A 57,671-nucleotide genomic window follows, 5' to 3' on the forward strand; every position below is an offset into this window, starting at 1 on the left:
TGTACTCGTTGCTTACTTTGTTAATTTAATTAACCCATCCAAGCACTTATTGAATAATTTCATAAGATATAGTAATTCCAATCAGCCAATACATTCATTCATCTCTAGAAGAGCCTCCGAATAGGCTCTTTTTTTGTTATTTGTCCAAGCACTTATGAATATATTTCATAATATATATAGACTTCTAAATAAAAATTTCCTCCCATAGGTTGAGCCCCTCGATGGGCTCTTTTGTTTATAAACAGATCAACTGCAACTGGCCGTTTTCATCCATGACTAACTCCGTTGCATAATCCTCATTTAAAACGACTTCAAAAATGGATTCGAGAATTTGGAAGACTATTCTATTTCCTGCCTGGTGATACAACGTACCATTTAAGCATCCTTTTTTGATGGATGGGCTTTTATAGCTGCATCAAAATCCGAATCATCAAAACCCATTAACCTCCAGCACTAACGCTCTGTGAGGTATCTCCACCGCTGATTATCAACTTTAATCACTCCACTATTCGGGCAACGCATTTGCTTTGTAGTGATCGTATTGACGTATTCCCTTACTTCTTCTAACATTCGACCGCCAAAAGTACCTTCCAGCGTTGGTTGATCTGGTAGCCTTCGAATCATACTTGGCTGTTTAATTATGTATTTTTCATCTACTTCTAGCTCTAAAAAATCAGATATTTGACGCATAGGGCTTTTTCGTAACCTATTAAAATCGAAAATCTTGTCACCTAACAATGAAACTGTGAAAATCCCTTCTCTTGCTTGCGGTATTCCAAAATCACAAGCGTCCAACACTTGATATGAGTTTGTATATCCCAACGCTTCCATATCTGATAAGTAGTGATTAAAAGCTGATACCATTTTCTTTGATAAAGCGTTCTTGACGTTTTCCCAAATCACAACTTTCGGCTTCAACACACCAAGACTTTCAATAATCTTTATAGTTTCAAAAAGGAGCGAGCTTCGAGTTCCATCTTCCATGTTTCCACCATATTGCTTGCCAGCAATCGAAAAGTCTTGGCAAGGTGAACCGTGTACAAGAATATCTGGTTGTAAATTATAGCAAACAACACTTTCTGGCTTATAGCGATTATCAAACATAGCGTTATATGTTCTTACTGCCTTTGCATTCCACTCAACATAATCGATTGATTTATGATCTACACCAAGGTTGATTAGTGCTTTTCGGGGGGCTCCAATGCCACCGAACAATTCGAGTATCTTTATCACTGGGCTGACCCCTTTCTAGTAAATTTAATATTCTTTCAAAACCAATTCCTAGATCAAAAATTATGGTATAATTTTCTAAGACTACATAGAAATGAGGTTTTGTATATGCCAGAAATTAAATGGGGATCCCCATTGAGTTTAGCTTGTTTAGGTGTATTCTTAGGTGGACTAGGAATCTTTTTTTACGCAATATGGAGTACTTTTTTGTAAACAGACTATTTTAGTCTGTTTTTTCATTAAATAAATTGGAAACATAATAAAAATCCAGTTAAGTAAGCCTCTTCCTACCATCCTTAAGCCTCCTATTCAAATCATGTGTTTGCAAAGGCTCATATAAGTAAACGGGTTGCCCCTCTTCCTTTCGAAAGAGAAGCATTCATATATTTAGAAGAGAAATGGTACCCGGCATTTTCAATAATTCATCCGCATGCGGCAACTCATCGCTCAATACATGAAACATAAGGACCTCTTCCTTATCATCCTTTTGCATTTTCTTGAATAGAACGTTTAGTTTAATGTTTGTCATTTTATTAGCTCCTTTAAAATAGATTAGTAGGTTTTAAGGAAAATACAGCCTAATACAAGCGTTATGCATTCAATTTAGACTTGAATGTATTGGTTGATGCTTTCTATGTCTCTTACAAGCTCTATTAACGTGAGAGCATTAGATTGTTTTATTTTCATCTGAACAAGCTTTTTCATTGCCTGTTCGACTGTTGGGAAATATCCTAATGTTTTTAAACAGAGCTTTTCCTTTATTGTCTTCTTTGCCTGTGTATTCCTTGATTACAAAGCACTTATCATCTAATTCAAGGTAAAGGTTATCTTCAATTTGCACTTTCATTAGTAAGCCTTGCCCCCGTGTTTGTAAGAACGTTTTTTTATTAATTTCCATCTTTTCAGTGATAGCTTTTTCAAGGTCAATATTTCTGGAGCCGCATAGATCACCAACTCGTATAACGATATCTGCAAGTTCTTCAATGAAATTTTCATTGTCACCTTTACTATCTGCTTCAAGTGCCTCACTAACTTCACTATGGATGAGAGCTAACAATGTACCTGTTTCCCTTGGCTCACCATGCCATCCATTTGATTTTGCTATTTGATATGCTTCCGTACACATTTGATTGATTTTTCATTTTCTTATCTCCTGGAGTTTCTTTAATTTATCTAATAAGTAATCATGCTACCGTTCTAAATTCTTATGATGTAATTTAAAATCCTCAAATTGCTGAACCATAGCTTTCCTACGTTTAGCCTTTTCTTTCTCACGCTGATATTGTGTATTTACAATAGAAAGCTGATTCTTTTGAGAGTTAATCTTTTTACCTTGTGCAAGGTACATTTTTTCGATTTTCTCAACAACAATTTCTAATTTCTTGGTAGACACCGACTTTTGATTTTGGATAATGTTTTTCAGCTCATCAATGCCGTTCATATTCTTGTCCCCTTTTTAGAACCAACCATTTTCACTTTTTTCTACATCAATTTTGCTAAACAATGCGAGTACTAATTCATATTCCAATTCAGAGTAAGGTAAGTTATCTAAGGGAACACCTAGCTCCGACTCTCTGACTCCAAGCTTCCTCAAATTCTCTAATACAAATCTGAACACATTCCAACTTTTCAAAAAGCTTCATATGAATATGGATATATATATTGGATATTTTTCAGAGTACTAATTGAAACAGGAATGAGAAAAGGTGAGGCAGCTGCTCTTCAGTGGACTGATGTAGACATAAGGGAAAAAAATTGATATAAATAGATCCTTAGAATTTAAAGAGGCTTCAATTAATAAAGATCAAATATTCAGTAATGTTAAACCCACCATTTCAAGAGAAGAATTTCTATTAGTCAATCACTTGCAAACGATTTAGCATTTCACAAGAAGTATCAAAATCAAAATAAAACTGCTCTTAACGAAGACTATCAGTTCGATCTTAAATTAGTTATATGTCGTCATGATGGTAACTACATGCCTAAATCTAGTTTGTTTATTTCTTTTTCTCGTATTTTAAGAAAAGCAAACCTGCCTTCTCTTCCAATCCATTCATTACGTCATACACATGCTGTGTTGCTTTTGGAAGCAGGTGCAGATATGAAATATGTACAAGAACGCTTAGGACATGGAAGTTGCAAATCACTGCAGACGTATATTCTCATATTAGTAAAAAAATTGATCTAGTTAGAATAAGCAAATTCGAGGAGCATATGAACAATATCCTCGTATAATTTTTGTGAAATTTTTCAGGGCGATTTCGGGGCAAACCGATTCAACCCTTATTCCCACTGTTAATGCCCACAATAAAAAAAACCTCAACACCAATGGTGTCAAGGGTATAATCATTAATACATTTGCAAGTATTGCTCGCGCTCCCAAGGATGAACTTGCGTGCGGAACATATCCCACTCAATTTCTTTTGCTTCGATGAAGTGTTCGATAATGTGCTCTCCTAGAGCAGATACCATTACTTCATCGGCTTTTAGTAACTCTAGTGCAGAGTATAATGTTGCTGGAAGATCTTTAATGCCTTCAGCTTCGCGCTCTTCTTTGCTCATTACATAGATGTTGCGGTCAACTGGTGCTGGTGGAGTCAGGTTGTTCTTGATGCCATTTAAACCAGCTTTTAGTAATACAGCCATTGCAAGATAAGGGTTTGCAGCTGGGTCTACGCTACGCACTTCTACACGTGTGCTTACTCCGCGGGAAGCAGGAATACGAATAAGTGGCGAGCGGTTTCTAGCAGACCATGCTACATAGCAAGGCGCCTCATAGCCAGGTACTAAACGCTTAAATGAGTTTACAGTCGGGTTTGTGACCGCTGTGAAGCTTGGCGCGTGCTTAATGATTCCTGCAATGAAATTGCGGGCAACATCGCTTAGCTCAAGGTCAGCTTTTTGATCGTAGAATGCATTAACGCCATCTTTAAATAGTGATACGTTACAGTGCATTCCTGATCCGTTCACACCGAATAATGGCTTTGGCATGAATGTTGCGTGTAAACCATGCTTGCGTGCAATTGTTTTTACTACTAGCTTAAATGTTTGGATTTGGTCACATGCAGTCAATGCATCTGCATATTTAAAGTCGATTTCATGTTGTCCTGGAGCTACCTCATGGTGAGATGCTTCGATTTCAAAGCCCATTTCTTCAAGCTCAAGAACGATGTCACGACGGCAGTTTTCACCTAAGTCAGTAGGCGCTAAATCGAAATATCCGCCATTATCATTTAATTCAAGTGTAGGATCACCTTGTTGATCAAGTTTGAATAAGAAGAATTCTGGCTCAGGTCCTAAATTGAAGTTAGTGAAGCCTAAGTCTTCCATCTCTTTCAAGATTCTTCTTAAGTTATTGCGAGGGTCGCCATCGAATGGTGTTCCATCTGGAGAATAGATGTCACAAATTAAACGTGCAACCTTACCTTTTTCAGCAGTCCACGGGAATACTACCCATGTATCTAAATCAGGGTATAGGTACATATCAGACTCTTCAATACGAACAAATCCTTCGATAGAAGATCCGTCAAACATCATTTTATTATCCAAAGCTTTTTCGAGCTGGCTAATTGGAATTTCAACGTTTTTGATCGTTCCTAAAATGTCAGTAAACTGTAATCTAATAAATTTTACGTTTTCTTCTTCGGCAATGCGTCTAATATCATCTTTTGTAAATTTCGCCACCTGGTTTTCCTCCTTTAAAGTCACTACAAATATATAATTTTTTAATGGAAAAAGCGGGACATGTCTCCTTGTCTGAGTGATGAACGTGTAAATCTGCCAGCTTGCATAAATTCTTTGCGCAGCAGCTTTCTCAATTCTTCATCAGACAAATCTCGCCTCACCTTTTCTTCTTGCTTCTTCAAATCATCGTCAAACACTTGCTTTTCCTTCACAGTGAATAGTTGTTTAATCCCCGCCATATTGACACCTTGATCAATTAAATCTTTAATTTCTAATAGTTTATCAATATCATTTAGGGAATAGAGTCTTCTATTCGTGTCTGTTCTTGCCGGAGTAATCAATTGGTGTTCTTCATAATAGCGTATTTGACGAGCGGTAAGCTCTGTAAGCTGCATGACTATTCCAATTGGAAAGAGCGGCATGGAGCGTCGTATCTCACTTCCAGTCAACCATCTCTCCTCCTTCACAATGTTTATCTTATATTTTTTATTATATGCAATGTTAGATTATCTGTCAATACAATGTTATATTTTATCACATGAAAATTTATCGAATTTTTCAATCTTTTGTCCTATTTATCAAAAAAGACAGCTAGAGTCATAGCTGCCTTATTTTAAATCATTTAAACGCAATTAATTGTTTTTCCAGCATGCGGTTTAATGCGGTGCAAATTGCGATTTTCACATGCGAATAGGTGAGCCCTCCTTGAACATAGGCAACATAAGGTGGTCTGATTGGTCCGTCTGCGGTAAGTTCAATGCTTGCCCCTTGGATAAATGTTCCCGCTGCCATAATCACATCGTTTTCATAACCAGGCATATAGCTTGCATACGGAGTGACATGAGAATTGATTGGTGAAGCATATTGGATCGCTTGGCAAAAAGCAATCATTTTCTCGGCATCATTAAATTGTACTGCTTGGATTAAATCTGTTCTCGTATCATTCCATTTCGGATTAGAATTCATGCCGAAGTATTCAAGCATAGCTGCCGTAAAGACTGCTCCCTTTAACGCTTGTCCAACTACATGCGGAGCAAGGAAGAAGCCTTGGTACATTTCCTGAAGGCTATAGAGTGAAGCACCTGCTTCTGCGCCAATCCCAGGTGAAGTCATTCTATATGAACATGACTCCACATATGGTTTTTTTCCAACAATATAGCCTCCCGTTTTGGCAATACCGCCTCCAGGGTTCTTAATTAACGATCCTGCCATTAAATCCGCACCAACATGGCACGGTTCAAGGTCTTCAACAAATTCTCCGTAGCAATTGTCCACAAAAACAACAATCTCTGGATTGATTGCTTTTACGAATTGGATCATTTCTTTAATCTGGGCAATAGTAAATGAAGGCCTTGTGGCATACCCTTTCGACCGTTGAATGCCAATCATTTTCGTTTGCTGCCCAATCATATTTTTAACAGCGTTATAATCAATTGAGCCATCGCTCAACAAATCGACGTTATTATAGGAAATGCCGAAATCCTTCAGTGAACCTGTACCTTCTCCCCTTATACCGACGATTTCCTCAAGCGTATCATAAGGTTTGCCTGTCATATACAATAACTCATCTCCTGGACGAAGGATTCCAAATAAGGCGATGGATATGGCATGCGTACCAGAGATAATTTGCGGGCGAACGAGCCCTGCCTCGCCGCCAAAAACTTCTGCATAAACACTTTCAAGCGTATCTCGCCCAATATCATCGTAGCCATAACCAGTAGAAGGAATGAAATGCGAGTCGCTCACTTTATGATTTTGAAAGCTCGTGAGCACTCTAAATTGATTATGGTCCATCTGTTTTTCTATTTTATGCAACACATTTGCTATTTTATTTTCGACTTCTTCTATTATAGGAATTAACTTTTCCCCATTTGATAATTGTTGAAACATAGATGTGACACCTTTTCTTTCTAAATAGTATATTTTTGCAGTCTACCTGCCAATTGATGATCAAGGAAAGCATAGCCGCGGCATGTATACTTTTCCGATTCTTCATTAAAATGAAGTTCATGGAGAATGGTTTCATTTTTAAGCAAGGACAAGAGTTTTCCTTCTGAAGCCGGAATTTCCACATGATAGGCATCCATTAATCGGATAATTACTTGCTCAAGCTCCAGTTTTAAATTCATGCGATCATCAGAATTCAGCGCACTTATTTGCACTGTTTCTTTTCCGCTCGTAGGCACAAAATCTTGATGCATAATTTCCTTCTTATTATAAACGATGATTTGTGGAATGTGTTCGTTTTCCAACTCTTCTATTAATTGCTGTACTGTTTGTTCATGCTGATAATAATCAGGATTGGACATATCCACCATATGTAAAATAAGATCCGCCTCTTTCACCTCTTCAAGAGTTGACCGGAATGCAGCAATTAACGTTGTGGGCAGGTCCTGGATAAATCCGACGGTATCTGTTAACAATGCCGTATACCCGCTCGGTAAAATACATTTTCTTGTCATTGGATCCAGTGTGGCAAAGAGCTGATTTTCTTCATATGAATCCGCTTCTGTTAGTCTGTTAAACAAGGTCGATTTTCCCGCATTTGTATATCCTACGAGTGCAATTTGGAATGCCTTGTTTTTCTTTCTTCTTTCCCGGTACCTATCGCGATGCTGCACAATCGCGGAAAGCTGCTTTTTAATATCATCGATTCTGCGTCGAATATGACGACGATCTGATTCAAGTTTTGTTTCTCCTGGTCCACGTGTTCCAATTCCACCACCTAAGCGGGATAATTGTGTTCCCTGTCCTAAAAGGCGCGGAAGAAGATATTGAAGCTGCGCAAGTTCAACTTGCAGCTTTCCTTCTTTAGAGCGGGCTCTTTGCGCAAAAATATCTAATATCAGCTGTGTACGGTCAATGATTCTTGCATCAATTTGGCTAGATAAATTTCTAACCTGGCTAGGTGAAAGTTCATCATTGAATACGACAAGATCCGCTTCCGTCTCTTCCTGCAGCAGAATGATTTCTTCAACCTTTCCTTTTCCTATATATGTAGATGGATGAATTCTTTCTCTTTTCTGAGTAACTGTCGCCACTACCGCACCATTTGCTGTGCTCGTAAGTGACGCGAGTTCCTCCATTGAATATGTATAAGCTAAATCCTCTTCAGTTGTTTGGCAGCCTATAAGGATTGCCTTTTCGATTTCTTGTTTTTGCTCCATGAATGCCCTTCTTTCAATTCATTTCTGTCTTCATTCTATCAAAAATAGATTAGCAACTCTAATTATTATACCCATCATGAATAGAAAAACTTGGCAGCCAGTCTTTTTTGATAGACCCTTAGTATTATTGCTTACTCTACATTTGGTTAATAGCAAAAAAATAATATATTTTATTCTAACGATTGATATTGCGGATTTTCATGTTAAAATCATATTTGTTTGTGCCGATAAATTTAGATCATTTTATACAGAAGTGGAGAATTACATTGGTAACTTGGGATTTTTTAAGCATGATTGGCACAATTGCCTTTGCAATCAGCGGCGCAATTGTAGCCATGGAAGAAGAATACGATATTTTAGGCATATATATTTTAGGAATCGTCACTGCGTTTGGAGGCGGAGCGATTAGAAACTTGCTGATTGGCGTCCCCGTTTCAACTTTATGGGAGCAAGGGTTCTTTTTTCAAATCGCCCTCCTATCTATTACGGCAGTGATGATCTTTCCAAATAGATTATTAAGGCATTGGCATCGCTGGGGGAACTTTACTGATGCGATCGGATTATCCGCATTTGCTATCCAAGGAGCCCTTTATGCAACAGGTATGAATCACCCCTTAAGTGCTGTCATTGTTGCTGCGGTTCTAACTGGAAGCGGCGGAGGAATTGTCAGGGATTTGCTTGCACAGCGGAAGCCTTTAGTTTTGAGATCAGAAATTTATGCTGTTTGGGCCATTTTTTGTGGTCTCGCTATTGGTCTAAACATATTAAGCACACCTGTGGAACTGATTCTGCTGTTTGTTATTATTACTGCTTTGCGCGTGCTCTCCTACACATTTAAATGGAGATTGCCGACGAAGCGTATTAAAGCGAATGAAAAGATGTAAAAGCACCTAAGCATTTAAGCTTAAGGTGCTTTTTCTATGCCTCGTCGAAATAGGAATAAGAGCCCCTTATTTATTCATCTTCCTCAAAAACAAGGTCATTGCTGCGAATGGTCATTAACTCATGGCGGTCATAGTGATTTTGCATAAGCAGCCTCATTGCCTGTGAACGGATCGATTTTTCAATAACATTTCTAATATAACGTCCGTTTGAAAAGCTGATTGGATTTAGCACTGTTTTCACCCATAATAAATGATCGCGCAGTTTTTTCTCTGACTCCCTGCTTAATGTATATTCCTTTTCTTTTAGCATAAGCTGGCCAATATCCATCAATTGTTCAATTGAATAGTCAGGAAAATCTATGACAAGCGGAAACCTTGAGTGCAGACCTGGATTCAATGAAAGAAAATTTTCCATTTCCTTAGAATAGCCCGCTAATATGAGAATAAAATCATGCTGTTTATCCTCCATATGCTTCACAAGAGTATCGATTGCTTCCTTTCCGAAATCCTTTTCCCCGCCTCTTCCTAGTGAGTATGCTTCATCAATAAACAATATTCCGCCCAATGCCTTTTTCACTAAATCTCTCGTTTTTTGGGCCGTATGTCCAATATATTCACCCACTAAGTCAGCGCGCTCTGCCTCTATTAGATGCCCCTTTGATAGTACATTCATCTTTTGAAAAAGCTTGCCAATTAGTCTCGCTACGGTCGTTTTGCCTGTTCCGGGATTGCCTTTAAACATCATATGAAGGGCTTGTTTGCCAACTTTCAGTCCTGCTTCTTCTCGCTTCTTATTAATGTATATCCATGCATAAATCTCTTTAATCATTTTCTTCATTTCTTCCATACCTATCAATGCAGCAAGTTCATCTTCAATTTCTCTTAGAGCAAGATGCTCTGATTGTAAGGTTTTTTGAGCGATTTGTGCTTCAGGTAATTCTCTAGGTAAGTTTTTTCGTTTCTGCGAATTGAGGACGATGCTAATCTGTCCGTTATTTTTTAAGCGAATCGGCTGGTCCAAAAGCTTTCACCTCACATTCTCAACAACAGTATACGCCTAGAAGTCTTTTATTGTGACAAAAGCCTAAATGGTTGCTGCAATTATTATTTGTCCGCCAACTCTTTATTTGAAAACATTGAACAATAGCTTCTCTAATAATATGTATTCACATAAAAAGCAATTCATTAAAGAAAATTTATAAAAAATAGGAAAAGCCCGCAACAATTTGCGGGGCTCGAGGCTGTAGAGAAGCTCATCGGCTAAAGACGTTGCTACATAGACAAACAATTGGTGAAGAAGACGGGTACGAATATATGAATAGAACATCTTTACTTGACTATGTCCAATTTCGGTTCTAGGTATGTTCCTGCATAGAGCAATCCGCCACTTTAACTGAGGTTTATTGTGACGAACAACCCCCAAGTAGAGCGATTCTTCACTTTAATTAAGGTTTATTGTGACAAATTAAGTCAAAATAGAGTGATCCGCACACAAACTAAGACCATTTTCTGTTTGACTACGTTCAATTTTTGTTCCAGTTACACAAATAAGGAAATATACTCATTACTATAACAACAAACGAATTAAGCAAAAATTAAAAGGACTGAGTTCAGTACAATGCCGAACTCTGTCTACGGTAGCATAAATAGTAGGTCTAACTTTATGGGCTCATTTCACGCCATGCGCCATTAGTGTCTCGACTGTCTTGCTACTCTCCCGCAAGAGTCGAGCGGTCGCCTCTGCAAATCTAAATTTTTTTACCTTTATCTTCACTAAAAAACCCGCAACAAGTTGCGGGCTTTCATCATCTTATTTATTTTTGATCCATGTCAAGCTGAACATTTCGCTGAGGAGCGAAGGTTGAAATTGCATGTTTGTATACTAACTGCTGCTTACCTTCTGATTCAAATAGGACCGTAAAATTATCAAATCCTTTTACCTGCCCTCTAATTTGAAATCCATTTAATAAAAAAACCGTAACATTAGCATTGTCTTTACGAAGTTGATTTAGAAATTGGTCTTGGATATTGATTGATGTTTTCATTTTAAATCCTCCTCTTTTATCTCTATTAATATGTATTCGATTAAATTTTCAGCTTTCCTTCAATCTCTCTGGAAATTTCATTGATTTTTTTTCTTAATACTGCTTCATCACTTGCATCTGTCATATCAAACCAGGAGACATCCATTTTATTTCTAAACCATGTAAGTTGACGTTTTGCGTATCTGCGGGAATTTTGCTTCAAATTTACGATAGCCTCTTCAAGAGAAACATAGCCGTTGAAAAATTCATAAAGCTCCTTGTATCCGATTGCTTGTATCGATTGGCAATCTTTCATTCCCATTTTGTACAAATTCTGAACTTCGTTAAGAAGTCCGTTTTCCATCATAACATCTACTCTATGATTAATACGCTCATATAACTTATCTCTTTCCATTGTGAGACCAATTATTGCGGCATCATATAATTTCTCAGGTGTTTGTGTTTCCTGATAATCAGTCATTGTTTTACCAGTACAATGAAAAATTTCCATCGCACGAATCACCCGTCTAACATTATTAGGATGAATGTTCTCTCCACTTTTTGGATCTAATTTCATTAGCTCTTTGTGAAGCCACGCATTTCCATTCTGAATTGCCTTTTTCTCAAGCTCCTGTCTATATCTCTCATCCGATGGCGCTTCTGAAAATTGGTAATCATACAAAACGGACTGAATATAAAGACCTGTCCCACCTACAATCATTGGGAGCTTGCCTCTTGATGAAATTTCGATAATTTTCTCCCTAACAATTTGCTGGAACTCAGCAGCGGAAAACGATTCATTTGGCGCTTTTATATCAATCAAATGGTGCTGGATTCCATCCATTTCATCCTTTGTAATTTTTGCAGTACCGATATCCATTCCTTTATAAATTTGCATTGAATCCCCGCTAATGATTTCTCCATTAAAGTGTTTCGCTAGCTCAATGCTTGTTTTTGTCTTTCCAACAGCCGTCGGTCCAATTAAAACGACGAGCTTCTTTTTATTCCCCATAAATTGTTCACACTGCCTTTATTATTTCAATCATTTTTTACTATCGTACCATAAGCTTAATAATAATACATTTTTCACAATGGAACATCCAATCATTATTGACAATATTCTCACAAAATAAACGCATATTATTTCCAATTATGATCAATTTTTCTTATTAGATTACAATTCAATAACGATTCATTTACATCGTGCTTGTACCGACAGATTCATGTTAACTTATATGAAGATTATAGTGTTAATGACATATAGAAATAGGTGAATAGATATGATAGGAAATGCTGAAATTGGAATTGACTTAGGAACAGCTAATATATTGGTTTATAGCAAGTCGAAAGGAATTGCTTTAAATGAACCTTCAGTTGTTGCGATAGATACTGAATCGAAGAAGGTATTAGCTGTTGGTAAAGAAGCAAAGGAAATGATTGGTAAAACCCCAGGCAGAATTGTTGCCATCCGACCTTTAAAAGACGGAGTCATTGCCGATTTTGATATGACAACAGAAATGCTGCGTCATATTATGAGAAAAGCGTCAAAATCAGTCGGTTTTTCGATTAGAAAGCCAAGTGTTGTTGTCTGTACACCATCCGGTTCAACAAGTGTAGAAAGACGGGCCATTCAAGATGCTGTTCGGAATGCAGGTGCAAAAAAGGTTCATTTAATTGAAGAGCCTGTTGCAGCGGCGATTGGAGCTGGCATGCCTGTCGATGAACCGGTTGCCAATGTTGTCGTCGATATCGGTGGAGGCTCTACAGAGGTAGCCATTATTTCCTTTGGCGGTGTAGTAGCCTGCCATTCTGTCAGAGTTGGTGGAGATCGTTTGGACGATGACATTATTCAATACGTACGTAAAGAGTACAATGTTTTAGTCGGAGAAAGAACCGCAGAAAATATTAAAATGGAAATCGGTCATGCACTTATTGAACATGAGATGCTTTCCATGGAAATACGCGGAAGAGATTTGGTAACTGGACTGCCAAAAACAATCACCCTTACTTCATTTGAGATAAGGGATGCTATGAAAGAGGCATTGCTTCATATTTTGGAAGCTTTGAGAGCTACGCTAGAAGATAGCCCTGCTGAATTAAGCGGTGATATTGTGGATCGCGGAGTTATCCTTACCGGAGGGGGCTCTCTATTAAACGGAATGCAAGAGTGGATTAGTCAGGAAATTGACGTACCTGTGCATTTAGCTCCTAGTCCGTTGGAATCTGTCGCAATCGGTACTGGCAAGGCGCTGCAATACATGGATAAGCTGCAAACAGTCTAAATGTAAAATGAAGAAGGAACACTCGGCGGCGGCTGGTGTTCCTTTTTTCACTTTTAGTTGATATCCATACGCTAGATTTCTTCTTAAGAATAAAGTAAAATATAAAAGTAATACAACGTATTTTAGAAAGGTTATTACCTGTTATATTGGGTAATCGCGTCATAACAGGAGGCGGCTGACATACTTAATTCATTTGAAGATCATTTAAAATCCATCCGCCATACTTTACTATTTGGATTCATTCTATCTAGTCTTTTTGATTTGGATTATCAAACAATACACGATGTGTCTCTGGCAGGTTTTCTGTTATCATTGCTGCTACCTGCTGTTACCGTTTATCTTCTTCAAAAAAACTTAGGAACGATACACTATAAATATCATCAGGCTGAAACTGAATTATTAATCGAGTATGCGCAAATGTCTGCTTCTTTTCAAAACCGGAGATGTTTTCAACATTTTTTAGTTAAAATAAAAAGAAAAGAAGCACCAGACGACAGTGATGAACCGTTCTATGCCCTCAATATTTAATCTACAGCAAATATTGAGGAGGAACAATTTTGAAAAAAATGTGGTTTTTGTTGCTTAGTTTGATTTTTGTATTGTCTGGCTGTCAATCAGCTGGAGGTTCACAAGACGGTTTATTTAATACGTATTTTGTACAACCATTAATATCGGTTATGGACTATTTTGCTGAACTGTTTCATGGAAATTACGGTTTGAGCATTATACTAGTCACAATCCTAATCCGTTTTGCTGTCCTTCCGTTAACAGTGAAGCAAACGAAAAGTTCACAAGCAATGAAAGGGAAAATGGAACAACTGAAGCCTGAAATGGAAGCCATTCAAGCAAAATTAAATAAAACCTCTGATCCTATTAAGAAACAAGAAATTCAACAACAATTGCTTGGGCTTTATCAAAAGCATGGAGTAAACCCGTTAAATATCGGCTGCTTGCCTATGCTTATTCAAATGCCTATTCTGATGGCTATCTATTACGCGATTAAAAATTCACCTGAAATTGCCACTCATGGATTTCTATGGTTTAATTTAGGACAATCGAATATCATCATGGCACTTATTGCAGGAGCAATTTATTATTTGCAATTTAAAGTATCCATGACGCAGTTACCAAAAGAACAACAAGCTGCGATGAAGTTCATGGGGCTGCTATCACCTGTAATGATTCTGGCAGTTTCCGTTACGGCACCTGCAGCACTGCCGCTTTATTGGTCAGTCAGCGGTTTATTTTTAATCATTCAGACGGTTATTTTACAAAAAAAGTTTAAGCCTGTTTCAGCAGTTACTAATAAACCTGGTTTAAACAAATAAAAGAAAGGGGCTGTTCCATTATGTGCAATGGAACAGCCCCTTTTACATTAAGAAATTTTAAACTTATATTTCTGTGAACCCTTCCTTTTTCTAGATTTTCACGGAGATAAAACGCATATCTCTCTGTGGACCCACCGTTCTTCAGTGCCTTCTCGAAGATAAATGCATTCACATAACTCGTTTGAACATTTTTTCCATTTCATAAATGGAGTAATGGATAATGATTGGACGGCCATGTGGACATGTAAACGGATCATTCGTTTGCCTTAATTCATCAAGCAATGCCTGTATTTCATCATTTCTTAAATGACGATTTGCTTTGATTGACCCTTTGCAGCTCATCATTATTGCCGCTTCTTCTCTTAGCAGTTTAACATCGACTCTTTTCATTGATAGCAGCTGCTCGATCATTTCTTCGATTGTCTCCTGTTCGTCTCCTTTAGGGAACCACTGAGGATGGGCGCGGGCAATGAAACTGTTATGACCGAATTCCTCCAAAAACACACCTACTTTTTCTAATTCATGCTTGTATTCATTGATTTTTATCGCTTCATCACTTGAATATTCAAAGGTTAACGGCAGCAGCATTTCTTGTAGCTCACTTTCCACTTTTCCGACCTTTTCTTTAAAATATTCGTATTTAATGCGCTCCTGGGCTGCATGTTGATCAATGATATAGAGTCCCCTGTCATTTTGGGCAAAAATATATGTGCCATGCATCTGACCTATCGGGTACATCGGAGGTACTCTTGATGGTGCAACTGTTTCGGCTAGACTCGGTGCAGATTCCTCTTGGACTATGCCTTCAGCCCTAGGTTCATCGAGATCAAATAGATGAACATCATCAATTGAATCAACATGCTCAGAAAGGTTTTCTGCTTCCGTTTCTTGAATAATCTCAGGAGGTTCAGGCTGGTAATCATTATCAAGAATTTTTGTTTGTTCGATCCGAAAGTCATACGTTTTTGCTTCAACTGCTGGGATATGATCTAAATCTAAGATTGTTTGCTCTTCTCTTGGCTTCGTTTTCCTCGGCGGAATATAGCCTGAAGGAATAAGTTCTTCTTTCTTAAAGGCCGCCTTTATAGTAGCAGAAACAAGCTCATTCAGTTCATTTTCCTTACTTAGCCTTACTTCAAGCTTGGAAGGATGAACATTGACATCAACTAATAATGGGTCCATTTCAATATTAAGAAGAACAATTGGGTATCTGCCAATCGGCAATAATGTATGGTATCCTTCCTGAATGGCTTTTACTAATGGATAGTTTTTTATAAATCGTCCGTTAATCATCGTCGAAATATAATTTCTTGATGCACGCGTCACCTCAGGTAAAGCAGCATACCCGCTTATTTTAAAATCTAGAGATTCAGCTTTTATTGGCACCATTTTTTTTAACAATATTGATTCCATAAATGGCAGCTAATACTTGGCGCACATCCCCATTTCCTGTCGTTTTTAACAGCTGCCTTTCATTATGAACCAAACGGAATGATACTTCAGGGTGTGCAAGGGCTAGCCTGTTCACTACATCTGTAATATTGCCTAATTCTGTATGAATGGTTTTCATATATTTTAATCGAGCTGGTGTATTAAAAAACAAATCGGATACGGTAATATCTGTTCCTTTCCGACTTGATGACTTTTCCATCACTTCCACTTTGCCGCCCTCAAGAATGACGCGAGTGCCTTCATCTTGATGACATGTTTTCATTTCCAGTCTGGAAACGGAGGCAATACTTGGGAGAGCTTCGCCGCGGAAGCCAAGCGTACGGATGCGGAAAAGGTCACTCTCATTCTTTATTTTACTCGTTGCATGACGGTGAAAAGCATTTAAGACGTCATCCTCACTGATTCCCTCACCGTTATCTATAATGCGAATACTAGCCAGTCCAGCCTCTTCCAGTTCAATTTCTACAACCGAACTTCCGGCGTCGATTGCATTTTCAAGCAATTCTTTTACGACAGAAGCAGGCCTCTCAACTACTTCACCTGCTGCAATTTTATTTGATAACGCATCATCCAATTGAATAATTTTCCCCATACTTTCACCTCCAACCATGATAAGAGGCACGCAATGAATGCAGGCCTCTTTTTATCATTTATTTAATTTTCTTATGAAGTTCATACAATGTATTTAAGGCATCCATTGGCGTCATATCTAAAATATCAAGTTTTTTAATCTTATCGATGATTCTTTTTTCTTTAGAATTTACACTGTTTTTATTATCTGTTGAAACCTCTTCAAAAAATGAAAGCTGTCCTTCTGTTTCCTGTTTAACTGGTTTAGATGGCAAATCCGTATTATTAACAGGCTTTTCCGATTGTTGCTCTAGTCCTGTTAATATTTCATTCGCTCTACTAATAAGCTCATCAGGCAAATCAGCCAGCTGTGCTACATGAATTCCATAGCTTTTGTCTGCAGCACCTTCCTTAATTTTATGGAGGAAAACGACTTTGCCATTTTGTTCAACTGCACTAACATGGACATTTTTCACTTTTTCCAGTTCCTCTTCCAAAACTGTCAATTCATGATAATGAGTGGAAAATAACGTTTTTGCACCAATTCGATGATGAATGTATTCTATAATTGCTTGTGCTAAAGCCATTCCATCATAGGTTGAAGTTCCCCTGCCTATCTCATCAAACAATATTAAACTATTTTGAGTTGCATTCACAATCGCATTTTTCGCTTCTAACATTTCAACCATAAATGTACTTTGGCCAGATATTAAGTCATCTGCTGCACCAATTCTCGTAAATACTTGATCAAAAATTGGCAGCACCGCTTGAGAAGCTGGCACATAACAGCCGATTTGCGCCAATATAGCTGTTAAAGCAACCTGTCTCATATATGTGCTCTTACCCGACATATTCGGTCCTGTGATTAACAGCACTTCTCGCTCGCTATCCATCAAACAATCATTTGGTACATATTCTTGCGCATTCATTACTTTTTCTACGACTGGATGCCTGCCATCCTTAATAATCACTTTTTTGTCTGTTGAGAAGATTGGTTTTACATAATGCCTTTGTTCGCTAACAACAGAAAAGCACTGAAGTACGTCTAATTCACTAATCTTCTTGGCTAGCTTCTGCAGTCTAGGTATAAATTCTTTTACATGCTCCCTCACATCAGTAAAAAGTTGATATTCAAGCTCGACAGATTTTTCTTCCGCCTGCAGGATTAATGCTTCCTTTTCCTTTAATTCTGGTGTAATAAACCTCTCCGCATTTGTCAGTGTTTGCTTTCTGTCATATTGACCTTCCTTAAGCAAATGAAGATTGGATTTAGTTACTTCAATATAGTAGCCAAAAACACGATTATAACCTACTTTTAGAGATTTTATTCCTGTTTTTTCACGCTCTTGTTTTTCAAGCTGCGCTATCCATGTTTTTCCGTTTTTTGTCGCGTCACGATAACGATCTAATTCAGAATGATAGCCATCCTGTATTAAATTTCCTTCTTTTATCGACATTGGCGGATTTTCAACCATTGCTTGTTCTAATAAATCAGCAACTTCCTCGCAGGCATCGAGTTCATTTGCCATTGTTTTTGCTTCTTCATTTGGCAAACTATTTACTATCTCCTTTAATGAAGGAATTTGCTGCAACGATTTTTTCAGCTGAACTAAATCACGGGCATTCACATTTCCAAAAGCGACTCTTCCCGCCAATCTCTCTAAATCATAAACTTCATTTAGTTTTTCACGAATGTCCTCACGCTCAAAAAAGCTTTCCATCAATGTTTCTACAAGCGTATGACGGCGCTTAATTTCTTCCTCTGAAATTAAAGGCCGGTCAATCCATTGCTTTAATAATCGAGAACCCATTGCCGTCTTCGTTTCATCCAATAGCCAAAGCAATGAGCCTTTTTTACCTTTGGCACGAATGGTCTCAGTTAATTCTAGGTTTCTTTTAGAAAAATAATCAATTTTCATAAATTGATCCATTTGATAAAAATTAACTGGCTGCAAATGGTCTAGGCTTCGTTTTTGCGTCCTATGTAAATAGTTAAACAGCCTTGAAGCCGTCATCCTCAATTTTTCTTGTGTTAGCGATTGTAGCAACGGTGCATAAGCATCCTGAATTCCGATTGCATCTTCATAAGAAATCGTCATCACTGTTCTTTCCTTCATTTTTTTCAACCAATCTTCATGGAAATCTACTGGTACTACGATTTCCTTGGCGCCTGATAAAGATATCTCATTGAGAACTGCAGTAAATTCTTCTGCAATCAATGTAGCTTTTGTTTCACCTGTAGATAAATCATTATAGGCAAAACCAAAAGTATGATCAGAAAAAGGTGTGACAGAGGCGATAAAGTTATTTTCTTTCTCATTCAAGCCTCGTCCTTCCATCATCGTTCCCGGTGTAATTAATTGAACAACCTCACGACGAACGACGCCTTTTGCTTGTTTGGGGTCCTCTGTTTGTTCACAAATTGCCACTTTATAGCCTTTTTCAACCAATTGTTCAATATAATTGGCCGCAGAATGATAAGGAACTCCACACATTGGTATGCGTTCTTCTGTCCCGCCCTCTCTGCTTGTCAACGTAATCTCTAATTCTCTTGAGGCATGAATCGCATCCTCAAAAAACATTTCATAAAAATCCCCTAAACGGAAAAATAAAAAGGCATCCTTATATTCTGCCTTTACCCTTAAATATTGCTGTATCATAGGCGTGTATGCTGCTGCCATAATTTCCTCCAACTTATTCAGTAATCTATTATATATGCTTTGTTTTCAATCAACAAAATTGTCTAGTACATTATATCATAGTCATATTGTTTCCTCATCGTAACAAACTGATTTTCCATAGGTACTTGCTCAATTTAGTTAGAAATTAGAATTTATTTAAGCCGAGTTCTCAGTCAATAATCAGTTTGAAGTGTTGTCTTATATTTCTTATCCGAAAAAAAGCATTCGCGAAACCTATCACGAATGCATAACTTTTATTTATATATGATGCTAAAATATCGCCCTTCAAAAATTCTAACTCTTACCACCAAAGGCTTCCAAAATATCTTTTACTTCTTCTAGATTTACCTCACTAGATTTTACATGTACCTTTCTTGGTAGGGAAGCAGAATAAGAATTAAATCCTAGTGGACTTCCTTGCTGAAGCATATTTTTTATTTCTAAAATTTCTAATAAAAGCTGATCACTGCCTTTATTGCTTATTGCCTTTGGATGAAAGTAGTAATTGAGAGCAGAAAATATTAGATGCATTAATGTATCGTTATTTGTATGATATTCAATCTGTTCCTGTATTTTTGATGAGACATTATGTGAATCGCCCGTTTTCACATCGATGAATTTGTCCGGGATAGTTATCGCTGCTTTATTAATATAGTCGGTGTATGTCCTAGACATATCCATCATCTAACCTTTTACAGTTACATAATTATAATTTTTTTCATGTTCTTGTTTTAACTGATTCATCTTCGCAAGAATCATTAACCCCAGTACATTCAGTTTTTCCATATCTTCCGGAAAAAGTAATTCAATCGGGCGGCCTCTTTCAGACCATTTGACAGCAGCTTCCTGAATTTGTCTTTGTGCTAGTTTTGCTGCTCCGCCAACAGCAATATATCTTGCCGCACCTTTAATTTCGGTTGAGCTGCTACGGACACGGTCAAAATGTTCGAGGTATTTGATTGACAATAGCTTTAATTGAGGAATAATATATTTACTAATGTCTTTTCTAACCCCCGCAAACGGTTCTACATACCACTCAGATGGTCCGTTAACCAACTTTTCTTCAAGTTCAGAGCGGGAATCGAATTTGTAAAGCTCGTTTTTACTGATTTTTTGAATAATATTATCTAGAAATTGATTGATCCCGAAGGCTTCTCCCTCAACTGAAGCAACGGGTTTATTATTTTTAATGCCTACAAAATCAACTGAATCTCCACCAAGATCCCCTATTATGATTCCTTTAGTAGATTCTTTAACAAGTATATCATCCTTAATCCCTAAAGTTTCATGATCCCTGGTCAACCCCAAATAGGCACAGGCTCCTTCAGCGCCAACAATCACATCATTCACATGTAGCTTAACAGTTAATTCCTTCGGTTCCGCTATACCAGGCACTTTATGGAAAATAACTGTGTGAGTGCCAATAAGCCGTTCTTTCAATCTTTCTTTCTTTTCTTTGTATTGAGTGGTTGGCAGTGAAACGGCTAATTGGTCAATTGTATAATGCAACTCTTCATTTTCAGGATCCAAAATGATTGCATGATACGCAGCTAGACCAAATAGTAAAATGTATGTGCGGTCCTCATCAGCTTTTTGATTATTAAAAGAAGTTAAACTAACATTCCGCTGCTTTGCTGCAGATTTCCCAATATAATAAATTTCTCTCTTATCAGCTAAAGCCCTGCTCTTCACCTCGACGATAAGGTTCTCTTCAAACTCTACATCGTCATCATCATACGGCTTTTCATGAAACTCTTCATCAAACAATGCGATAGCATTAGGAATTTGGTACTCATGCATTAAACCGTAATCTGAAGACAATGCTTTATACCAGCTGTTCCCTATATCAACAGCAAATAAGTTTTGCTTCTCCATATTACCTCACACCTCCTGTTGAATCCTATGCAAATAGAGCGACGATGCGTGCAAGTACCCTTTAAAAATATCTATTTGTCTATCATAAAATTCCGCTATTCAAATGCTCCATTCACCTATGCAAATATAAGGCTGCCACATAAACTATATAGAAACCTATATTCAAGGAGGAAATTACTAAATGAAAAAAGATAATGATTGTATTAAACATAATAAGTCTACTCATGTAGGAGAGTGTGACAGCTCTGCGGTAACTCCTATTACGACTCCAGGTGGAGTAACTGGATCAGTAACTATGAGAGTTCCCGTCACTCTAGCGGAAAGAAGAGTGACAACAAACCTTTCTGCCACTATTCGTTTCCCTGATCCTGTGTTGGAAATCAAGGATATTAAAAAGAGGGTCAAAATTGTACAATGTAAACTGCTCTTGCCTGCAATCCCAGAAAACGGAAGTCCTTTTCCAGATCCAGATGATCCTGTGGTGAATTATATGCTCCATCTGAAAGGGTTTGTCCGCAAAAATATTCAATATGCATCCCCATGCGGCCGTTCACATGGATCTTGTGTATCATCTGAAATGCGCTCTCTTACAACTGAACTACCTTTTGAGTGTGTAACCACTATTCCGTCAGACGAGTTCATTTCACCTCCACAACTACCATTTCTTAATAACCGGGCAGAATTTGACTTCTTTAGAGCTCAAGATTTAGGGAGAGGATTCCCGGAAAAGGACCAGCTGCTATCAAGCGACCTTTCTCAGTTTCATCAAGTAAGCACTCAGTTCTACAATCAGATGCCTTTCTGTGAGCTACTTAGAAGCGATATTGTCGAATGGGATGAATCTCTAGACAGGGAGACACTTAACGGACAACCTCGTTTCGGAGAGGGCGTTTTCCAAAGCATCTCTGAAAAGATGTTTTTAACTTTTGACATAAAAGTATTGCAAAATCAGCAAGTAACCGTTGATGTGGCTAATGGCAATGGCGGGGGCAACGGCTAACACCTAAAGAATATTGGCATTATCATTGATTGGACAAATCATGATAATGCTTTTTTTGTTTATTCATCATTTATATGAAGAAAAACTAATGGAGAGTTTCTAGTAATTTACGCCATTCATAATGAAGACATTTTCAGTGTAATCCATTAGTTTTTGTTCTCTTATTATACATATTCTAATTTTAAAGATTTGAGACTGTACACCTTTCCTTTTCTAAATTATATTATTTCCACATTGTAATAATCTTTTAGAAAAAGAGCTCGAAATTTTTTCTTGTTGAATTCCGCATATGCCCATACATAGGCAAATGTATCGCATACATTAAAATTATCTTGACCCTAAGGAGGAGCTCAAATGTCAAAAAAACATAAAAAAGACCAGCATGAATGTAAGAATTGTGAATGCCATTCAAGTGAACACGAGCCACATGTTTCTATCGGGAAACTCATTGCAAAGGTACCAGTTGTCTTAGCGGAACTTACTCTCCAAGTGAATGTTGATGAAATTATTTCATTCCCTGAGCCTGTGCTTGAAATAAAAGATATTAAGAAGAGACTAAAATTAACTCAGTGCCGTCTGCTTTTGCCAACGAATAAATTATTTATTAAAGGATTTGTTCGAAAAAATATTCAGTATGCAAGTCCTTGTAAAGATATAGAACAAAGCACTTCTTCAACTGTTGCTTCTGATTTGCATTCATTTACAGTTGATATACCGTTTTCATGTGTAACAGAAATAAAGCACTTCTTAACTAAGCCAGTAAATCCTGAAAATAATAAACGACAGGAATTCGATTTCTTCGTCTCTCAGCCTTTGCCTTCAGGATTTCCTGAAAAAGATGAGCTATTAACGAGCGACCTTTCACAATTCCATCAAGAAAGCAAACAATTTTACAATGAGCTGCCATTTTGTGAACTGATATCCAGCAAGATTATTGAATGGGATGAAGCGTTGGATCGTGTACCATTTCCATCCGCATCCCCAATAGGTGAAGGATATTTCACGAAGATAGAAGAAAAAATGGTCGTCGATTTTACTATTAAAGTTTTGCAAAACCAGCAAATACGCGTAACATCAACAACTAATGATGATTGTCATGATGATGATGATGATTGCGATTATGACTATGACTGCGAATAATTAATCAACAATAGGTAAACTTGAAGGGGTTATCCGGATGAAGAAGGAATAATCCCCTTTTACTATTGAAGATTAATCTATTTATGTTGAAAAATGAACTTTACAGGCTGCATAAATCACAACTTTACTAATGAGAATCTATAAAGAGAGGAGGTGGAAGGAATGAAATTAAATGCAGCGCTTTCCATTATAAATGATCAGTAACAAAGATGCTGTTCAATCATATATACGAACTAGTGGTGCACACTTAAAACATCCTTTAGAAGATAATCCAGCCAGAAGCTTCAGGAATTTGGGCTTTGATCAAGCCTCAGTCAGAGAGAACAGCCAGAGCACCACTTCGAAATTTTCTTATGAAACAGCGGGGAGACAATCTAATTCAATAGAAAAAACAAAGAAACCAGCACCTTTTATATTACCTCCCCCTCCAACCAATGGGTTTCAAGTAAAAAAAACCAAAATAAAGAATGGTACAGTGGATAAACCGTCCAAGAAATCAATTGATCAGCAACAATCCTTAAAGGACGATTTATACAGTGAACAAGCTGAGCACCTTGAAGAAAGTGAATCATTGAAAGAAAGCATTTTAGATGATAATAACGGTGGTGAAACGGAAGAGTCTTCCTCAGAAGAAACGGATCCTTCATCAATTAGTAGGGAGGCCCAATCACTTGAGGAATCTGAGACTGAGATCGAAATGCTTTCCGCATTGCTTGATGAATCGTCGAACGCTGCTGAAGAAAGTTCTTCTGTAGAGGAATCTTCATCATTTGAAGACTCTTCATCTTTTCAAGACGTTTTTGAAAAGGAAGATCAGTTTGAAATTGAAAAGATGGAGGATAAATCCACAGTACAGAAAAAAAATCCACTGCCAATAGTAAAAATGCCAGTATTACTAGCTGTATTGGATATAGACGTAGATATTTTTGATACGATCAGTTTATCGGTGCCAATTACAAATATTATCAAGATTGATTGGTCAGCTCATTCATTGGAAAGTCATGTTGCTCTTCCTTCTAATATCGTATTTCTGAAAGGTACCTTATTAGCAGATATTGAATATGTAATTGACAACGAAAATAAAATAGTTAAAGTAGAAATTCCGTGGAAAAAAGCAATGAATGTCACATGGCTCTATCCACCTGAAATACCGCAAAAAAAATGGAATGAATTTTCATTTATGACTCATAACTGGGAAGAATTTAGTTACCATCAAGAATCTTTTGATGAATTAGCGGAAGAAATTTATCATAATCTTAGATGTACCAACTTTATCTGGCACGAAGAATTAGGACTTCGATCTGTAAATTCAAGTATTCATGTTCAAGGAAAAGGCAGCTTATCGATCGACCTTTTGCAGCAGCAATATATAGATCTTAATAAATAATGTATAATACTATTAATATTCTTCATTGCACTAAATAAGGTGAAACTTCCATCAGTGAGGGTCTTGCTTCATCCCACACTGATGGTTTATTTAGCCAATCGGAGTCTTACTGCCCGTTGCTCGTTATTCTGTGATAAATCCATAAAGGAATCCAGTTCTGTTAAGTTAAAGCACGACCAAATAACTACAGACTTGGATTCCTTATTATGGCTGCTCTCGTCATAATGACCAGAAGAGGAAAGAGACGAACATAGCTATGAATAATTATTGAAACTAATGTTAAAATCAGCTCTTGTCCACCTTGCTGCATCAGATTTTATAAGAACTTTTCATAAACTAAGGCATTCACAATGTTTGTAGCGAATGCCTTAGTTTATTTAGGTTAGTAACGATAATGAACATTAAAATATACAAAGGTGTGCCTTTCTTCACAACTTGATGTTATTATGAAAGGTACATTGCTTTACTTCCTATCCCTGAACAAAGTTACGGAATCTATCACCGATATTTTCTTCAGCTATTTCTTCATGACCTTCTTCATAACCCTCTTCTTCTCCATCTGCTTCTGCATATGAAGGATAATGATGATCTGGTGTTGGATCAAATTTCACTTGCTGCATTTGTGATAATTTAACCCAAAATCTTACTTCCATTTTTTCAGTAATTTCATCAAATAGACCAAACTCATTGAAATTGTTCAAAAGGTCTATTTCTCTAATATGGGAACCTAGAAGCTTACACTCGATTGGCTCATTGAAAACTTCAAATGTTTTAGAGCCAGTTACACAGCGATTCGCACCATGTCCTTTATCATCAAGCTCTCTATACTCGTAAACATCTGAACTTTTTGAGCTAAATCCAACACCTTTAAACCCAAATGGATCTCTGATTGGATTAAAGAGCTTTACTTTATGAATACATGTAAAATGCACATCTGTACTGAAATCCTTTACAAATCCATCGCAAGCGTCAACATATTGAATATTTTTATGCACAATCCCTGTAATATATAGTTTTGCAAACCATGGGCCCTTAGATGAAGGAACCGCTCTACACTGAATTAATTTTAAATTTTTCTTAATGGATTTTATCTCCCTTGCTGCATCAGGCAAAGTAATCTCGGCTTCTACATCCGCCTCTACCTCTACTTCTGCTAATGGAACAAGAGCATCTAACACAGGTACATTTAGTTTTTTACCTTTAGGCTTAAAACTATCGAAATCGCAGTCTACACGTTTTGTTTTAGCTTTATCACATGCTTCTGCAGGTGGACATGAATGACCGTTATTGCATCCGCAGCCAGTATTTCTCTTCATTCTTTTCATCTCCTATATCATATTAATCAAAAGTATTTCGGAAGATCCCCTTCAGTAGGTTTTATTCTTCTTCTCCCTTTCGACTTACTATTTTATATGCTGAAATGAATTACTTGGAATAGACGAATGACGATAGTTATACACCCATTTTAAACTATGAGGAATTAAAATAAGCCCGAGACATTGGATGTTTACCAGTTGATCGCAATATAGGCGTTTCAGCCAAAGAAAAAACTAGGAAGCGAAACCTCCTAGTTATCGGCTATTCTTCTTCTATACCTAGTAAAAAGTCAGGATTTAAATCCTCAAATTCCTCATCGTCAACATCTAAGCCCCAATCTTCATCATCATCACAGTCGCAAGGATCATGAACGGCTACACATACTTTTGTTTCTCCGATTACTTCTACAAGGAATTCTCTTTCAACATGGACGATAATTTTATTTCCATTCTGGGAAATCGTTGCTTCACAGCAATTTGGCTGCTGCAAGACTTTTGCGACCACTTCCAGGTCATCCAAACTATCTGGGTCACGATATTTTACTTTAATGACATCTTTATAATCAATACGTTCGGTAACAACTTCTGTTTTTGTATTATCATTATAGGAATACCAAACATTGATGTCAAAATAACCGCATATCTCTACCTTTTTTCCAACCTTTTTCGCCTCGAACGTATGGTTTATAATCCAACAGCCAAGGATACTTGACGGATGGTGTTTAGGGCAAATCGTATGATTGGACTGTATATATTTACGTCCTTTTGCAACGACTGCCTTCGTTATGATTTCTCTAAAATTTCCCATTACGAGCGAACCCTCCTCATTCTTTTTCACTTCATCCTATGCGGGATATTAGACTAGTGTGCGATTAAATTTAATTAACCGCTGATGTAACTTTAGGCATATTCCATTATATGCTCCGCCCTTTTTTATGTTACGGAGAACAACTAATAAGGACATGAAAGAATAGCAGAGAAAAACCGTTCACTCGTGACTTGCTTCGTATTTCTTACCTTGTACAATAAACTTCAGGCAATCAGTCAATTTATTAGGCTGTTATTTATAGGTTAAAGTTTGTTTATAATTTAATTCCTTCTTGTCCAATCATTCCTTTACATTTTTCATATTTTATCTATGAATCTAGATAGAAAGGAGGGAAAAATATGTTAAAAGGAAAACATTGCTTTTCACATGACTCTAATCAATGTCCGCCGAGACCAGTTGGTAATAAGTTTGAAACATTAACCTTTACTAACTGTGCACCTTTTGCTGGTGGGCCTGACACAGGAGGCAATATCATTTTTGATGTTGAACCAAACTCATTGCCTGTTGTTTTAGCGGGGACGATTGAAAATTTCAGTGACGATAGCATTAATGTAATTTTTGAAAGAAGTTCTGGGAACATTACGAGAACGATTTTCGCAAATTCTTCATTATCATTTATATATGATGATGTTACTCGTGTAACTGTTTTTGGATTTGGTCAAGAATATACTGGATCATTCAAGTTTCAAGCGAGTTATACAATTGAAGAATTACAAGACTTAAACGATTGACCACTTAAATAGAGGAAACTTAATCTCTCGCTACTAAAATAGCTTCTATATTCGTGTAATGAGTACTAAACTTTATGCAGCGTGAGGTTTCAATTAATGCCCGAATGATATTCGGGCATTTTTTTTGAAAAATATACTCTTGTCCTCGGTAATATGCTGATACTGCCTTTAATACTAAACATATGATGTATCAAGCAAAAGGAGGTGATCTAATGGAGAATAATGAAAAACAAGAGAGTACCACTGGCTTTGATATTAATTTAAACGGTGAACCTTTAACGATCGAAAACAAAGAATTTTCAAAGGAAGAGGTCCAAAAAATGGTTTCCGAAATTAGAGCAGCTATTGAAAACACACTTGCCCCTCTAAATGAAGGTTTAAAGGCTTTAAAAAACAATTATCAAACTTCAGATATGAAACAAACATTACAAAATGGCTTGTCATCAGTAAAAAAACCTCTCATTGAAAAAGTTAAAGAGGACGGCCGGTTAAAAATAAAACTAAATGGTGAGACGATTGTAGATGTCGAGATGCCTCAATCTAGCAATGAAGAAGCATAAACTTTTTAAATTCAGTTTCTTTATTATCACACCGTATAGTAATCAATAGGTGGTGAAAGAAATGCGACATTATGAATCCTGGGGCGACGATCATTCATATGAGCCCCAAAAACCAATCAAATCAAAAAATGCCGGTCTTAATCAGGAAAACAAAGTCAATACAATTGAATCACAATCAGCGGACGCGAGTGTCGGCGGTGATGTTTACAATATTCTCATCTTAGATAGTGCAATTGTGTGCGGCGATATCATTAATGTTCAAGTTGGCAATGCACCAATCAATGTAGCGGCAAACATACCAATTGGCAGTGATATTAGTCAGGATAACCAAAAAATTGATAAATAGTAATGTAAATCTAAATATTTTATATTTACTAAATTTCAATAAAAATTAAATAGCTCTTCTCTTCAAATGCAATAACCTCCAAAGAACAAATAAAAAAGTAATAGAAAACAGGCAAAAAATAGGATAAACACTCAAGCAATTACTCTAGCAAATCATAACATAAAGTAGATTGAAAGGAGGTGAAAGGATATGTATTATGGCTACTGGGAAGACCATGACTGTTATGAGCCAAAACAGTGCTTTCCAAAAAAAGATAAGAAGCACTTTCCAAAAAAGGATGACAAAAAGAAGGCTGGTTTTAAGCAAAAGAACAAATCTAATACTAATGGTAAACAATATGCAAATGCAATTGTAAAAGGTGACGTAGAAAATGAAGTTGAACTTGCTGCAATTGGCGTAAATGTTCAGGTTGCAAATGTAGCACTCAATGCCGGCGTAAACTTTAACATTTTATCAATTGTGGAGCAAGAAAACATTAATGTCAAAATTGATTAATCAACGAGTTTTCCTTTTTGCTTAAGTCCATTAGGAGGGAGGTAAATCAATGAGCAGCGGTAAAAAGCTTGATGTAGATAAACTAGTTAAAGCGGGAGTTCCAAAAGAGATGGCTGAAAAAATCGCGGATGGCTCTCAACCATCCATCAATACTAGTGCAACCGGAGGCGGAGGCGGATCTGCGGTCAGCCTTACTTATGTTGATAATTACTCCACCCTTTTGCTAGTCTATACCTTCCTTCTGCATTCAATGGACAAGGATCCTAGAAATGGTTCAAATCAAATATTAAATGAATCTTTGCTGGCCACACTTCAAACAGCTATGCAGGAACAAAAGCAATATCGGAAATCATTTCTTGATGCAGTTAATCGCCTGAATCAAAATCCTCCTTTATAAATCATCAATGATTAAGGGGCTGTCTCAAGCACCTGAAAACGAAAAGTCGATGAGAAGTTCAATTCTTCTCATCGACTTTTTTAAACCACCTTTTATGATAGTTATAGTAATTAATGGCTACAGCTGCTGTTTTTCATCTTCGCACCCGTTTCACCGCTTAAAAGGTTTCCACCAGTGGAGGTAATTACTTCATCAGTTACCGTATTGGAAATGGCAGAAGCAACAATCTGCAAAAGTTCATTTACATCAACTTGCGATTGCTTAAATTCCTGTACGACTGGTATCGAGTCAAGCTCTTCCTCTAGGGAAGCAATTTTTGCTTCTGTTTTTTTCAATGCTTCTTCTTTGCCATAATGCTGTAGATTGACAGATTGTTTTTGCAGACCTTTAATTTGAGTAATCATACTGCTTACTTTTTCGTTTTCATGAATCTGTGCTTCAGCACGCTTAAAGAAGTCTACCTCTTCTGTTTCTGCGATCATTCTTGCCAAATCTCTAGCGCGTCCAACAATTTCATCTTTTGTATATTTAGCCATATTAGCTCACCTCTAGGTTTTCTTTTTCTTCGATTATTTCTCCAGTTAAAGACCAAGTTTTTGCATCAGTTACTTTAACTTTAACAATTTTACCAATTGCTGTCCTTGGTCCTTTAAAGTTTACTAATTTATTCTTTCTTGTATAGCCGGCTAAAGTATCAGGATTATTTTTACTTTCACCTTCCACTAATACTTCAACAACTTCATGTTGATAGCGCTTCATTGCCTCAGCAGATAGCTCATTTACAAGGGCATTTAATCTTTGCAAGCGTTCTTTTTTCACTTCCATTGGTACATTATCCTTCATTTTCGCTGCAGGTGTACCTTCTCGTGGAGAGTAAATGAAGGTATACGCTGCTTCGAACCCTACTTCACGATATAATGAAAGCGTTTCTTCAAACTGCTCTTCTGTTTCATTTGGATAACCTACAATAATGTCAGTTGTAAATGTTGCGCCAGGTACTTTATCCTTAATTTTTCTTACAAGCTCAAGGAATTGTTCTCTCGTATATTTGCGCGCCATAATTTTCAATACATCATTGGAACCCGACTGTACAGGCAGATGGATATGCTCGACAAGATTTCCACCATTAGCAAGCACTTCAATTAAACGATCATCGAAATCTCGCGGATGGCTCGTCGTAAAGCGGATTCGAGGAATGTCGATTTTATGAATTGCTTCCATTAAATCGCCAAGACCGTAAGTCATATCTTTAAAATCCTTGCCATATGCGTTTACATTTTGACCTAGAAGCGTAATTTCCTGATAACCTTGTGCAGCTAATTGGCGCACCTCTTGAATAATGTCTTCCGGCCGGCGGCTTCTTTCTTTGCCACGTGTATATGGAACAATACAGTATGTGCAAAATTTATCACAGCCGTACATAATATTTACCCAAGCTTTAATATTTCCGCGGCGAACTTTAGGAAGGTTTTCAATTACATCGCCTTCCTTCGACCACACTTCAAGAACCATTTCCTTTGACATATAAGCTTCGTGTAAAATATTTGGCAAACGATGAATATTATGAGTACCAAATATCATATCAACTTGCGTGTATGTTTTTAAAATTTTATTGACGACAGACTCTTCTTGCGACATGCATCCGCAAACACCGATCAATAAATCAGGATTTTCTTTTCTTAAATGTTTCAGATGTCCTAATTCACCAAACACTTTATTCTCCGCATTTTCACGGATTGCACAAGTGTTCAGAAGAATAACGTTCGCATCCTCCACTGAATCAGTAGGCTGATAGCCAAGGCCCATAAAAATCCCTGCCATTACCTCGGTATCATGCTCATTCATTTGGCATCCATATGTACGAATATAAAATTTGCGTCCTTTGCCAAGACCAATAAATTCTTCAGGCAGATCAAAATCTTTATGATACTTAACTTCTTCCTTACCGCGCTTTTTAGCATCTTTTAAAGATGGAGCAGTATACACTGTTTCAAAATATTTGCTGTAATCCTTTTCGGATTTTTTGTCCGAAGGATTTATCGATTGCACTTGCTGACCTTCTAATCTTTGTTTTTCATTCATTTCTATATGCCCCTTTCTACATCACTTAGGCTTTCAACCATAAACTAACTTATTCATTCATAGGTACACATTATTATAGTATAAAGCGTTATTCCATTGAAAACAATAGATAACCGGCTTGTAATGCTGTAGACAAAATAAAAAAGCCTATCATGATAGACTTTTTTACTTCACAAGTTTATTGCAGACAAAGTGTATGTTGTTCAGCATTACCACACTCGGCTTCTGAGGTCATCAATTTCCTATTACATAAACTCTTCTACAAGTTTATCGAAATAGGCTTGGTCTAGTTTCAAGTCAGCTTCTGATAATGGTTTATCTGAATATCCAGACAGCAAATCTTGATAAGATTTACGTTGTGTATCTTGATAAATCAGTCCCGTCACAAGTCCATCATGCTTCATTAATGTTTGCATTGCTTGCTCGCGATTGGAAGAATCATAGCCTTCAACATCTTTAAGCTTAGTTAAATTCTCTTTAAACCAGTCATACGTATTAATTTTGTTATAAGTGACACAAGGGCTAAATACGTTGATTAAAGAAAATCCTTCATGTTGAATACCTTGTTCTATCAGTGCAGTTAAATCTTTTAAATCAGTCGAGAAACTTTGCGCAACAAAGGTAGCACCTGCAGTTAAAGCCATTTCCATCGGAGAAATCGCTTGCTCAATTGAGCCTTCCGGTGTTGATTTTGTTTTAAATCCTGTTGCTGAACGCGGGGACGTTTGCCCTTTAGTTAATCCATAAATTTGGTTATCCATTACGATATAAGTGATGTTAATATTACGCCTGATCGCATGAATTGTATGTCCCATTCCGATGGCGAAACCATCTCCGTCTCCACCAGAAGCAATAACAGTTAAATCTTTGTTCGCCATTTTTACCCCTTGAGCAATTGGCAGTGAACGACCATGAATGCCATGGAAACCGTATGAATTGATATAACCTGAAATACGCCCGGAACAGCCGATACCGGATACAACTGCTAAACCTTCAGGCTCGAGGCCAATGCTAGCAGCCGCACGCTGTATTGCAGCCTGAACGGAGAAATCTCCGCATCCAGGACACCAGTTTGGTTTTACACTATTTCTAAAGTCTTTAAATGTAGCCATTTAGAACAACTCCTTGCACTTTGTATGAATTTCGTGCGGCAAGAAAGGATTCCCGTCGTACTTATTATATTTGACAATTTTATTTGCAAACCCAACATTCATTTTGATAATGTTTGCTAATTGTCCTGTTGCATTGTTTTCAACAACAACCACTTTTTTAGCTGATTGTACTAACGGTAACAGATCATCGGTTGGAAATGGATGGATCAAGCGAATATGAGCATGGTTGACTTTAATTCCATCTGCCTCTATTCTTTCCATCGCCTCTTCAATTGCCCCCCGTGTAGAGTTAAAACCTACCAATAGTAAATCGGCTTCTTCATGCGGCGCATTTTTATAGACCGGCATATCAAATTTAATATTTTCGATCTTTCGAAAGCGCTTATCCATTTGGCTGTTGCGGTTAGCAGCAGATTCTGACGGCTTGCCAGATTCATCATGTTCAACACCAGTTACATGGTGAATGCCATGCTTCATACCAGGAATAACCCGCGGAGATATACCGTCATTAGTTAGTTCATATCGTTTGAAGTACTCTTTATTCTCAATTTCTGGCAAGTCTGATTGCAGTTTTCCACGGCGGATTTCTACTTTATCAAACTCAAGCGGTTCCACTGTTTGTTTTCCTAGAGATAATTGTAAATCAGATAATAAGATAACTGGACACTGATACTCCTCTGCCAAGTTAAATGCCTCTGCTGTATCATAAAAAGCTTCCTGTACTGTACTTGGAGCCATAACAATTTTAGGGATTTCACCATGTGTGCCATAAATCATAGCCATTAAATCTGATTGCTCCTGCTTTGTTGGCAATCCAGTAGAAGGACCTCCGCGCTGTGTATCGATAACCACTAGCGGTGTTTCGGTCATTCCAGAAAGACCAATTGACTCCATTTTTAATGACAGTCCAGGACCGGCAGATGCAGTGAATGCCCGGACGCCAGCATAGTTTGCGCCTATCGCCATTGTTGCAGCAGCAATTTCATCTTCAGTTTGGATAACAGTGCCGCCTAGCTCAGGCAATTTTTTAATTAAATACTCCATAATTTCTGAAGCAGGCGTGATTGGATAGGCTGCCATAAATCGGCTACCCGCTGCTAGCGCGCCTAGCGCGATTGCATCATTTCCAATCATAAACATTCTTTTCTTGCCATCTGCTTGATCAAGTTCCATTAAACCTGTATCTGTGTTTAACTGTTCTTTTGTAAAGTCATAGCCTGCTTTAATTGCTTCCATGTTTTTATCCACAACTGCCTGGCCTTTACGTCCGAAAATCTCTTGTACAACCTCTTCGAATACTTGAATATCCAAATTTAATACGGCACATGTAGCACCTACTGCCACCATATTTTTCATCAATGATGTGCCAAGATCCGTTGCCAATTGAGTGAACGGCACTGAAAACATTAATGCATTGGTATCTTCAGGTTTTTTCGGATCAAACTTCGAATCTGCAATAATAATTCCTTTTTCATGCAGTTCTTTATAATTCACATCAATCGTTTCTTGGTCAAAAGCAACTAGTATATCTAAATCGTCGGAAACTGAACGAGTTTGAGTCGTGCTGACGCGTATTTTATTATTTGTATGTCCGCCTTTAATTCGAGATGAAAAGTGACGATATCCATACAAATAATATCCAAGGCGATTCAAAGCAATCGAGAAGATTTCACCAGTACTTTCAATTCCTTCACCTTGCTGTCCGCCAACCTTCCAAGAAAGTTGTTTAACCATGTCTTACACCCCTTTAAATACTATAAGAAATATGTAAATGAATTCATAAAAATGAATCATTTGTTGAGCACTTGTATTTTACAATTTAACGTACTAAACGCTTTCAATTCTAGACCTAAGTATACAAAATTGCAAGCCTTTCAGACTAATTAATAGATAGATTTAGAATATTTTTTTGACATTTTAGAAAAGTCAATATTTTTATTACTGTGTTGTTTTTATTCATAAAAATATTCTAGTAAAATTTCTAAAAGAAAATTTTTCCACCTGTTCATTACTGTAGAACTTTAGCAATTCTTCGATGAGAAAATCATATTTTCCGGCATTCTCCAAACCGCTTATTAACCCATCTGTACCATCAAAATCAGATCCAAATCCAATATGATCTTCACCTCCTAATGAACATATATGTTCAATATGTTTAATGATATGAGATACCGTTATGTCGCCATTTTCTCTTAAAAATTCCTTTACAAATGTAATCCCGATGACACTATTTTTTTTAAATAAAGCTAATATTTGTTCATCCTTTAAATTTCTTGGGTGAGCGCAAAGGCTGTAACAATTTGAATGAGAGGCAAATGGATATTCAGCGAGTTCCATCACATCCCAAAAACCGCTTTCAGATAAGTGTGAGACATCACACTTTGCTTTTCTATCATTTAATACCTCCACAACCCTTTTTCCAAATATCGATAAACCGCCACCTCTATCTTCTAATACACCATCTGCCACACTATTCCCATAGTTCCAAGTCAGCCCTACAGAAGTTACACCTAATCTAAGCAATGTTTTCAATTTCACTAAATCATTGTAAATGGCATCGCAGCCTTCTAATGATAATATGATGCCAATTTCTTTTTCCTTTAGCTTCTCTGCATCTTCCTTGCATTGAATAAGCTTTAAATTCGGAAATGGCTTCAAGACTTTTTCATAGAAAATGTCTATCATTTGTAATGCGGCATTAAACTTTAATTCAGGATGGATCGCCTCAGGAATATAGATCGCAAACATCTGCCACTTAAGACCCGATAATGTCACCCTTCGCATATTCACTTGGAGCTTGTTTGAATTATAAAAATCAATAGATGGATCCAAAAACATTTTCATTAATACATCGCAATGTGCATCAAATATTTTCATTCAATAAAATCTCCTTTTCTGATTCTATTTAAATATACACAATATTTTGATTTCTGACCATATGACAAGGTGCTGATTATTATAAACGAGCAAAGAAAAGATCTCGTTCGCGAGCAAACGAGATCTTTCATGTTTATCATCTACTTAATCATACACTTACTTGCAATCACCACTAACTTTCTCAGATGCTCTTTCAGCTATATCATTCCATCATCGCGGTTCTACGATTAATTTAATAGCTGTTCTCTCTTCCCCGTCAATTAAAATATCTGTAAATGCAGGGATGCAAACTAGATCCACTCCGCTAGGCGCTACAAATCCTCGTGCGATTGCTACCGCTTTAACCGCTTGATTTAATGCACCCGCACCAATTGCCTGGATTTCTGCTGTCCCTCTTTCACGCAGGACACCAGCAAGCGCACCAGCTACAGAATTAGGATTAGATTTTGCTGAAACTTTTAATATTTCCATTCCTAGCTCCTCCTCATTTTTCCCCCTCCTGAATGCTCTGAATTAGAGTTCATCAGGTATTTCAATAAATCTTTCCATTGCTACTATATTCATCAATAAAAAGACATATTCCACCTTGGCCAAAAAAAAGGGGTGATTTAGGAATGAAAGTTTATGCTACGAATAAAATGGAGAATCGTCATTTATTAAAATTCGTTCAGTTTTCTTTGCTTTCCCCGTTTTCATATCAATATCTATCACGACAGCACTTAATAATGTCCGTCCTTCATTAGGTACTTCAAACCGCACTGGCATATTGGTTATAAACCTTTTAAGGACGGATTCTTTCTCCATACCAAGAATCGCATCATATGGGCCTGTCATCCCCACATCTGACATAAATGCAGTTCCGTTTGGCAAAATGCGATTGTCCGCTGTTTGAACATGAGTGTGCGTGCCTATCACCGCAGAGACCTTGCCGTCTAAAAACCAGCCCATGGCCTGCTTTTCACTTGTTGCTTCTCCATGAAAATCGACAAAAATAACAGAAGTCCTTTTTTGTGCTTCATTCACAAGCTGTTCAGCCTTTTCAAAAGGGCAATCGCTCGGTTGCATAAATGTTCGCCCTTGCAAGCTTATTACTGCAATTTCTTCGGTGTTATATTTTAAATATATTAGCCCTTTACCAGGATTATTTTCTGGAAAATTTGCAGGTCTAACTAAATACTTTGCTCCATCAATGAAATCAAAGATTTCTTTATTGTCCCACGTATGATTTCCCAGTGTAACGGCCTGTGCACCTGCTTCTAAAAAACCACGATATATTTTTTCAGTAATTCCTCGACCGCCTGCTGCATTCTCCCCATTTATAATTGTCATTTGCGGACGATATTTTTCTTTTAATTTCGGTAAATATTCATTAACCATGTCCCGGCCCATTGAGCCAACAACATCCCCTACAAACAGTATTCTCATTATGATTTCCCTTCTAAAAAAAGTCTCTATTTTAGTTTAACATAAATAATCTTGAATATAATATTCATACTCAGCTTAGCTTAAAACAAATCAAAATGAACAATTCTAGTATTAAAAAATCTTTCCTGTTAGCAAAAAATAAAGCGATGCTTATCGCATCGCTTTATTTCGCATATTCAACGGCCCGTGTTTCACGAATAACCGTTACTTTTATATGTCCAGGATAATCAAGCTCTTCTTCAATTTTCTTGCGAATATCCCTTGCAAGACGATGTGCTTCCAAATCATCAATTTGCTCAGGCTTTACCATAATCCGAATTTCTCGGCCTGCTTGAATAGCAAATGATTTTTCTACCCCATCATATGATTCAGATATTTCCTCAAGCTTCTCCAGACGACGAATATAGTTCTCAAGCGTCTCTCTTCTTGCACCTGGTCTCGCAGCTGATAAAGCATCTGCTGCTGCAACTAGAACTGCAATGATAGACGTCGGTTCAGAGTCACCATGATGTGAAGCAATACTATTGATGACAACAGGATGCTCTTTATATTTCGTCGCAAGTTCAACACCAATCTCTACATGGCTTCCTTCTACCTCATGGTCAATTGCCTTACCAATATCATGCAATAATCCTGCACGACGGGCTAAAGTTTCGTCTTGACCTAATTCAGCAGCTAGCATGCCAGACAATTGTGCCACTTCCATTGAATGCTTAAGCACATTTTGTCCGTAGCTTGTGCGGAACTTTAAGCGACCGAGAATTTTAATGAGATCTGGATGCAATCCATGAACACCAACTTCGAAGGTTGTTTGCTCACCAATTTCCCTTATATGCTCATCTACCTCACGGCGGGCTTTATCAACCATTTCTTCAATACGAGCTGGATGGATACGACCATCTTGAACAAGCTTGTCAAGTGCTAATCGAGCGGTCTCACGGCGAATAGGATCGAATCCTGAGAGGATCACCGCTTCAGGTGTATCATCTATAATAAGATCAATACCTGTCAGCGTTTCTAATGTACGAATGTTTCGGCCCTCACGTCCGATAATTCGTCCTTTCATTTCATCGTTTGGAAGATTAACAACTGATACTGTTGTTTCAGCGACATGATCTGCTGCACATCTCTGAATGGCAAGCGACAAAATTTCTTTTGCTTTCTTGTCAGCATCTTCCTTCGCTCTTGTTTCACTTTCCTTCACCATAATGGCGATATCATGAGCCACTTCCTGTTCTGTTCGCTCTAAAATGATGGATTTAGCTTCCTCTCGAGTTAAACCTGAGATTCGTTCCAGTTCAGCTTGCTGTAACTGTACCATTTTGTCCACTTTGCTTTCCATCTCTTCAATATGCTGTTGTCTTTTGCTAAGAGATTCATCCCTTTTCTCTAAAAGTGATTCACGCTTGTCTAACGAATCATCTTTGCGGTCAAGATTCTCTTCTTTTTGCAATAAACGATTTTCTTGTTTTTGCAGTTCATTCCTACGTTCACGAGTTTCACGTTCCGCTTCTGTACGAAGCTTATGATTTTCATCTTTGGCTTCAAGCAGTGCTTCTTTTTTCAAGGATTCCGCTTCTCGTTTCGCATCTTCTAAAATCTGTTCAGCAGCACCTCTAGCACCTGCAATTTTTGCTTCAGTCACGGATTTTCGAAAGAAATAGCCAACAAAAGCAGCGACGATTAGGCCAAGCAAAATGGAGATGATTTCTTCAATTCCCATCATTTCACCTCCTCTTGCTATGAACTTGTTTTTGTTACGTTTCTAAAGTGTTGGCATGTATATTGTTCGTGTCAATATACTGCACTTAAGCTTTTCAACGTTTCAATCTTCAAATTGTTTGTACAAAACTGTACTTTCCCAGGGAAGGATAATTTTCAATATAAAAAGATGCAGTATGAAATTAATCCCTAGGTGAGAAAGACAAATATTCATCTCGCTCTAAACAAAGATATTTAATTACATATAAAAAATGTAAATTATACAGTTTTAATTGTAAAGGTGTGAAAATTTATTGTCAAGTAGTTGTCTAAGCGGCCATTTTTAATTTTTATATAATTCTAATTTTCACTGCTATTAATTGATGCATTTCACGGCTAACCGCCTGTTAAGTAAATAAAGCAAAGCCTAGTGAGGCTTTGCTTTATTTAGATGAAGCTATATAAATTTTACTTATCGATAAGCTCAAATTCTTCCTGTTCATCATCTCCGCCACCAGCAGGCTTCTCTGTGTCTAAGCCGTAATATTCGCGGATTTTCTGTTGAATAAGAAGTCTCATGTCTTTATTTTCTTTAAGGAAAAGCTTCGCATTTTCACGGCCTTGGCCTAAGCGCTCGTCATTATAGGAATACCATGAACCGCTCTTTTGCACGATATCAACTTCGGAACCTAAGTCAATAATTTCTCCCTCTTTAGAAATTCCTTCTCCATACATAATATCCACTTCCGCCACTCTAAACGGCGGAGCAACCTTATTCTTAACAACTTTAATCTTCGTTTTATTACCGACAATTTCATTGCCTTGTTTTAACGCTTCTGCACGACGCACTTCTAAACGAACAGTTGAGTAGAATTTCAATGCACGTCCGCCTGGTGTTGTTTCCGGATTTCCGAACATAACGCCGACTTTCTCACGAATTTGGTTAATGAAAATAGCAATAGTTTTTGACTTATTAATAGCGCCGGATAACTTACGAAGCGCTTGTGACATTAGTCTTGCTTGAAGTCCTACGTGAGAATCACCCATCTCACCCTCAATTTCCGCTTTTGGTACAAGCGCAGCAACAGAGTCGATTACAAGAATATCAACGGCTCCACTGCGTACAAGTGCTTCAGCTATTTCCAGTGCCTGCTCACCAGTATCTGGTTGAGAAAGCAGAAGCTCATCGATATTAACCCCGAGATTCTGCGCATAGACTGGATCAAGAGCATGCTCAGCATCAATAAAAGCAGCTTGTCCACCTGTAGCTTGTACTTCAGCGATAGCATGAAGAGCAACAGTCGTTTTACCTGAGCTTTCAGGACCATAAATTTCAATAATTCTTCCTCTCGGATAACCGCCTACTCCAAGTGCTGTATCCAATGTTAATGAACCGCTTGGAATGGTGGACACTTTTCTTTCAGCCTGCTCCCCAAGCTTCATAATTGAACCTTTACCAAATTGTTTTTCTATTTGTTTTAAAGCCATATCTAAGGCAGCTTGACGATCGCTCACTAATATTTCCTCCTTTAAATTCATTCATATCTATATGAATAATATGAAACATTTCATACGAAATCATATCTTTACTATAAACGTTTTCGTTTCATTTGTCGAGGAAAAAATCGAACATTCATTCGTTTTTTTTAGCAGCCTGTTTCCGCGGGAAAAATTGATTTTCTCTTTAGGAAAAATTGATTTTTTGCTATAGAAAATTTAGCTAAAATTAAAAAGTGGCAATGATTCTGAATTTTAAAAAACCAGAATATCATTCTGGTTTTTCCTTTATGATTGATTAAGCTGCTTTAATAAGAAATAGCATCCATATAGAACAGACCTTGTTCTTATAGCTGCTCTTGAGCCGCCGAGATTTAGCTTTTCAACGCTTGCTTTTTGACCTCTTTGGTAGATTCCGATGTAAACAGTGCCAACAGGATGGCCTTCTAGTTCATCTGGGCCGGCAACACCGGTGAAACTTATTCCTATATCTGCATTCATAATCAACGCTGTATTTTCGGCAAGTTCTGCCGCACATTGGCTGCTGACAACACCTTCATTTTGAATCGTTGTTTCTTTTACCTTTAGCACATTTGCTTTTACTTCATTTGTATAGCAGACAACGCCGCCTTTTAACAGGCTGCCGGCACCAGGGATAGAAGTAAATTCCTTTTGAAATAAGCCACCAGTTAAGCTTTCCGCAGCAGCAATTGTTAAATTTTTCTCTGCTAATTTTTTTGAGAGCTCTATAAATAAGGACGTGTCATCATATCCATAGAAATACTCCCCTACGCGAGATAGAATTTCTTTCTCTGACTCTGCTAACATCGATAGAGCAGTTTGTGCATTTGCATGCTTAGCAGTTAACCGCAGCGTCACTTCACTGTCTCCAGCGAGCGGCGCAATTGTTGGATTATCTTGTTTATCCAAAATATCCTCAATCACGGTTTCTAGCATCGCTTCACCGATGCCGAAGAAACGAAGCACTCTTGATAAAATAATGACCTCTTCAACATTATTTGCTTTTAAAGCAGCATGGCCGTACTTTAAAAACATTGGCTCCATTTCCTTCGGGGGACCAGGCAGAAGCATGTACTTACATTGTTCTCCTTGATAAAGCATACCCGGGGCCATTCCATGTTCATTCGGCAGCACCTTCGAACCAGCCAAAATCAACGCTTGTTTTTTGTTATTCTCAGTCATTGGTCTGTTTGTCCGCTTAAAATATTCTTCAATAGAATATAATGCGTCCATGTCAAGCTCCAGCTCTGCTCCTACATGACGGGCGATCGTTTCCTTTGTTAAATCATCTTTTGTTGGTCCTAATCCCCCTGTAAAAACGAGTAAATCGGCCCGTGATTCCGCAGCTTCAATCGCAGTTTTCAATCGCTGCGGATTATCCCCCACAACCGTATGATAGTATACATTAATACCTAAATCAGCGAGCTGCTGTGATAAAAACTTAGCATTTGTGTTAACAATTTGCCCTAGCAGAAGTTCCGATCCAACAGCAATGATTTCAGCATTCATCTTTATTCTCTCCCCATCTTATTTGGAATTAGTAAACGCATGCTTGTTTTTAATAAAGTAGTCCACTCCGGATAAGACTGTAAAGATCATAGAAACCCAAAGCGCAATCTCAGCAAAAGGAAGGCCGATTAACACAAATATAGTATTATGAAGCAGCAATGCTGAAACTGCTATAATTTGCGTCCATGTTTTTATCTTCCCCAGCATATTAGCCGCCACGACTTCTCCTTCTCCAGCTAAAATCAATCGTAAACCAGTAATAGCAAATTCCCTGCTGATGATAATGATTACAATCCATGCAGGTGCCATACCTAGCTCAACTAAAACAATTAATGCAGCTGAAACTAGCAGTTTATCGGCAAGCGGGTCTAAAAACTTGCCTAAATTCGTTACTAAATTATATTTTCTTGCATAGTATCCATCTATCCAATCCGTTACTGATGCCACAATAAAAATCAGTGCACCAATAAAATGAGCGACAGGCATGTCAGCACCGATAAAGGTCATATTCCCCCATTTAAAAGGATCGTACATTATTACTAAAAAAATTGGGATAAGCAAAATACGTGATACTGTAATTTTATTAGGTAGATTCATGATTTACCTCCATTTATGTAATAAAACAAATTATGTAATGATCTCTTCATAGCCAAACACGAAAATAGTCATCAATTGATGATGACTATTCGTCGGCAGGCACAAAGCGGATAGTTATGGTTTGACTAACAAAATCTGATGGTGACACAGCGTACTCAATTTTTTCATCATTGATATAAATATCTGTAGCAGTTGAGTTGCCTATGACTAATACAGCCTCTGATTCTTCAGTTAGATCAACCGTCTCACTTTCTTTATCTTCCTTCGTTAACATCCCTTGGAAGAAGGAATACCCTTTACCATTTTGAATATTTACCCAAGTTTCACCTGTTGAAACAAGCTTTACTTCAAATTTATCCGAATTTCTTAATTCATATACTGAATTTTTTCCGGATGTCTCAATAGACTCAAACTCTTGCTTCGGAGCTTCTTGCTCTTCCTCCTTGTTTTCTTTCTCTTTTTCAGCATCATTATTATCTTTTTTATCTTGATCATTTGCCTTGCTTTCATCATCTTCAGGCAGGTTGTTTTCTACAATTGCACCTGGCGTGTCGTTCGGCTCCGCTGATTTGCTGCCATCATTTGTTGCATTTTTCTCAACAAAATAATAGATGACGGCAATTACACCGATAATGAAAACAACGATTAAGATTTTCGGCAAAATATCGAAAAACTTCGAAGCGGTTCCTGACAAATTTTTACGCGATTGTACTCTTGATAGCTTTTCTGGAATATCATCATTATGAGTAGCAGGAATATCATTTTTGAATTCTTCTAGCAGTTCCTCATGATTTATCCCGACAGCTTCTGCATATTGCTTAATAAATGCGCGAACATAAAACTTACCAGGCATCATACTATAATTTCCTTCTTCAATACCTACTAAATACCTTTTTTGTATTTTCGTCGCAGTCTGAAGATCATCAAGACTCATACCCTTTTCCAAACGTGCTTCTTTTAATCGATTACCTAGTTCTGTCAACACTAACACCTTCCAACTAACTAAAAATCAAATCCTCCAAATTCAGAGTCGGAGAACATATTATTATTTCCTCTTTCAACGACGTCATACTTTATTTCTTCATCATGGTCATGTCGCAATTCAATAATGTAATCAAAGTCATTCATCGTATATTCTGTATTCTGTACAAAAATATCCGGATGTTCGATTACTTTAATCGCCGGAAGCCTCATTATCTCTCTAACAAGCTGCCAGTGCTTTTCATTTGCCCGCTTAGTTGAAACAATCCCATCAATGATAAACAAGTTATCATCACTATATTCATCTTCAATCAGCTGGTTGCGAATGGTTTGCTTTAATAAAGTTGAAGAAACAAAAAGCCATCTTTTATTGGCGCAGACGCTAGATGCTACAATCGACTCGGTTTTACCAACTCTTGGCATTCCACGGATGCCTATAAGTTTGTGTCCTTGCTGCTTAAACAGTTCGGCCATGAAATCTACCAGCAAGCCGAGCTCATCTCTTACGAATCTAAACGTTTTCTTATCATCTGCATCTCTTTGTATGTATCTGCCATGGCGAACGGCTAATCTATCTCTTAGCTTTGGTTCACGAAGCTTTATTAACTTAATGGTATCCATTGTTTTAAGGATTGATTCCAGCCTGACAATTTGTGCATCGTCTTTAGCTAAAATGAGCATTCCTCGGCGACCTTGATCCACACCATTAATGGTAACAATATTTATTGAAAGCATTCCAAGCAAAGAAGAAATATCACCAAGCAGACCTGGTCTATTCTTCTGAATTTCATACTCAAAATACCATTCCTTCTTCTCCATTCGTAACACTCCTTATTTGAATGCAAACGAGCCTCAGTTATTACTAAAGTTTCTAGATAGACAAACTTTATTCATCTCATGATAAATGACGGAGGTTCACCGCTTATCATGAAGCATGTAGTTTCTGCTGCTTACTTAAAAAAATTACCATAAATTAACACATCTGCGTTTCATTAAGTATGTTGCCCTTAATAAATTCATTATGAATATTAACTTTAAAATAGTAATATAGATACATAAGTTCATTTCCTTATTTCTCTAGATTCTATAATATATGATTTCTATTAAAGATGAAAGGAAAATCCCTATACAATAGAAAAAAAGAAAAGATTAGGTTGTAGAGAAACTCAAATCAAAAATAAAAATAGAGAGATTGGGATTCTCCGAGGCTTACCGATCGCTTATTAGCGTGGCTAGCGAACACCTCTCAAAATCTAACTAAATTTTTTAATTTTATCTTTCATAGGCACTCTGAGATCTATTCATTTTACATATAATACAGTTAAAAGGACATTGAATTTTACTAGTATCATTAAGCCAAGAAATTTAAAAACAGCTAAAGGAAGATGACTCCTATTAGCTGTTTTTATGTTGTGGAGATATAGAGTAGAAATCCCCATATTGAAAATCTGATTATTTTTGAACAAGTTTTACCATAACATTGGCGATGGCATGCTGTTCCTGTTCATTTGCTACTGACCATAGATCAGCTAGAATCTTTTCTTGGTCATTTTTTGGCTCTACTGATTTTGCTAAATAATCGCCAATTTGGTAAGCAATCTCGTTGACAGTAGTTTGATTCATTCCTTGATCCTCGCCCTGCTCCAGACGGTCACCTAGAAAATCTTTCCACTGTTGCCAATTATCAAGTACAGACATATTTCTACCTCCTAATTTTAAGCATTGTTGGATGAAGAAGTATGAAATGATCAGATGCTAACACATGACCTTCCAATAACTTAGGAAGATCCTTCTTCCAACTCAGCTTGTATAATGCAACCGTACAGTATTATATTGCATCTTAAGAGCTCCAAATATGCATGAAAAGCAAAGGAATCAGAGTGTATTATGTATACCAGCCGCCGTTTACAGCAATTGTTTGGCCAGTTATGTAAGATGATTGGTCAGATACTAAAAAATAGGCAGCATCAGCAACTTCTTCAGACGTTGCCATTCTTCCCATAGGAATTTCATTTACAATTTCTGATATCTCTTCAGGTGAGAAGCTTTTCATCATGTCAGTATTCACTGCTCCTGGCGCAATACTATTTACTCTTATTCCATTAAGTGCTAGCTCCTTACTTAAAGCCTTCACAAAAGAAATTTGAGCACCCTTTACTGTCGAATACATGACTTCACATGCCGCTCCTGTTTGCCCCCAAATCGAAGAGATGAATAGTATGCTTCCCTTCCCTTTAAATAGCAGTTTCGGCAACAGCTTCTTTGTTAATAAAATCGGGTTTATTACGTGAAGATTCATCATTTCAAGATTTTCTTCGTCTTTAAGATCTGAAAACAACCCATAATGGCTAGCCCCGCTGCAATGAATGATGCTATCAATAGAGAAAATATTAGGAATAATTTTTTCATATCCATTCGGTTTCGATAAATCAGCCTGAATGGGAATATTCTCTCCGCCTAAATGGTTCAGCTCTTTAATCAGCTCCATTACCTTTTGTTCATTCGTATGATAATGCAAGTACAAGGAATACCCTTCATTCGCCAACCTTCTGGCAATTGCCTGTCCAATTCCGCCACTGGCACCTGTAATTAATGCAAATTTCTTCATTTTTCCCCCCAATTTTTCATATCAATGTCCTTTAATTAAGAATAGTGCCTCTTGAAAGAGGCACTCAGGCTGTAAAAAAACTCATTTTAAAAATAAAAATGAAAGGTTAGGAATTCTCCGAGGCTTACCGTTTCGCTTTCCGAGAGGCGAGCGGTAAGCCACTCCGAATCGAACTAAATTTTATTATTTTTCACTTTCGAAGGCACGCTATATTATTTTGGAAGCACTTGGCATACAGAGAAGCGGTCTTCACTTATTAAATCATCGGTAGCACGCTGCACTTCTTCTAAGCTAAGTCCTTCAAGAGTTGGTACAATATCGAACAGATTCATGTCATTGAAGGAATAACGCGTGAATTGGTTAGCGATATACTCCGGAGAATTAACCGCTCTCATAAATGCACCAATCTTTTTCTTTTTTGCTCTTTCCAGACTGTCTTTCGTAATTGTTCCTTGTTCCTTTGCTTTAAATAATATCGTTTTTATTTCTTCTGCCAACCGGTCAGGATGACTTGTATCGCCACCAACCATCGCAAACCCGAAGCCTTGCTCCTGAGAGTAGTCGAAGGAAAATGTATCATCAATTAACCCTTCGCTGTAAAGGTAGCTATAATTTTCCGAACTTTTCCCAAACAAAATATCCAGCATAATATTTAAACTAAGTTCTTTCTTAAGCATTTCTTGACCTGATTGTGTTGCATTACCCGTTTTTATTCCAATCATGCATTTAGGTGTTTGCACATTCAGTTTTAACTCGCTGCGAGCCTTTGATACTGCGGCTGGTTCATCATCAAATTTTCGCTGAACTTCAGGTTGTTCATTATATGCTTTCTTGACTTGGTTGTCTCTAACCTGCGTCATTATTGTCTCTGGATCGACTGGACCAACAATAAACAATAGCATATTACTTGGGTGATAGAACGTATGATAACACTCATATAGCATGTCATGTGTAATATGGGAAATGGATGCAATTGTACCAGCGATATCAATTTTGACCGGATGATTTTTGTACATATTTTCGATTAAACCGTAATATAATCTCCAGTCAGGATTATCGTCATACATCGTAATTTCCTGACCGATAATCCCTTTTTCCTTTTCAACTGTTTCCTTTGTAAAATATGGGTCTTGAACGAAATCAATTAGCGTTTCCAAATTCTTTTCAACATCAGACGTACTGGAAAAAAGGTAAGCAGTTCTTGTAAACGAAGTAAAAGCATTAGCCGAAGCCCCTTGGCGGCTGAATTGCTGGAAAACATCACCATCTTCTTTTTCGAACATTTTATGCTCAAGGAAATGAGCAATCCCATCGGGAACTTTAATATATTCCTCTTTTCCAAGAGGAAGAAAATGATTATCCACCGAACCATATTTAGTCGTAAAAGTAGCAAACGTTTTATTAAACCCTTTTTTCGGCAAAATATATACATCCAGGCCATTATTCATTTTCTCATAATACATCTCTTCTTGAAGCTGTTCAAAAGATATTTTTTCCATTATTCCTCCCCCTTTCCATGCAAAAAGTAAACAGTATCTAGTTCGGTTTTCTTAGCTGCTGATACAATTTCCTCTTTCGTAACATTATCCATTCCAGTAAGCCATTCCTGAAGATCGACTTGCTTTTCGGCCACGATGTTATGATAAAGTACTTCTACGACTCCTCTTGCAGTGTCCATCGTTTCAAGCAGCTGGTTTTTTATCACTGCTTTTGTTTGCTCAATTTCCTTCTCAGAAAAATCTCCGTTTTTCATTGCTTCTAACTGTTCTCCAATAATGGATGTTGCTTGGTCATAGCTATTGTTATCAATTCCTGACATGACCATCATTAATCCTTTATGGCTTTCTAACCGGCTGGCGACATAATAGGCTAAGCTTGCCTTTTCCCGCACATTGAGAAATAGCTTCGAATGAGAGAAGCCGCCAAAAATCCCATTAAATACTTGCAATGCAAAATACTCAGCATCGCCATAAACTAGATTTGTGCGATAACCGATATTTAGCTTCCCTTGCTTGACATCCTGTTCTTCCTTTACTTGATGCACAGCTGCTTTTCTAATCGCTGCCCTTTGCTCTGCCTTTTTCGGTTCTCTTACCGCAAACGGCAATAATTCTGATGCGTACCCTTCCACTTCAGCAATATCTATATCCCCGATGACATATAAATCTAATTCATCCTCAGCAAGTGCTTGCTGATAATAACGATAAAGCGTTTCTTCGGTAATGTCATCGACTGCCTGACTTTCACCGTGAACATGTAGGGCGTAAGGTTCTTCTTTGCACATTTCTTGAATTAGGCGATAATTCGCATATCTCATTTTATCATCATTTACGGACTGGATCCTTTGCTTTAATGTTCTTTTTTCTTTCGCAACTGTAGCTCGATCAAATGCACTATTGTCAACATTAGGCTTTAATATGATGTCTGATAGCAGCTGAAATGCTTTCTTTAACAAAGGAGTTTGATCAGACAGGAACTTTTCATTTGCGATATCTATTGATATTGAAATAATATGATATTCACCTTTTTTTGCTAAATCAACATATAATGATGCGCCATACAATTCATCTAAATAAGCTCTTAATTTCGCTGTCGTCGGAAAGGCTTCACTATTGCTTTCCAATACATGCGGCAATAAAGACCTGATTGTGACGGTTTCCTTTTGCAATGGTGCTTTCATCTTCCAAACAAGCGTATTCGTCTTAAATTTATCTGTTTTAATCGTATGCAGCTTCAAACCTTTTATCGGCTTGACCGTTTCTTCAAGTACATTCATAAAATACCTCCTTTATATTTTTCACTAGCATGAGTAAATAACCTATACATGCTGCCTCCACTTACTTTGCCTAATTAATAGTATATGTATGATTAACTGCTGTTATTTTCTATCCTTGCCCAGAGCTTGTCACATAAAGTTATAAGGTGCTGCTCAAACAGATAGAATATGGCGTTGCCTTTAGGCTTGGTGGTAGCATCTTCACATATCTTTATGTTCTCCTTTATCTTCCATCATATGCTATATGAATGCAAGCTTTCAAGGAATGCGTTGTAAGGTAATAAGAAATACATTCCCGATAATATGCTAATTAAATTTAATAAAAAAAGCTTCAAAAAGACAACTGTCTTTCTGAAGCTCTATAAATTATCTGCTCCCTTTAATATAAGGCACACCAGAAGCTTTTGGCGCATCTGCACGGCCGATAAATCCGGTTAAAGCAATAATTGTTAATACATAAGGTGCAATTAATAAATACACATTCGGGATGTTTTCTAAAAACGGTAAGCTAGATCCAATGATACTTAAGCTTTGGGCAAAGCCGAAGAAAATTGCCGCCCCCATCGCTCCAAGCGGGTGCCATTTCCCGAAAATCATCGCGGCTAGTGCCATAAATCCTTGACCGCTGATGGTCGCATGTCCAAAATCAGATGAAATGGCCTGAGCGTATACACCGCCGCCAATACCACCGAGCGCCCCAGAAATAAGGACCCCATAATAGCGCATTTTTGTGACATTAATACCCATTGTATCTGCAGCCATAGGATGTTCCCCGACAGCGCGCAGTCTTAAGCCAAATTTTGTTTTATAAATAACATACCATGCAACTACAGCAAAAAAGATAGCTACAAAAGATGTGTAGTACGTATTTGAGAAAAATAATGGTCCAATAATCGGGATATCACTCAAAATCGGGATATCAATTTTGCTGAATCCTCTTTGAATAATATCTGTTTGCCCTTTTCCATATATATATTTCACAAGGAATAAGGCTACACCGGCAGCCAATAAGTTAATCGCTACACCAGAGACCGTTTGATTTGCTCTAAATGTAATCGAAGCAACTGCATGAATGAGTGAGAATAGTGCGCCAACAGCCATCGCAGCTAACAGTGAAACCCACGGCGTCCAGGCGCCGAATACATCTACAAAAGTTAGGTTAAAAACGATGGCAGTAAATGCGCCAATAACCATTAAACCTTCCAGCCCAATATTGACAACTCCTGATCTCTCAGAAAATGTACCGCCTAATGCGGTGAAAATAAGTGGTGCTGCCCATAACAATGTAGTTGGGATAATAATCATTAATATTTCCATGATGCCCACTTATTTCTCCCCCTTTTTGCCAAATCTTTTTATAATAAGGCGAATCATATAGCTGGCAGCAACGAAGAAAACGATAAGTGCAATAATAATATCTACCAGTTCATTTGGGACACCTGCTTGAAGCGGCATGTTCAGTGCGCCAACTTTTAAGCTTCCAAATAGAATGGCCGCAAGTACAATTCCAATTGGTGAATTGGCGCCTAATAAGGCAACCGCGATCCCGTCAAACCCAACACCAGTAAAGCCGCCTTTTACAGCAGCATATCCAAATGTGCCAAGCCCCTCCATTGCACCTGCTAAACCTGCAAATGCACCGGAAATAACCATAGACAAAATAATATTCCGCTTTACATTCATTCCTGCATAGTCAGAAGCATGCTGATTAAAGCCAACTGCTTTTAATTCGAAACCTCTAGTAGTTTTTTCTAAAATAAACCACATAATAATTACGCAAATAATTGCAATTAAAATACCCCAGTGCATGCGTGAATAATCTGTTAATGATTCAAAAAATGGCGATCTCAAACTTGCAGATTCTGCGATAGATTCAGTTCGGTCGCTTTTTTCTGATAGAACTGTACGAATAATATAGTTTGTTATGTGTAATGCCGTATAGTTCAGCATAATTGTTACAATTACTTCATGTACACGATATTTCGCTTTTAAAAATCCTGGAATAAACGCCCATAAAGCACCTGCTGCAGCTGCAGCCAGAACAGCGAGCGGCAAATGAATGATCTTAGGGAGCTCAAATGCTACACCTACCCAAACAGCAGCGAGCCAGCCAACGATGAGCTGTCCTTCAACACCAATATTAAATAATCCTGTTCTAAAAGCAAAAGCTACCGCAAGCCCTGCAAGAATATATGGTGTGATTTGCCTGATTGTTTCACCAAAAAAATATGAATCTCCAAAAGCTCCCTGCCAAAGAGCAATAAAACCTGCAACTGCATCATAACCAGTTATAATCATTATAATAGTTCCGACTAGTACACCTAATAAAACGGCAATCACTGGAACCAATATATTTTGTAATCGGCTGGACATTAGTTTACTCCCCCTGCCTTCTTCTCAGTCGAACCGGCCATTAACAAGCCTAATTCCTGCTCTGTTGTTTCTTTCGGATTAACGATTGCAATGATTTTCCCTTCATATATAACCGCTATTCTATCGCTTACATTCATTATTTCATCAAGCTCAAATGATAATAGTAGAACTGCTTTGCCTTGATCTCTTTGATCAATTAAACGTCTATGAATAAATTCTATCGCCCCGACATCAAGCCCTCGAGTAGGCTGGGCAGCAATAAGTAAATCAGGATTTCTGTCTACTTCACGACCAATGATCGCCTTTTGCTGATTTCCGCCGGAAAGAGAACGCGCTAAAGTAAACTCATCTGGTGTTCTGACATCAAATTCATTTATTAAACTATTCGCTTTTACATAAATTTCCTTGTTGTTCATCACTCCGAATTTTGAATACGGCTTCTGATAATATGTTTGCAGAACAATATTTTCGCCGATTGTAAAATCAAGAACTAAGCCATGTTTATGTCTATCCTGAGGTATATGGCCGACACCTGATTCAGTCACTTTTCTCGAAGGGAGATGACTAATTTCCTTCCCATTTAATTTGATTGAACCGCTGTCTGTTTTTCTTAAACCTGTTATTGCTTCAATTAGTTCAGACTGACCGTTGCCGTCAACACCTGCTATGCCGACAATTTCACCCTGCCTAATTGTTAAATCAAGCTGGTTTACTGCTTGGATTCCTCTTGAATCCTTGACGGTTAATTGATTTATTTCGAGAACATTTTCTTTTGGTTCCGCTTCAGATTTTTCTGTCTTAAATGTGATTTCACGACCTACCATGAGGCTGGCTAATTCATTGGGATTAGTATCTTTTACATCCACCGTGCCTATCCCTTCACCTTTGCGAATAACCGTCACTCTATCACACACTTCCATGATTTCCTTCAATTTATGTGTGATTAATATAATTGATTTTCCTTCTTTTATTAAGGTTTTCATAATTTGAATAAGTTCGTTAATTTCCTGCGGAGTCAAAACGGCAGTAGGTTCATCAAATATGAGTATTTCTGCTCCACGATAAAGCGTTTTTAAAATTTCTACCCGCTGCTGCATACCTACTGAAATATCAGCGACTTTAGCTTGAGGATCAACAGCTAATCCATATCTTTGCGAAATCTCTCTTACTTCACTTTCCGCTTTTTTCATATCAATTTTTCCGCGTGAAGTGATTTCTTTTCCAAGAATAATATTCTCTGTTACTGTGAATTTATCAATAAGCATGAAATGCTGATGCACCATACCTATTCCTAAATCATTTGCTATATTAGGATTAGTTATATTCACTTTCTTGCCGTTGACTTTAATCTCACCCTTTTCAGGCTGGTACAATCCAAAAAGAACATTCATTAACGTCGACTTGCCGGCACCATTCTCTCCTAATAATGCATGGATTTCCCCTTTTTTTAATTGGAGAGTAATATTATTGTTCGCAACAATACCTGGAAATTCTTTTCGAATATTCAACATCTCAATCACATAGTCCACATTGTTCACTCCTCGCCAATTAGCTGTAGTTGGAGGTCAGACCTCCTATACTTAAATAAAAACTTGACTAAACGCCAAGCTTGTTTATTTTAAAAACTTAAGTGAAAAATATAATGGCTTATATTCTTCAATTAAGCTTTTATCCATAAAAAAGGAATAAGAGAGGAAAAGTAAATACTCTCTTATTCCATTGTCAATGTTACTCAGCTTTAAATGTTTTTAATTCCTCTGTTGTTTCTGGAATTGTAAGATCACCATTTTTGATTTTATCCGTCCAGTCAGCTACAGCAGATTCGATGTCAGCTTTATTTTCAAGCTCTTCATTTAGCGGAGCAAGACCTACGCCATCTTCAGCAAGACCGTAAACAATTGTTTCTCCGCCAGGGAAGTTTCCATCCTTTGCTTTTGTTGACAGGTCAATAACCGCATTGTCAACACGCTTCATTGCAGATGTCATAATGACGTTATGATCTGTTCCATCAATATTTACTATGCCTTCTGCCGTTTGATCAGAGTCAACGCCAATCGCCCATAGCTCTCTAGATGGGTCTTTTTTCTTTAGATCACGTGCTTCTTTAAATAAACCATTACCAGTTCCGCCAGCAGCATGGAAAATCACATCAATGCCAGAAGAATACATTTTAGATGCAATTGATTGTCCTAGCTCGGCTTTATCAAATGCACCTGAATAATTGCTTTCAACTTTAATATCAGGATTCACTGCTTGTACACCCGCTAAGAAACCAGCTTCAAAACGTTCAATTACAGGAATTTCCATACCACCGATAAAACCGATTTTATCAGTTTTAGTTGCTTGTGCCGCTGCAACACCTGCTAGGAAAGCCGCTTCTTGTTCTTTAAAGAGAATGCTTGCTACGTTGTCTTCTTCAACCACGCCATCAATAATGGCAAATTGGTTTTCTTTTTGCTGAGCAGCAATTTCACCAATTGCGCCTTCCATAAGGAATCCTACTCCAAACACCAAGTCAAAGTCCTGGCGAGCAAGGTTGTTTAAGTTTGTAGAATAGTCAGCGTCTGATTGAGATTGCAAGTAATCATAGCCGCCTTTTCCTTTTTCAAGTCCATTTTCTTTACCAAATGCTTCGATGCCTTCCCAAGCAGATTGGTTGAATGATTTATCATCTACTCCACCAACATCTGTTACCATTGCAACAGAAAATGGTTTTTCTTCTTTGTTTCCTTCTTTGTCTGAGCCCTGTCCTTCATCATTAGATGTACCGCATGCACCTAAGATTGTCCCTGCAGCTAATGCTAATGAAAGTGCAAATCCAAATTTACGTTTTTTCAAAATATTTACCCCCTAAAGGAATTTGTTTACATTAGTAGTATGACAAATGATTGACACGCTAATCAAAAAATTCTTTTTCTAAGAACGTGGAAACTGAACTTATCAGCTCTGAAGTAATTGACAGAATAGAGAATGGGTTCATCCGTTTCATTATAGTGCATTTGTTTTAAGACGAGTAAAGCCGTCTCTGGATCGCACTCTAAAATGGGTGACACTTTCTCATGGTAGCCTAATGGTTCTATTTGGGCGACTGCATATGTAATCTTTCGCCCTGTTCCTTCTTCAAGGTTATCGAAAATAGATTCCTTTTCCCATGAAATGGATTCGGGGATATGTTTGCCTAGTAGTTTATCCAAGCAATAAACAACTGGCTCCCCATTAGCAGTTCTGACCCTTTCAACTACCGCAATTTCTTCATCTAGTGTACAAGAAAAACGACGGATATCATCCTCAGTTGGCCCCTGGGTTTCAGAGCTCAAAAAAATCGTCCCAGGTGTCATCCCGGCTTGCATAATCATATTGGTCACGCTGTTTAATTGTTCAATACCAGAAGTGAACAGCGGCTTGGCATTGACAAATGTCCCTACTCCGTGGCGTCGAATAATAATATTCTCTTCTTCCAGAATACGAAGCGCTTCGCGCAATGTTGCTCTGCTAACCCCAAGCTGTTTGGCAAGATCAAATTCTGAAGGCAGTTTTTCTTTCTCTTTATAAACCCCAGCTTCAATGTCTTGCTTTAAACGATCAATGACCTGTAAATACAAATGCCGATTATCTGACTTAATTGACATGCTGTTTATCCTCCAACTTTTGTTTCTCAAGACATCAGACCTCTGATGTTCAATCATTCCTACTAATCGAAAATACTATAACACTTTTCTCCTAATAAAGGAATACATTTTCTGAAAAATGTCGAAAAAACATAGGTTATTGTGCTGATTTTTACTCAATTTGACCATTATTTAGCAATTATTATTGAAAGCGGATACAATTGTATAACACAATTTGACAAAGTAGAACTGTACTTTGAATATTCTATTAATGCAGGTATCCTCGAAAGAGCATTGAAAATGTGTGCCTTCACAGAGATATATGCAGTTTATCTACCTGAAGACTCTGAAATTGGGCGACTTCACAGAGATATACACGGTTTATCTTCGTATAACGTATTCACAAAAATAATAGCCATAGGATCCACTAAAATATATAACCATTTGAAAACAAAAAAAGAGGCATCCTAAGTCATAGACTTTTTTAAGATGCCTCTTTATTAATTACCCTTTAAAAAGAGTTTTCATGACTCTTTTCAACACTTGTATAAACAATTATTAGGAAGTGGCTTCGTCTGAAGGCTTGCCAACAAGGACAGTTCTCGGCTTGCTACCTTCATAAGGGCCGACGATACCTCTTGCTTCCATTTCATCTATCAGCCTTGCTGCTCTTGTATATCCGATGCGAAATCTTCTTTGCAGCATGGATACTGATGCGGTTTGCATTTCAAGGATTAGCTCAACTGCTTCATCATATAAGTTATCATCCACATTCCCTGTTGCTTCAGGGACGTCATCTGGAATCATTTCCTCCTGATATTGTGCTTTTTGCTGACCAATCACAAAGTCAACTACTTCCTCGACTTCTTCATCCGATAAAAATGCGCCCTGCACCCTGATCGGTTTAGATGCGCCAACTGGCATAAACAGCATGTCGCCGCGTCCAAGTAGTTTTTCGGCTCCACCCATATCTAGTATTGTGCGGGAGTCTGTCATAGACGATACGGCAAATGCAATTCTTGACGGAATATTTGCCTTGATGACACCAGTAATAACATCTACTGACGGACGCTGGGTAGCTATAATTAAATGAATGCCTGCAGCCCTAGCCATTTGCGCGAGCCTTGTAATGGCATCCTCTACATCAGATGAGGCAACCATCATTAAATCTGCAAGCTCATCTACAATGACAACGATATAAGGTAAAAGCGGCTGCTGTGCTTCTTCCATTGCATTATGGCGTTTAATATATTCATTGTATCCTTCAATATTTCTTGTTCCTGTATGGGAGAATAGTTCATAGCGCCTCTCCATTTCGCTTACTACTTTTTTCAATGCTTGCGATGCTTTTTTTGCATTTGTTACAACTGGAGCAAGCAAATGCGGCACCCCATTATAAACATTCAATTCGACCATTTTTGGATCAATCATCATTAGCTTTACTTCATGCGGTTTTGCACGCATTAAAATACTTGTGATAATGCCGTTTATACATACACTTTTACCGCTTCCTGTGGCTCCGGCAACAAGTAAATGCGGCATTTTATTCAATTCTGCCATCACAGCTTCACCAGTAATGTCTCTGCCAAGTCCGATTAAAAGCTTGGAATCGGATCTCTCATTTGTTTTGTTCTCGATAACTTCCCTTAATGAGACCATGGCAACTTCAGAGTTTGGCACCTCAATACCAATCGCTGATTTACCTGGAATCGGCGCTTCAATTCGAATGTCTTTTGCTGCAAGAGCGAGTGCTAAGTCATCACTTAAGCTTACAATCTTGCTTACCTTTACACCGATGTCTGGGTGAACTTCATATTTTGTCACGGCTGGTCCAAGGTGCACTTGTGTTACTCTTGCTTTTACGCCAAAGCTTTGGAAGGTTCGCTCTAGCTTCGCAGCATTGTCATGAATAAGTTTGTATTCGCCGCTTTGATCAGTCTGATTAGGAAACTTTAATAGCTTCATTGGCGGCAGTTTATAATCCTTATTTTCAACTTCTGTGAAGGTGATTGGCGGCACGCTTTCATCCGGTTCCTTTCCAGTTGTTTGCTCACCTTGCGGCTGACGATTTTCAGCTATATCCTGATCTTCATCTCGATAGGCTTTTTGCGCAAAACTTGAAATAATCGGTTCAGGCGTGTTTTCTTCTTCAATTGAATCAGAAGCTGAATTAATTTTAATCTCTGGCTGTGTATCTTCCTGCTTAGTCTCTTTTTTCGCTCTTGAAGATTTTTTTCTGCCTTTGTTCTGCTTATATTCACTCATCCATTCTTTCACATCGTTAATAAACGCAGACCATTGAGATTTTATAAACTCCCATATTGCAAGAAAGACTTTGCCAAAAGCTTGGCCGAAGGTTTTTCCGGTCAGAAGAATAAATCCTATCACTATAAGGAGGAAGGCAATAATCTTTGATCCGGTTTCATCAAATAAGAAATAAAACAGAGCAAACATCACTGCACCGAACATTCCTCCGCCAAGGTCAGTGGTACTCGTTTCTCCGCTTACTTCCATCCAATAAAGCTGCCATGTATTTCCGATTACACTCGGATTGGAAAATGTCCCTCCGTTTGAGAGGAGCTGAAATAAAGTTACATGACTGAGCAGCAGAAAGGAGCTTATTATAAAATACAGTCCAATCAATTTCGTATGAAATAGATCTGGCTGCTGCCGCTTCCACATAATGTAGCCCGCATATATTGCCAGGCCTATCAGGCAGAGCATATACCATTCACCCATAAAAAACCGGAAAAATAATACGGTCGCTTCTCCGACAGCACCTAAGCGCGCGATGGAAATAACCGCTAAGGCAATCAACGCGAGTGCAAAAAGCTCATATTTTAATGTTTTCTTTAAATGTTCCTTTTTTCTCGTCTTTCTTTTCTTTTTTTTAGCCATCCTATCACCTATCTACTTTTCTAATAACAGCCTCATGCCAATAAAGTGAAGCCTACATCAGTTGGTTTTTTTCTTCATCCCATAGAGCACGGGTGATTTAGTCTGAGTCCTGTTTATCGGGCTTTTACATGCAGTTATCCCCTAATCCTCTTTGATTTATTGATGTGAGGGTCATACTGCCCGTTAATTTGGGATAAAATTATGTATGAAAGAAGAGAGCAGCCGTCT

Annotated in this window: 50 protein-coding genes and 3 pseudogenes; 13 read left to right on the plus strand and 40 right to left on the minus strand. The window is 37.7% G+C overall.

Features of this window, described 5'->3' with window-relative positions:
• Positions 1–453: 453 nt before the first annotated feature.
• From CWS20_RS02225 to CWS20_RS02240, 4 genes are all read right to left on the minus strand, one after another.
• Entirely contained in the window at positions 454–1,233 is a 780-nt protein-coding gene (locus CWS20_RS02225) for a DNA cytosine methyltransferase (RefSeq protein ID WP_326135192.1), read from the minus strand.
• 376 nt (positions 1,234–1,609) lie between these two features.
• The gene (locus CWS20_RS27880) at positions 1,610–1,759 is read right to left on the minus strand and encodes a hypothetical protein (RefSeq protein WP_157090532.1); all 150 of its coding nucleotides are present in this window, start codon (positions 1,757–1,759) and stop codon (positions 1,610–1,612) included.
• Positions 1,760–1,897: 138 nt separating this feature from the next.
• Positions 1,898–2,356: a MazG nucleotide pyrophosphohydrolase domain-containing protein gene (locus CWS20_RS28545; RefSeq protein WP_241504129.1), complete on the minus strand. Its 459-nt coding sequence runs from the start codon at positions 2,354–2,356 to the stop codon at positions 1,898–1,900.
• A gap of 63 nt (positions 2,357–2,419) precedes the next feature.
• Positions 2,420–2,671: a hypothetical protein gene (locus CWS20_RS02240; RefSeq protein WP_066197363.1), complete on the minus strand. Its 252-nt coding sequence runs from the start codon at positions 2,669–2,671 to the stop codon at positions 2,420–2,422.
• A gap of 165 nt (positions 2,672–2,836) precedes the next feature.
• Between CWS20_RS02240 and CWS20_RS29480 the strand changes: the two are divergent.
• Positions 2,837–3,465: pseudogene (locus CWS20_RS29480) on the plus strand (site-specific integrase); the annotation flags it as partial.
• 114 nt (positions 3,466–3,579) lie between these two features.
• Here the strand turns inward: CWS20_RS29480 and glnA are convergent.
• The 4 genes from glnA to hflX form a co-directional block, all read right to left on the minus strand.
• Positions 3,580–4,914: a type I glutamate--ammonia ligase gene (glnA, locus tag CWS20_RS02250; RefSeq protein ID WP_066197362.1), complete on the minus strand. Its 1,335-nt coding sequence runs from the start codon at positions 4,912–4,914 to the stop codon at positions 3,580–3,582.
• Between the two features lie 41 nt (positions 4,915–4,955).
• A complete protein-coding gene (locus tag CWS20_RS02255) occupies positions 4,956–5,363 on the minus strand; it encodes a MerR family transcriptional regulator (protein ID WP_066197360.1) in 408 nt (135 codons plus the stop codon).
• A gap of 169 nt (positions 5,364–5,532) precedes the next feature.
• The gene (locus CWS20_RS02260) at positions 5,533–6,804 is read right to left on the minus strand and encodes a methionine gamma-lyase family protein (protein WP_066197352.1); all 1,272 of its coding nucleotides are present in this window, start codon (positions 6,802–6,804) and stop codon (positions 5,533–5,535) included.
• 20 nt (positions 6,805–6,824) lie between these two features.
• Entirely contained in the window at positions 6,825–8,081 is a 1,257-nt protein-coding gene (hflX, locus tag CWS20_RS02265) for a GTPase HflX (protein WP_066197348.1), read from the minus strand.
• A gap of 290 nt (positions 8,082–8,371) precedes the next feature.
• Between hflX and CWS20_RS02270 the strand changes: the two genes are divergently transcribed.
• Positions 8,372–8,965: a trimeric intracellular cation channel family protein gene (locus CWS20_RS02270; protein ID WP_066201562.1), complete on the plus strand. Its 594-nt coding sequence runs from the start codon at positions 8,372–8,374 to the stop codon at positions 8,963–8,965.
• A 70-nt stretch (positions 8,966–9,035) separates the two neighbouring features.
• On the opposite strand, the gene spoVK is transcribed toward CWS20_RS02270, so the two are convergent.
• Positions 9,036–9,986: a stage V sporulation protein K gene (gene spoVK / locus CWS20_RS02275; protein WP_066197344.1), complete on the minus strand. Its 951-nt coding sequence runs from the start codon at positions 9,984–9,986 to the stop codon at positions 9,036–9,038.
• Positions 9,987–10,512: 526 nt separating this feature from the next.
• Here spoVK and CWS20_RS02280 point away from each other — a divergent pair.
• Positions 10,513–10,611: pseudogene (locus CWS20_RS02280) on the plus strand (IS3 family transposase); the annotation flags it as partial.
• A gap of 168 nt (positions 10,612–10,779) precedes the next feature.
• On the opposite strand, the gene hfq reads toward CWS20_RS02280, so the two are convergent.
• Both hfq and miaA read right to left on the minus strand, forming a co-directional pair.
• Complete coding sequence (gene hfq / locus CWS20_RS02285; protein ID WP_066197341.1) at positions 10,780–11,010, minus strand: RNA chaperone Hfq; 231 nt, start codon at positions 11,008–11,010, stop codon at positions 10,780–10,782.
• Positions 11,011–11,050: 40 nt separating this feature from the next.
• Positions 11,051–12,001 carry a tRNA (adenosine(37)-N6)-dimethylallyltransferase MiaA gene (gene miaA / locus CWS20_RS02290; RefSeq protein ID WP_066197337.1) on the minus strand — a complete coding sequence of 317 codons (951 nt, stop codon included), beginning with the start codon at positions 11,999–12,001 and terminating at the stop codon, positions 11,051–11,053.
• A 268-nt stretch (positions 12,002–12,269) separates the two neighbouring features.
• Between miaA and mreBH the strand changes: the two genes are divergently transcribed.
• Both mreBH and yidC read left to right on the plus strand, forming a co-directional pair.
• Entirely contained in the window at positions 12,270–13,271 is a 1,002-nt protein-coding gene (gene mreBH, locus CWS20_RS02295) for a rod-share determining protein MreBH (RefSeq protein WP_066197335.1), read from the plus strand.
• Between the two features lie 566 nt (positions 13,272–13,837).
• Complete coding sequence (gene yidC / locus CWS20_RS02305; protein WP_101226234.1) at positions 13,838–14,599, plus strand: membrane protein insertase YidC; 762 nt, start codon at positions 13,838–13,840, stop codon at positions 14,597–14,599.
• Positions 14,600–14,767: 168 nt separating this feature from the next.
• Here the strand turns inward: yidC and mutL are convergent.
• From mutL to CWS20_RS02325, 4 genes and pseudogenes are all read right to left on the minus strand, one after another.
• A pseudogene (gene mutL / locus CWS20_RS02310) lies at positions 14,768–16,643 on the minus strand (DNA mismatch repair endonuclease MutL).
• A gap of 58 nt (positions 16,644–16,701) precedes the next feature.
• Positions 16,702–19,302 carry a DNA mismatch repair protein MutS gene (gene mutS / locus CWS20_RS02315; RefSeq protein WP_066197324.1) on the minus strand — a complete coding sequence of 867 codons (2,601 nt, stop codon included), beginning with the start codon at positions 19,300–19,302 and terminating at the stop codon, positions 16,702–16,704.
• A 294-nt stretch (positions 19,303–19,596) separates the two neighbouring features.
• Positions 19,597–19,977, minus strand: coding sequence for a hypothetical protein (locus CWS20_RS02320; protein ID WP_066201559.1), 381 nt, complete (start codon positions 19,975–19,977; stop codon positions 19,597–19,599).
• A 9-nt stretch (positions 19,978–19,986) separates the two neighbouring features.
• Positions 19,987–21,177 (minus strand): ParM/StbA family protein, encoded by a 1,191-nt coding sequence (locus tag CWS20_RS02325; RefSeq protein ID WP_066197322.1) that lies wholly within the window; start codon positions 21,175–21,177, stop codon positions 19,987–19,989.
• A 181-nt stretch (positions 21,178–21,358) separates the two neighbouring features.
• Between CWS20_RS02325 and CWS20_RS02330 the strand changes: the two genes are divergently transcribed.
• The 3 genes from CWS20_RS02330 to CWS20_RS02340 all read left to right on the plus strand — a co-directional run bounded on the left by CWS20_RS02330 (position 21,359) and on the right by CWS20_RS02340 (position 24,704).
• Entirely contained in the window at positions 21,359–22,177 is an 819-nt protein-coding gene (locus CWS20_RS02330) for a CsxC family protein (RefSeq protein WP_066197320.1), read from the plus strand.
• A 354-nt stretch (positions 22,178–22,531) separates the two neighbouring features.
• Complete coding sequence (locus CWS20_RS02335; protein ID WP_066197318.1) at positions 22,532–23,317, plus strand: CsxC family protein; 786 nt, start codon at positions 22,532–22,534, stop codon at positions 23,315–23,317.
• Between the two features lie 292 nt (positions 23,318–23,609).
• Positions 23,610–24,704 carry a hypothetical protein gene (locus CWS20_RS02340; protein WP_142385360.1) on the plus strand — a complete coding sequence of 365 codons (1,095 nt, stop codon included), beginning with the start codon at positions 23,610–23,612 and terminating at the stop codon, positions 24,702–24,704.
• Positions 24,705–25,174: 470 nt separating this feature from the next.
• Here the strand turns inward: CWS20_RS02340 and CWS20_RS02345 are convergent, their stop codons facing one another.
• Together CWS20_RS02345 and CWS20_RS02350 are read right to left on the minus strand one after the other, a co-directional pair.
• Positions 25,175–26,020 (minus strand): CsxC family protein, encoded by an 846-nt coding sequence (locus CWS20_RS02345; RefSeq protein WP_066197311.1) that lies wholly within the window; start codon positions 26,018–26,020, stop codon positions 25,175–25,177.
• A gap of 262 nt (positions 26,021–26,282) precedes the next feature.
• The gene (locus CWS20_RS02350; RefSeq protein WP_066197307.1) at positions 26,283–26,828 is read right to left on the minus strand and encodes an outer spore coat protein CotE; all 546 of its coding nucleotides are present in this window, start codon (positions 26,826–26,828) and stop codon (positions 26,283–26,285) included.
• Between the two features lie 359 nt (positions 26,829–27,187).
• Between CWS20_RS02350 and CWS20_RS02355 the strand changes: the two genes are divergently transcribed.
• The 5 genes from CWS20_RS02355 to CWS20_RS02375 all read left to right on the plus strand — a co-directional run bounded on the left by CWS20_RS02355 (position 27,188) and on the right by CWS20_RS02375 (position 29,378).
• The gene (locus CWS20_RS02355) at positions 27,188–27,580 is read left to right on the plus strand and encodes a hypothetical protein (RefSeq protein WP_066197302.1); all 393 of its coding nucleotides are present in this window, start codon (positions 27,188–27,190) and stop codon (positions 27,578–27,580) included.
• Positions 27,581–27,792: 212 nt separating this feature from the next.
• The gene (locus tag CWS20_RS02360) at positions 27,793–28,140 is read left to right on the plus strand and encodes a hypothetical protein (RefSeq protein ID WP_066197297.1); all 348 of its coding nucleotides are present in this window, start codon (positions 27,793–27,795) and stop codon (positions 28,138–28,140) included.
• Positions 28,141–28,201: 61 nt separating this feature from the next.
• Entirely contained in the window at positions 28,202–28,486 is a 285-nt protein-coding gene (locus CWS20_RS02365) for a hypothetical protein (RefSeq protein WP_066197290.1), read from the plus strand.
• Between the two features lie 189 nt (positions 28,487–28,675).
• Positions 28,676–28,981, plus strand: coding sequence for a hypothetical protein (locus tag CWS20_RS02370; RefSeq protein ID WP_066197287.1), 306 nt, complete (start codon positions 28,676–28,678; stop codon positions 28,979–28,981).
• A gap of 49 nt (positions 28,982–29,030) precedes the next feature.
• Entirely contained in the window at positions 29,031–29,378 is a 348-nt protein-coding gene (locus CWS20_RS02375) for a hypothetical protein (RefSeq protein WP_066197284.1), read from the plus strand.
• 110 nt (positions 29,379–29,488) lie between these two features.
• Here the strand turns inward: CWS20_RS02375 and CWS20_RS02380 are convergent, their stop codons facing one another.
• From CWS20_RS02380 to CWS20_RS02490, 23 genes are all read right to left on the minus strand, one after another.
• On the minus strand, positions 29,489–29,914 hold the full coding sequence (locus tag CWS20_RS02380; protein ID WP_066197277.1) for a YlbF/YmcA family competence regulator: 426 nt from the start codon (positions 29,912–29,914) through the stop codon (positions 29,489–29,491).
• A 1-nt stretch (position 29,915) separates the two neighbouring features.
• Positions 29,916–31,460, minus strand: coding sequence for a tRNA (N6-isopentenyl adenosine(37)-C2)-methylthiotransferase MiaB (gene miaB, locus CWS20_RS02385; protein ID WP_066197274.1), 1,545 nt, complete (start codon positions 31,458–31,460; stop codon positions 29,916–29,918).
• Between the two features lie 245 nt (positions 31,461–31,705).
• The gene (locus CWS20_RS02390; protein ID WP_066197272.1) at positions 31,706–32,572 is read right to left on the minus strand and encodes a 2-oxoacid:ferredoxin oxidoreductase subunit beta; all 867 of its coding nucleotides are present in this window, start codon (positions 32,570–32,572) and stop codon (positions 31,706–31,708) included.
• The gene (locus CWS20_RS02395) at positions 32,573–34,306 is read right to left on the minus strand and encodes a 2-oxoacid:acceptor oxidoreductase subunit alpha (protein WP_066197269.1); all 1,734 of its coding nucleotides are present in this window, start codon (positions 34,304–34,306) and stop codon (positions 32,573–32,575) included.
• Between the two features lie 222 nt (positions 34,307–34,528).
• Positions 34,529–35,449, minus strand: a complete 921-nt coding sequence (locus CWS20_RS02400) for a dipeptidase (RefSeq protein ID WP_066197266.1) — start codon at positions 35,447–35,449, stop codon at positions 34,529–34,531.
• A 210-nt stretch (positions 35,450–35,659) separates the two neighbouring features.
• A complete protein-coding gene (spoVS, locus tag CWS20_RS02405; RefSeq protein WP_066197263.1) occupies positions 35,660–35,920 on the minus strand; it encodes a stage V sporulation protein SpoVS in 261 nt (86 codons plus the stop codon).
• Positions 35,921–36,076: 156 nt separating this feature from the next.
• Positions 36,077–36,874, minus strand: a complete 798-nt coding sequence (locus tag CWS20_RS02410) for a TIGR00282 family metallophosphoesterase (protein WP_066197261.1) — start codon at positions 36,872–36,874, stop codon at positions 36,077–36,079.
• 163 nt (positions 36,875–37,037) lie between these two features.
• Positions 37,038–38,600: a ribonuclease Y gene (rny, locus tag CWS20_RS02415; protein ID WP_411814288.1), complete on the minus strand. Its 1,563-nt coding sequence runs from the start codon at positions 38,598–38,600 to the stop codon at positions 37,038–37,040.
• Between the two features lie 443 nt (positions 38,601–39,043).
• Positions 39,044–40,090 carry a recombinase RecA gene (gene recA, locus CWS20_RS02420; RefSeq protein WP_066197256.1) on the minus strand — a complete coding sequence of 349 codons (1,047 nt, stop codon included), beginning with the start codon at positions 40,088–40,090 and terminating at the stop codon, positions 39,044–39,046.
• Positions 40,091–40,360: 270 nt separating this feature from the next.
• Positions 40,361–41,602 carry a competence/damage-inducible protein A gene (locus CWS20_RS02425; protein WP_066197253.1) on the minus strand — a complete coding sequence of 414 codons (1,242 nt, stop codon included), beginning with the start codon at positions 41,600–41,602 and terminating at the stop codon, positions 40,361–40,363.
• Positions 41,603–41,620: 18 nt separating this feature from the next.
• Positions 41,621–42,199, minus strand: a complete 579-nt coding sequence (gene pgsA / locus CWS20_RS02430; protein ID WP_066197251.1) for a CDP-diacylglycerol--glycerol-3-phosphate 3-phosphatidyltransferase — start codon at positions 42,197–42,199, stop codon at positions 41,621–41,623.
• Positions 42,200–42,284: 85 nt separating this feature from the next.
• A complete protein-coding gene (locus tag CWS20_RS02435) occupies positions 42,285–43,184 on the minus strand; it encodes a helix-turn-helix domain-containing protein (RefSeq protein ID WP_326135183.1) in 900 nt (299 codons plus the stop codon).
• 17 nt (positions 43,185–43,201) lie between these two features.
• On the minus strand, positions 43,202–43,999 hold the full coding sequence (locus CWS20_RS02440) for a DUF3388 domain-containing protein (protein ID WP_066197246.1): 798 nt from the start codon (positions 43,997–43,999) through the stop codon (positions 43,202–43,204).
• A gap of 633 nt (positions 44,000–44,632) precedes the next feature.
• Entirely contained in the window at positions 44,633–44,878 is a 246-nt protein-coding gene (locus CWS20_RS02445; protein WP_066197244.1) for a DUF3243 domain-containing protein, read from the minus strand.
• Between the two features lie 187 nt (positions 44,879–45,065).
• Entirely contained in the window at positions 45,066–45,788 is a 723-nt protein-coding gene (ymfI, locus tag CWS20_RS02450; protein WP_066197242.1) for an elongation factor P 5-aminopentanone reductase, read from the minus strand.
• A gap of 212 nt (positions 45,789–46,000) precedes the next feature.
• Complete coding sequence (yfmH, locus tag CWS20_RS02455) at positions 46,001–47,287, minus strand: EF-P 5-aminopentanol modification-associated protein YfmH (protein WP_066197240.1); 1,287 nt, start codon at positions 47,285–47,287, stop codon at positions 46,001–46,003.
• A complete protein-coding gene (yfmF, locus tag CWS20_RS02460) occupies positions 47,287–48,564 on the minus strand; it encodes an EF-P 5-aminopentanol modification-associated protein YfmF (RefSeq protein WP_066197239.1) in 1,278 nt (425 codons plus the stop codon). The genes yfmH and yfmF overlap by 1 nt, the downstream gene beginning before the upstream one ends.
• Positions 48,565–48,930: 366 nt before the next feature.
• Positions 48,931–49,881, minus strand: coding sequence for an ABC transporter permease (locus CWS20_RS02465; RefSeq protein WP_217282355.1), 951 nt, complete (start codon positions 49,879–49,881; stop codon positions 48,931–48,933).
• Positions 49,882–49,890: 9 nt separating this feature from the next.
• Positions 49,891–50,937 carry an ABC transporter permease gene (locus CWS20_RS02470; protein ID WP_066197235.1) on the minus strand — a complete coding sequence of 349 codons (1,047 nt, stop codon included), beginning with the start codon at positions 50,935–50,937 and terminating at the stop codon, positions 49,891–49,893.
• Positions 50,937–52,466, minus strand: coding sequence for an ABC transporter ATP-binding protein (locus tag CWS20_RS02475; RefSeq protein WP_066197233.1), 1,530 nt, complete (start codon positions 52,464–52,466; stop codon positions 50,937–50,939). Before CWS20_RS02475 ends, CWS20_RS02470 begins: the two co-directional genes overlap by 1 nt.
• Before the next feature lie 199 nt (positions 52,467–52,665).
• Complete coding sequence (locus CWS20_RS02480; RefSeq protein ID WP_066197231.1) at positions 52,666–53,775, minus strand: BMP family lipoprotein; 1,110 nt, start codon at positions 53,773–53,775, stop codon at positions 52,666–52,668.
• A 62-nt stretch (positions 53,776–53,837) separates the two neighbouring features.
• Entirely contained in the window at positions 53,838–54,566 is a 729-nt protein-coding gene (locus CWS20_RS02485; RefSeq protein WP_066197229.1) for a GntR family transcriptional regulator, read from the minus strand.
• A 537-nt stretch (positions 54,567–55,103) separates the two neighbouring features.
• A complete protein-coding gene (locus CWS20_RS02490; RefSeq protein ID WP_066197227.1) occupies positions 55,104–57,443 on the minus strand; it encodes a DNA translocase FtsK in 2,340 nt (779 codons plus the stop codon).
• Positions 57,444–57,671 lie beyond the last annotated feature (228 nt).

Source organism: Cytobacillus horneckiae, from assembly GCF_002835735.1.
In the GTDB taxonomy this organism is placed as follows: Bacteria; Bacillota; Bacilli; order Bacillales; family Cytobacillaceae; genus Cytobacillus; species Cytobacillus horneckiae.

Bases quoted from the DNA above. Each gene is read 5' to 3' on its own strand.
- CWS20_RS02325 (WP_066197322.1), bottom strand. From the start codon at position 21,177: ATGGAGAAGCAAAACTTATTTGCTGTTGATATAGGGAACAGCTGGTAT.
- CWS20_RS02355 (WP_066197302.1), top strand. From the start codon at position 27,188: ATGTTAAAAGGAAAACATTGCTTTTCACATGACTCTAATCAATGTCCG.
- ymfI (WP_066197242.1), bottom strand. From the start codon at position 45,788: ATGAAGAAATTTGCATTAATTACAGGTGCCAGTGGCGGAATTGGACAG.
- CWS20_RS02425 (WP_066197253.1), bottom strand. From the start codon at position 41,602: ATGAATGCTGAAATCATTGCTGTTGGATCGGAACTTCTGCTAGGGCAA.
- pgsA (WP_066197251.1), bottom strand. From the start codon at position 42,199: ATGAATCTACCTAATAAAATTACAGTATCACGTATTTTGCTTATCCCA.
- CWS20_RS02395 (WP_066197269.1), bottom strand. From the start codon at position 34,306: ATGGTTAAACAACTTTCTTGGAAGGTTGGCGGACAGCAAGGTGAAGGA.
- rny (WP_411814288.1), bottom strand. From the start codon at position 38,600: ATGATGGGAATTGAAGAAATCATCTCCATTTTGCTTGGCCTAATCGTC.
- CWS20_RS02375 (WP_066197284.1), top strand. From the start codon at position 29,031: ATGAGCAGCGGTAAAAAGCTTGATGTAGATAAACTAGTTAAAGCGGGA.
- CWS20_RS02360 (WP_066197297.1), top strand. From the start codon at position 27,793: ATGGAGAATAATGAAAAACAAGAGAGTACCACTGGCTTTGATATTAAT.
- CWS20_RS02365 (WP_066197290.1), top strand. From the start codon at position 28,202: ATGCGACATTATGAATCCTGGGGCGACGATCATTCATATGAGCCCCAA.
- CWS20_RS02465 (WP_217282355.1), bottom strand. From the start codon at position 49,881: ATGGAAATATTAATGATTATTATCCCAACTACATTGTTATGGGCAGCA.
- CWS20_RS02330 (WP_066197320.1), top strand. From the start codon at position 21,359: ATGAAAAAAGATAATGATTGTATTAAACATAATAAGTCTACTCATGTA.
- CWS20_RS02445 (WP_066197244.1), bottom strand. From the start codon at position 44,878: ATGTCTGTACTTGATAATTGGCAACAGTGGAAAGATTTTCTAGGTGAC.
- CWS20_RS02240 (WP_066197363.1), bottom strand. From the start codon at position 2,671: ATGAACGGCATTGATGAGCTGAAAAACATTATCCAAAATCAAAAGTCG.
- CWS20_RS02270 (WP_066201562.1), top strand. From the start codon at position 8,372: ATGATTGGCACAATTGCCTTTGCAATCAGCGGCGCAATTGTAGCCATG.
- CWS20_RS02410 (WP_066197261.1), bottom strand. From the start codon at position 36,874: ATGAGAATACTGTTTGTAGGGGATGTTGTTGGCTCAATGGGCCGGGAC.
- mutS (WP_066197324.1), bottom strand. From the start codon at position 19,302: ATGGCAGCAGCATACACGCCTATGATACAGCAATATTTAAGGGTAAAG.
- yfmH (WP_066197240.1), bottom strand. From the start codon at position 47,287: ATGGAAAAAATATCTTTTGAACAGCTTCAAGAAGAGATGTATTATGAG.
- CWS20_RS02320 (WP_066201559.1), bottom strand. From the start codon at position 19,977: ATGTCTAGGACATACACCGACTATATTAATAAAGCAGCGATAACTATC.
- CWS20_RS02380 (WP_066197277.1), bottom strand. From the start codon at position 29,914: ATGGCTAAATATACAAAAGATGAAATTGTTGGACGCGCTAGAGATTTG.
- CWS20_RS02485 (WP_066197229.1), bottom strand. From the start codon at position 54,566: ATGTCAATTAAGTCAGATAATCGGCATTTGTATTTACAGGTCATTGAT.
- CWS20_RS02345 (WP_066197311.1), bottom strand. From the start codon at position 26,020: ATGAAGAGAAATACTGGCTGCGGATGCAATAACGGTCATTCATGTCCA.
- yidC (WP_101226234.1), top strand. From the start codon at position 13,838: ATGTGGTTTTTGTTGCTTAGTTTGATTTTTGTATTGTCTGGCTGTCAA.
- miaB (WP_066197274.1), bottom strand. From the start codon at position 31,460: ATGAATGAAAAACAAAGATTAGAAGGTCAGCAAGTGCAATCGATAAAT.
- miaA (WP_066197337.1), bottom strand. From the start codon at position 12,001: ATGGGGAATAAAAAGAAGCTCGTCGTTTTAATTGGACCGACGGCTGTT.
- CWS20_RS02440 (WP_066197246.1), bottom strand. From the start codon at position 43,999: ATGGAGAAGAAGGAATGGTATTTTGAGTATGAAATTCAGAAGAATAGA.
- hfq (WP_066197341.1), bottom strand. From the start codon at position 11,010: ATGAAAACATCAATCAATATCCAAGACCAATTTCTAAATCAACTTCGT.
- CWS20_RS27880 (WP_157090532.1), bottom strand. From the start codon at position 1,759: ATGACAAACATTAAACTAAACGTTCTATTCAAGAAAATGCAAAAGGAT.
- CWS20_RS02400 (WP_066197266.1), bottom strand. From the start codon at position 35,449: ATGAAAATATTTGATGCACATTGCGATGTATTAATGAAAATGTTTTTG.
- CWS20_RS02390 (WP_066197272.1), bottom strand. From the start codon at position 32,572: ATGGCTACATTTAAAGACTTTAGAAATAGTGTAAAACCAAACTGGTGT.
- mreBH (WP_066197335.1), top strand. From the start codon at position 12,270: ATGATAGGAAATGCTGAAATTGGAATTGACTTAGGAACAGCTAATATA.
- CWS20_RS28545 (WP_241504129.1), bottom strand. From the start codon at position 2,356: ATGTGTACGGAAGCATATCAAATAGCAAAATCAAATGGATGGCATGGT.
- yfmF (WP_066197239.1), bottom strand. From the start codon at position 48,564: ATGAATGTACTTGAAGAAACGGTCAAGCCGATAAAAGGTTTGAAGCTG.
- CWS20_RS02470 (WP_066197235.1), bottom strand. From the start codon at position 50,937: ATGTCCAGCCGATTACAAAATATATTGGTTCCAGTGATTGCCGTTTTA.
- CWS20_RS02350 (WP_066197307.1), bottom strand. From the start codon at position 26,828: ATGGGAAATTTTAGAGAAATCATAACGAAGGCAGTCGTTGCAAAAGGA.
- CWS20_RS02370 (WP_066197287.1), top strand. From the start codon at position 28,676: ATGTATTATGGCTACTGGGAAGACCATGACTGTTATGAGCCAAAACAG.
- spoVS (WP_066197263.1), bottom strand. From the start codon at position 35,920: ATGGAAATATTAAAAGTTTCAGCAAAATCTAATCCTAATTCTGTAGCT.
- CWS20_RS02335 (WP_066197318.1), top strand. From the start codon at position 22,532: ATGTCAAAAAAACATAAAAAAGACCAGCATGAATGTAAGAATTGTGAA.
- CWS20_RS02260 (WP_066197352.1), bottom strand. From the start codon at position 6,804: ATGTTTCAACAATTATCAAATGGGGAAAAGTTAATTCCTATAATAGAA.
- CWS20_RS02490 (WP_066197227.1), bottom strand. From the start codon at position 57,443: ATGGCTAAAAAAAAGAAAAGAAAGACGAGAAAAAAGGAACATTTAAAG.
- hflX (WP_066197348.1), bottom strand. From the start codon at position 8,081: ATGGAGCAAAAACAAGAAATCGAAAAGGCAATCCTTATAGGCTGCCAA.